The organism is Enterococcus sp. BWB1-3 (genome assembly GCF_016745275.1).
Classification (GTDB): domain Bacteria; phylum Bacillota; class Bacilli; order Lactobacillales; family Enterococcaceae; genus Enterococcus_L.
Genome location: NZ_JADOEP010000002.1, coordinates 1 through 57,671 on the forward strand (window position 1 = coordinate 1; position 57,671 = coordinate 57,671).

Sequence of the window (57,671 nt, forward strand, 5' to 3'; positions counted from 1 at the left end):
AAGTTAAAAAGAACCCTCATTAACAGAATCCATGCATGAAAAACAAGCAGCTAGGTAGGGCCCCTTAACTGCTTGGCTTTATTCTCTTGTATTTCTTTCACCAACACTAGTTGACAATGAGCCTTATTTACTAAAGGAAGTTAATTGTAATACCGAAGACGTTTCTTATACAGGGACGTCTTTTTATTTTACAATGAATACTAATCAAAAAGGAGTTAAACCAAAACCATTGTTCCCACCAATCAGAAGTCCCTCTCTTAACTAAAAAAAAAAAACAAAAATAACTCAAGGAGGAAAAGAAACAATGACAACTAAATATAAAAAGCACAAACTAGCCAGCTATCTTGCATTGATAGTAATTATGGCTAGTTTTTTTGCAACTCCAATTACTGCCCTTGCTGCTACCGTCAACTACACAAGAATTGCTGATTACGTTTCTACTTGGTATTTAGCGAATCCTGCTGGTCTTCACTGGACAGACGATGGTGTTCATATGATTAAAGCGGAGGGGGAACCTGCCTTTTGTATTGAACATGGTACCATTTTGAACGGTGGTTCTGGTTTTGATCCATCAGAACTCACAATCGCTGAAAAAGATCGCTTGTCTCTGATTGCCTATTATGGCTATAAAACGAATCCTACAAGTGAAAACTATGGGATTACTCAGAATATGATTTGGGAATCATTTGGTGATCAGCTACTATCCACTACCCTTCCCAACTATCAAAATCGAAAAAATGAAATCCTAGCAAAAGTGAATGCGCACAATACCAAACCTTCATTCAATAATCAGACGATCACATTAAATGTTGGCGATACAATCACACTTAATGATACAAACGGTGTTTTAAGTAAGTATGGCAATCTAGCAAGCAATTCTGCTAATTTACAACTAAATAAATCTGGAAACCAATTGAAGTTAACCGCAACCAGTTCATCGAAAGAAACAGGAAAATTACAGTACAATATCGCAAATGCTAATGATGTTGGTACAAGTTTTGTTTTCAACAAACCCAATGAACAAAAAGTAGCTACTTTCAAATTATCTAATGCAGGCTCCTTCCAGTTAAATGTCAAAGTCAATTTAAACGGCAATGCCAAATTGAAAAAAGTAGATGAAGATACTGGACAACCTGTTCCCAACACAAAAATGAAATTTGAGTATAACGGTCAGTCCAAAGAGATTGTCACTGATACGAATGGTTTCGCTCAAATCAATGATTTAAAAGCTGGTACAAAAGTGAAAATTACTGAGGTGACAGCCAACAATGGTTTTGTGAATAAAGGAAAATCAAAAGAAATCACAATTGAGCCTAACAAAACCGTTGAAGTTGTTTTCAACAATAAAGCCCAACAAGGCTTGCTACATTTAAAGAAAACAGGACAGAAAGCTGCCAGTGTGACAACTACTGATTCAGACTACGGAAAGCTACATGAAATCTCTTTCGATTATATTCCATTGGCGGATGTAACTTTTACAATTAAAGCTCGTGAAGATATTAAAGTAGGCAATTATGTTCATGCGAAAAAAGGCAGTATAGTTGCTACTATTCAAACAGATAAAAATGGTGAACTAATTGATATGCCAAAACTATATCTAGGAAAATATGAAGCCATTGAAACAGCTGCACCTGCTGGTTACTTGATGAATACAACCCCGCTCCCTTTTGAATTCACCTATGAGGGACAAAATGTTGAACTCGTATCTCAATCTATTGAAGCAAAAAACGACTTCCAACAACTAAAGATCACTTTCCATAAGAACGAAGAGCAGATTCAGGAATGGAAAGAAAATAAACCAGTTATCGAAGAGATCAAAGCCAACGACAAAATATTCGGTCTGTTCACCAATCAAGACTTTACAATGACAGATAAAACAATGCTGCCAGCGGATTCTCTACTAGGATTTGGAACAGTAAAAGATGGTGAGCTTACGTTCTCTACTCAACAATTGATGGAAGGGAACTATTATATCAAAGAATTAGATGCTGGTGAGAATCATGATATTGATACTAGCCATCATGAATTTGAGTTTACAGCAGCAGACCACGAATCAGAAAAAGTAATTGATATTTATGCTCCCAAAGAAAACTCAGAGGATGAATCTACACCACTTTTAAATAAGCTTCACTTCAATCAGTTTTCACTAAAAAAAGTGAATGAAGAAGCCACTTTAAAAGAAAAAAATGGTTATGCTTTTACCTTCACAGGTAATGGAAAAGGCGCTATTTTCACTTTAGAAAATGAGGAAAAAGAAGTGATTCAAACAGTTACTGTAGATGAACAATCTCTTGCTACCTTTACCAATATCCCTGCGGGAACATTCTATTTGAAAGAAAAACAACCAGCTTCTGAACAGTATGTTCTATCTCCTGAGACCTATCAAATTATCTCTACTCTAAAAGGAATTCAAGCTTATGACAGTAAAGGAACTTTACTTAGCGAAATCCTTAATGAAGAGAAGCAAGAAGAAAATCCAAATAAGCAATTAACAAATGAAACTACACCAACTGAGGAACCACAAACCAATCAAGAACCACTTCTACTGCTGGAGATTAAAAATCATTTAGTCAAAGGGATTGCTGAACTAACCAAAACAGATGTATCAAATGGAAAAGAGCTTCCAGATACAGGCGTTCGTATTCTTGATAAGGATAAAAAAATCATTTTTGAAGGAAAAACAGATAGTCAAGGTCATTTTAGTTTTGAAAACTTACCACGAGGAGTCTATTATTTCCAAGAATTTGAAGCCCCAACTGGCTATCAAATAGACGAAACGCCGATTAAGTTTGAAATCCTAGAAGATGGTGAGATTGTCAAATGTACCATGACGAACGAGATGATTCCCAATAAAAAAGAAACATCTATAACAGGAAGCTTGCCACAAACTGGCGAAGTCATTTCTATTGCTGGGGTCATTTTAGGTAGTGCACTATTAGCCAGTGTTGGTGGTTATTACTTCTACAACAAGAAGAAACAGCAACACAAAAATAACTAGAAAACTGGAGGCATTTCTATGTCTCCTTTTTTAATAAAAAAGAAAGAAGGAAAAAAAGATGTCCAATCGTGTCACAAACATTGTCTTAAAGGACAACCAGTTAGGAAGTAAAATCAAAGCAACGGTTAAAGAAGAACGAGAAATTTATGTAGAAGGAAAACGGGTGCCTTGTCGCATTTTTACAGCTTCTTCTGCTCTTCATCCTGACTTTGAAATCATCGTTCCTAATTTACGAAACTCACTACGTTTTGAAGGTCGTAAAGAAATAGAGCTGCGTGAAGTTACACTTGTTCCTAGTGCCAAACGAAATAATATTGGAACAGCAAGCCGCTCACTTGAATTACAAATTTTTGCTAAACAACTGCTGACATTGAACTAGAAAAGGAGAAAAATTATGAGTTTAAAATTTGAAGACAATATTGTTAAAGATTTTGATACACGAAGAACATTTGGAAAATTATTTTATTTGAATAGCCAAAAAATTTATGAAACAGATACAGAAGGCAAAGAAACCATGACTTTTGCTTCCCATTCATAAATTTTCCCCAAATTTGGCATTTAATCATGTAGCTGAAGTCGTACAAAGCCTTCCCTTTCCAGTGGAATTTCGACTCAAAGGGCATTTTGAACCCTTAAAAGGTGGTAGAGGATTAAAAGGAAAGTCTTCTCGTGCAGCGAAAAGGTTAAAAAATAGCGCAAAAGAAACAGTCTCTATGGGGGATGCCGAAATGAAATCCAGCCGTTTTAATCGTTACGCTTTAACCGACCTAAACAATAAAATAGATTTAAGAGTCCCTGTCATTAAATGGCTGGGACTTTTTGGGGTCTTTGGACAAACACCAGAAGAATGTCGTGGTCGGATTCGTACCGTCATTTCTTTATGCCAATCACGAAATGTAGAAATTGTAAAAGGGTTAGCCGATCAAGTTTTTCTCTTCCATCAATTTTTAGCTGGTAACAAACTAGGACAAGAAAAAAATTGGCTTCATTACACCACAGTTGAAGGCATCAGTGAAATGTTATTGAGTGTTGAAAATCGAATTGGTGATAACGTAGGAATTCCGATTGGTATGGTCTCAGAATTGAAAAATACTCGAAACCTAACTCCAAAAGAAGTTGCAAAGACCAGTCGCAAACCTGTTTTCTTCAATCCCTCCATAGGTAACCAAAATGACATTGCAGATAAAAAAGCAAATAGTCCTCATATCGCTATCACAGGACCCACTGGAAATGGAAAATCATATTTAGCAAAATTTATTTTCTTCCTTTCCGTTTTAATGAATGGCAAAGGCTTACTCGCTGAAACCGCATTACCTACAGAAGAGGTTGATGATAATTTGCTTAGCCCAAATGCTTTAACAGAAGAAACAGAAATACCTGTTGATTCAGTCATTGAAACAAGCAATGTAAAGGACGACTCATCAGAAACAGAGCCACACCTCCCTTCTCCAGTTACAGAACAAGAAGCTCAGCAACTAGAAAAAGAAATCAGTCATCTAAGGAAAGAAACCTATACTACGCCAGAATTTAGTGAGGAACAAGCCTATGAAAATGCGTAAGTTGTTTCCCTTGCTTTTTTTGGGCTTCTTTTTCGTTTTTTTTATGCTCATTACTGGCAGTAGTTCTTCTACTACACACACAGCCTCTGAAGAAGGACAAAACCTTCCAGAAGCAGTGCTTCGTTGGAAAGATAAAGTCACAAAGGAAGCAACTAAAAATGAAATTTCCGAAGCTGTTCCTTATTTATTAGGAATTATTATGGCAGAATCAGGTGGAAATTCAGAAAAACATCCCGATATAATGCAATGTTCCGAAAGCCAAGGAAAGCCACCAAATTCAATTCAAGATCCAAACGAATCCATTGAAGTTGGCGTAAAATATTTTGCAGATATGTGGAAAGGGCATCGTGATTACGATGTTTTAAATATTGTACAAGCCTATAATTTTGGCGGTGGCTTTCTAAGTCATTCAGGTAAGAGCTACTCTCTGGATAATGCGATTCAATTCTCAAAAACTCAAGCAGGTGGAAAAACAGTCACTTACACTAATCCTATAGCTGTCAACTTAGGTTATGATTATCGTTATACGTATGGCAATATGTTTTATGCTCAAATTGTTAAACAATATATCACATCTACTTCCAACAACAATAGTCAAGGGAATGCAGCAATTGTAAAGGCAGCACTTAAAGAATTGGATGAAGGAACACATGAAGGTGGAACGAAATATTGGCAATGGTATGGCTTTAATGGACGTGTAGAATGGTGCGCTATTTTTGTTTCTTATAATGCTGAAAAAGCTGGGGTTAAAATGGAACGGTTCGCTTATTGCCCAACAGGTATTGAAAATTTTAAAACTAAAAATCAGTGGTTGGGGAAAGGAAATTTGCCTAAAAGTGGTAATATCATCTTTTTTGACTGGGATGGTGATTCTGTTAGCGACCATGTAGGAATTGTTGAAAAAACAGAAAATAACATTGTTTACACAATTGAAGGTAATTCAGGAGACAAAATTGCCAAACTAAGTTATGAAAAGAATAGCCCTTATATCATGGGTTATGGTATTCCGTAAACAGTATATCTTTCTGAATAAATGTTTGATAATTTTAACATTTTTTAGTATCAATATCCTTTTACTCTAATAATTCCCAATTCAATAGCTTGAATAATTGCAGAAACGGTTGAATTTACCCCTAGTTTATTATTTATGGATACAAGATGATTATTTACAGTTCTTCTACTGATATGAAGTTGTTCCGCTATCTCCTGCTGCTTAAAACCTTCTGCAGCACATTTTAGTATCTCTTTTTCTCGTTTACTAAGAACATCTAATGTACTTTGGCACTTGGGTAGCAGATTAGTTCCACTATGTATTTTTTGTAAATCATCATACAATTCTTCAATTGTTACATTTTTATTTAATAGTCCCCATGCTCCAGATTTTATTGCTTCATTCTTGTATTCAATTAAATCAAAACCTGATAAAAAAACTACTTTTTGATTTGGAAATTTTCCAATAATCTCTTTAGATATTTCAAATCCACTTAACTCTCCAATATGGATATCCAATAATGCTAAATCTGGTTGCTCCTTTTTTAGTTTATTTAAAAAAAATTCTGGATTAGTAAAACTAGTAATTGAGATATCCATTGGTTGAAATGCAATTTCAAGACTTTTAGAGAAAAGTGCATGATCGTCTAGTAAATATACTTTCATGGATCTATATCCTCCTTTGCAATCGGTAAAGTTATTGTAAATTTTGTACCATGTGGATTTACAGACGATACTCTCATTTTTCCATTTAATGAATTAACCTCTTGATTTATTGATAGAATACCAAAATGTTTATTTTCAAATTCTCTAAGTTTTATTTTGCTATAATCAAAGCCTGTGCCATCATCTTGTACAATACATTCTATATAAAAATCCCTTTGAATGAGAGAAACAAAAATTACTGTTGCTCGAGAGTATTTTAGAGCATTAGTTATTAACTCTTGTATAATTCGATAAATATGAAATTTCTCTTTTTTTTTTAGATGCGTTTCTTGTGGACAATAAAAATTAACAAATATAGATTCTTGTCCCTCATTGAATTTATCACAAAGAATTCGAATGCTTTGCGATACAGGCGCTGTTTCAATCGTCGAAGGATATAGTTCAAATATCTTGTCTCTAAAAGTTTTATTTAAAGTGTCAAAAGTTTCTAATACTAATTTCTTTGTTTCTACATTTTCAGTAGACATAGATTCGATTAGTTTTTTTAAAGCCAAAATATTTTGTAAAACATTGTCATGAATAAAAAATGAAAAATCTTTATGAAAATTTTGCACCATGTTTAAATATTCATAGTTCACGTATTCATCATAAGATAAACTTTCTATTTTTAATGCTTCTTGTTTAATATCATATAAGCGTTCATTTTCAATAATTATTTTACCAGCAACACAAACTAAATCATTTATTTCTTCATGTTTCATATTCGCCAAGTCAGAGTCTTCTTCTCTATCTATGAGTAACCAACCTAAAATTTGTTTATTCTCAAAAAAAGTGAATTTTCTATATTTATTGTTGTGATAATGGAATATGTTAGAGTCGCGTTCAAATTCAGCAATAATTTTATTCGTTAAAATCAGTTTAGAAAATTCTCCTGAGCTAGACAAAATATATGGTTGGTATTGATCTTTCCAAACCATTAAATAACTATTTATTTCGTAATGTTGCAAGAAGATTGTACTAATTAAAGTACCTACTGAAGACAAAGTCTTTTCTTTACTGATAGTTTGTACAATATCAATCTTTTCTTTTTGGAAATCTTTCTTTCTTTGTTGAATTCGACTCACCTCAATACTACTCAGATACCAATTCTTCAAATAAAGGATAAACAAAATCAGACAATAAAAAATAGAAATAAAATAGATATCAAGTATAGATAATCGAAGAAAATAAAAATTAATAATGAAGAAGATTCCTATACAAATAAGATGAGTAACTAAATTTATAATAATTGAAACTTTATCTAAGCTAATTTCATTACGTTTTATTAAAATAATTCCGACTGTGATTGGTATAAGAAAAAGAGTCAACCCACTTAAAATTGAAGTAGAAATAATTAACGAAAATAGCGATAAAACTAGTATTCGAATTAGAAAAACTTGTTCTTTTTTTGTTCGAATGGTTAGTCGATCTTTTCCTTTAAAATATAAAAATAAACAACCAAAAATATCCAAAATGATTACTGTACTCACCATCCATGTGAATTTTTCAAAATTAAGAAGCAGTAACATGGATACAATAATAGATTGTATAAATAAAATTTGATCAATTTTTTTAGAAACAGATGAGATCGAAATTAAGTTAAAAGTGATAAAAAATTTATAGACAAAGTAAGGTAAAAATGAAATTAGCAGGGATTTGACAGGATGCACAAAAGAATAAGGAAATAATCCTATTGCTAAGGAAATGGAAGTAAAAAAAGTAAGTACAGCGAAGTATCTAATCTTTTTAATATCTTTAGAGACAAAAATAATAACTGCGCAAAAAAGAATAAGTACAACAATAATCGGTACAACAGTTACTGCTTGTGATCCATACAAATAGTCATTCTGCTTAATAGTAAGTAGAGCTATCACCAAGAATACAAATAAAGATAATAAATAAGCAAATTTTTCTTTCATACACTTTTCTCCAATCTAAGTATTCCTTCACTATTCTATGGGTTTTCGTTTTTTTAAAGATACTAATTTTGAATTCATAGTTTGAATAAAATTCTCTAATATCCCACTAATGTATTAAACAATACAGATTTTATTTATATTCCACTCTGTGTGTATTTTAATGTTAACTTCATCATACTCTTTCTTAAATAATTGCACAATATACTCATTACAAATAACCCTTTTTTTTGTATGATTAATATGTTAGTTGAATAGAAAAAAGCTACTTAACCTTAAAAACAACGAATTAAGAGTATACCGTTTCCTGATTCCGGCTGTTTTGTTTAACTAAAATATAAATGTCAAGAATTTCCTATACTCATTTTTCAGTACTAAGTAATCAAAGTAACTATTTTCTAGTTTACTTGAATTAGAAAATTTAGTATACACCAACTATGAAGGAGGTGAACTCTATGACAAAGCAAAATTACAGTAAACCATCAATTGAAAAAATTGCAGGTTTTAAAGAATCTACTCGTGGTCTTTGGACAGGTAAATTTAGAGATGTATTTGGTGGCCGCGCTCTTTTCCAAGTTGTAATTTATTACTAGGATAGAAAAACGGGGAATAATTATGCTAGTGGTCATCGAATTATGTAATTCGATGACCTTTTTTAATAATCCGCATAGTCTTTATTTAGGGAGGTGTTTCTAATTATTGTAAACAAATCAAATATCTCAATATCCTCAAAAAAATCGATGTTTCAAAAACGTATTACTACAGACTACACTAATATACTGCTGGTATCCAATACCGAGTACTCTCAACATACACGTGATCAATTTGAAATTTACTGTATTTCTTCTGAATATTCAAGAATATTTTGTAATAAAGACCAATTTAACTACACTTCTACAGAAAACATGTTAGATTATCTTCAAGCAAATATTTCTAAAGGCGTATTTGTTTTAATAACTAAAGAAGGACTATTTATGGGAGGATCATTATTTGATGTTTCTCTTTCATGGGCGGACTCAAATGATGGACTAATCATTAGTGATTCATCAGCAAATATCGCATTATTTCTTAATTTACCAATTTCTAAATCGGCTCTTGCATTAAATCTAATTCATAATTTACCATACTACCCATTCCAAAATATTCCATTATGGGAAAATGTAAACACGATCCAACCATTCTATATTTTGAAATGTACAACAAATGGAATCTTAGAAACCATACAAACTTGGACACCTCCAAACTTAGAAAACAAAGTCGAATCTATTTATTCAAAAATACGAGAGCGCCTTCTAGAATTGCTTAGTCAAAATACAGTTAGTTACTCTGAGATATCCGCTGACCTTTCAGGTGGAGTTGATTCAGCAACAATTATTTATATCTTAAAAGCTCTTCAAGCTAATGTTAAACTTTATCACGCAAACGCTGATAGCGAATGGAATAGCGATTCTACATGGGCAAAATTAATCTCAAACGATATTAACGCCATATTTACTTCATTACCTTCTTTAGGTAGCTCGGGGAAAAATTTTGAAATTGATAGGGATTACTCAAACTCAGTGTTGCCAGATTCTCCATTATTTTGGGCAGATACAGAGGGATATGTTGAATCCATAGAAAATTCAGCATTAACTCCCGCCAATGCCACTCATTTTACCGGTCTTGGCGGGGATGAATTATTCACACCTATGCCTGCTAACGCATGGTCTCTTGTACGCCAAAATAAATTACGCAGTATAGACTTAGGCTTACGATATTGTTTACTAAATCGGATTCCTATTTCGGTTGGGACAGTAGATCTAATAAATAATAATTCCTTTAAGGAAGCTGTAAAAAATGAAATAGATAAAGGATTTGGCTATGCTAAACCAACTCGTCAAAACTCAGCACTCAATTGGTGCGGTCCAGTCACGGTACCTAATTGGCTTACGAAGACTTACCGAGAATTAAGTTATAAAGCTCTAATAAATAAATTAGATAACACACCGAATTCTTTAGACTCCGATCGTTCTCGACACCAAATGATCGAATCTCTACTCTTTCAAAGACATTTAGTAACTCAGATTAACAACATATATGGTGTTAACGGTATGACTTGGCAAGCTCCTTTTTTAGATGTCAACATTATTAATTACTCGTTAGCTATACCAGCTCGTTATAGACAAGATCATACTGTAACAAAATCGATTTTATATAATGCCACTAAAGGACTTGTTTCAAAAAATATTTTTACACGTGGATTTAAAGGAGACTATTCCACCAGTTTATATAAAAGTTACAAGGAAGCCGTAAAAAAGTATTCCCAGCAAGTGCACCAATTCAAATTAGTTGAATTGGGAATTATAGATGCAGATATACTAATTTCTGAATTATCAATGCCTTCTGCTCTACATACTAGAGTTGAAGCCTTTGAAAGATTAGCAGCTGTTGAACGCTGGCTTCGTGTAGCTTTAAAAAAGAACTCAAAATAGAAGGAAGTTGCTACTTACTTAGTTATAGTTATTTTCTAAAAAGGAGGAATAATATTAATGAGAAAAGTAAAAAGAGAGTTGAAAATTATTAGCCAAGATGATGGCGCAATCGTTTTGGATAAAAATAGAGGAATTTATTTCCAAGTAAATGCTTCTGGAGTTTCTATGTTGGAAGGTTTGAGTAAAGGATTGACGGTAGATGAGTTAGCACTACAATTGGAAACTTTATTTTCTCTAGATAAAGCTCAAGCGGAAACAGATGTTGCTGAGTTTATGGCTCTTTTGAAGGAGATGAAACTTGCATAATGAATATCCAACTTTTTCCAGAACAAATAGATCCGGTATCTTTTAGTGCGAGATTTCTGGCTCGTTTGAGTTTAATACTGTCTGCACCGCTTAATTGGATGTCCCCTGGGAGAATTGAAAAAATATTGGTGAAGCTAATAAAAAACAATCCCCCCGCATCAGAAAAACAGGTAAAAACTGCGCGAAACGCAGTGTGTATCGTAAGTAGTAGATGTAGAAGTCAAGAAGGATGTCTTAGACGATCACTTGCTGTTGTATTAGTACTGTGGCTACAACGTAAATCAGTAAGTTGGTGTACTGGGTATGCACAAGAGCCATTTAGAGCACATGCATGGATAGAGCTGAATGAATGCCCTATTGGAGAGCCCGCAGAAGTTCAAATATATTCTAAAGCGATATGTGTTCCACACCGTTCAAATAATATCCTCAGAAAGGAATCGTATTTAAAAAAAATAAAACAAGAAAATATAGAACGTAAAAAAAAGGAGTCCGAAATTATTAATCCTGAGAACCATACACCTTCAGTAAATATTAGGTCCCTGTTTGCATTAGCAAAAGGGCATAATTGGGAATTCATTTGCGTTGGAATATTAGGATTAATCAGTGCGGCTTTAACCCTCGCTCAACCTAACCTTGTTGCTAATTTAATTGATCAATCAAATACAGGAATTAAGATTAATTCAAGTTTAGGAATTCTCATTATAGTGTTGATATTATCAACGATTTTAACAGCGGTTCAATATTATTTGCTACAAATAATTGGTGAAGGGGTCGTTTTTAAAGCGCGAAAAAGTTTAATTAGTCATTTATTAAGATTACCAATCCACGAGTACGATACAAGAAGTGTAGGTGATCTACTAAGTAGGGTTAGTGGTGACTCCTCTAAATTGAGAATGGCTTTAATACAAGTAAGTATTGCGTTAAGTAGTGGTTTTTTAGTTGTTGTTGGGGCAGCTATCGGGATGATTTTGAGAGATTCCTTGCTATTTTTTATGGCTCTTTCAACAGTTTGTGTATCTTTTATTGGAACCATCATTATGAGTAAAACTATACAAAAAGCTAGTTTTTCTGCACAAAAAGAGTTAGGGAAATTAAGTGGAGATATCGAGCGTGATTTACATGCTATCAGAACAATTCGTGCAACAAACGCAACAGACATAGAGGAAGAAAAATCTAAACTGCAAGCAGAACGATTGCGTAATATTGGAATAAGACTAGCTAAAATACAAGCATTCATGACTCCTATTTCTAATATGACTCTGCAACTATCTGGTCTAATTGTACTGGGAATAGGTGGATATCGTGTGTCTATTGGTTTAATGTCTGTGGCTGACTTAATTGCATTTGCTTTGCTACTATATACAATGATTGGTCCGATAGGACAAGTTTTCAATGCCTTCGGAGGCGTTGGCGAATCACTCGGTGCTTTTGCTAGAATTCGTGAATTATTAGAACTTGCATTAGAAAGTGACTATGATGTCACTCCCGCTATTCCCCCCAGTTCAAATTTAATAACTGAAGAAACTGCAGTCTATTTTGAAAAAATCAGCTTTGGATATAACAAAATAAAATTTGGTTCTGATCCTAAGGAAAAAGAAGATAGTATGATTCTCAAAGAAGTAACGTTACGTGCAGAAAAGGGAAAAAGAACTGCAATTGTAGGTCCCTCTGGTGCAGGGAAAAGCACAATGCTTCAATTAATTGAAAGATTTTATGATCCTGACAGTGGTCAGATATTCGTTCAAGGAAAGGATTATAGGCATTATAGCAGAGAAGAGCTTCGAAACTACATCACTTATGTTGAGCAAGACGCTCCTGTTATATCTGGGACACTACGCGACAACCTACTTTTAGGAAATTCTGAAATATCTGATTCAAACTGCATCGAAGTATTGGAAGAAGTCAATCTTCATCATTTATTAGATAGAGATTCTAAAGGGCTTGATATGCAGGTTGGAGAGTCTGGAGCAAATCTCTCTGGTGGAGAAAGACAGCGTTTGGCTATGGCACGCTCTCTTTTGTCATCCGCAGAAATTGTATTACTTGATGAATTAACCTCTAATTTGGACAGCTTAAATGAATTAGGAATGAAAAAAGCAGTTGATAAATTGAAAGGTAAAAAAACAGTTATCGTTGTAGCACATCGTCTATCAACAGTAATTGATTCTGATATCATTTATGTCCTTGAACATGGTAGAGTTGTCGGTTCAGGAAATCATAATGAGCTAATTGATACAGTTCCACTTTATCGAGAACTAGCGAAAGAACAATTTGTGGATAGAGAAGTGTAAATTTTTAATTTAAAAACAAATTAAATAAAATAATTTAAAGGAGTCATACTATTGAAAAATATTGTCGTTTCGAATGTATGTAAACAACATAAAAAGAAAAGTATACTAGAAAATATAACTTTTAAGGCTAAAGAAGGACGTATAACAGCTTTTCTTGGACCTAACGGAGCTGGAAAGAGCTCTACGCTTAGAATACTTCTCGGTTTAGACCGACCTTTATCAGGAACAGCAACTTTCGGTAAAAAAAATTATAGTAATTTCACCTTTCCATTGCAAATTGTTGGATCGGCATTTGATGGGATTGGCGGAACTCCATCAAGAAAAGTTAAAACGCATCTGAAAATCATTGCAAAAAGTAACAATATCCCGAATAAACGTATTTTAGAAGTCTTAGATATTGTCGACCTATCAAATAAAAGTCATGCACAACTTGGAACCTTATCTTTAGGTGAAGGGCAAAGGTTAGGGATTGCTATTGCTCTGCTGGGAGATCCCCAATATCTGGTTCTTGACGAACCAACAAATGGTTTAGATCCCATGGGAATAAAATGGTTTAGAAATTTTATTCGCAGACAAGCTGACCAAGGAAAAACAGTATTACTCTCCTCACACTACCTTTCTGAAATCGAAGCTATTGCGGATGATGTTGTTATCATTAACAAAGGTCAGATTGTTGTTACTGGTGAACTTCATGAAGTGATGCAAAGCATTGAAACATTAGAAGATGTATTCTTTCTACTTACTGAGGGAGGAAATTAATCATGAGTTTTGTTAAAGTAACTTATTCCGAATTTTCTAAACTGATAAATAGTCGTGGCTGCTGGATAGTTTTTGGATTAGTGATCGTTCTTCAACCCTTACTTGGATTATTAGAAGCTGATCAGTTACTTTCCATAGGATTAGATGCAACTCCTGCAACACATCCAGATTTATTAGAAGCTATACCTCCACTAGATTATTTTGGCTTTGATGCCGCTCTATTTGGAGTACTTCCAATTGTAATATGGGGCGGAATTAGCGGAGCTAGTGAATATAAAAATCATAATTTACGTACAACCATGTTATATAGTAATAAGCGTAAAGAACTTTTTAATGCCAAACTACTAACTATTTTGATTTCGACTATATTAGTTTCATTTATTTCAATATTTATAACCGTTGCGATTACACATGTTAGATTAGGTAGTTTAGGATTGAACCCATTCATTTTAAGTCTAACAGCTTGGAAGTTTATTGGCTACACTACATTAGATTGGACATTATTAACAGTTTTATCCTTTTTGATTGGCTTAATTTTTAGAAATATGATTGTTCCATTGATATTTCTAGTTCCTCAAATCTACAATCTTGGAAGTTATCTAGCAGAGAAATGGTCCTGGGGGGAATATCTACCCGTAGCAGCAGGAAATCATATTGTTGCTACTCCGGTTAAATCTTATTCTCATGATCCAGTAAAAGGTATATTGATACTTCTTCTATGGATATTTTTTTCTATGTTAATAGCATTCTATTCGTTTACTCGTAGCGACGTGGGAGGAAAATATTGATGATCAAGAATATTCTTCAAAGTGAAATAATCAAATTCTTCTCTTATAATTGGTGCTTATTTGGCGCAATCGGAACCATTTTAGTAGCTCCTGTAATATTATTTTTTTCTGGAGCTGGAAATGATCAACCTTTGGTAACCAATGAGATATTATCCATTAGTTTACGTAATTTATTTTTGAGCCAAGCGGGACTTGTTATAATAGCCGCTAGTTTCTTCGGTCAAGAATATTCAAATTCATATTTACGTACAACTTTACTAACAATACCTGCTCGAATAAAACTCATTACTACTAAAATATTTCTTCTAACAGTTATCGTATGGATTATTGGTTTATTCTCCAGTTTAATTTGCTTAGGAATTGGTATTATCCAATTTAACGGCTCTTTTACTCTCCCCTTAATTCTTGAATTTTTGATTAAAGTGATTATTGCAATGTTAAGTTGGACGCTAATAACTTGGATTACAGTCTTTTTGACCATCATTACCAAATCACACATTTTACCGATTGCAATAATGTTCTCTCTTATTCTTGGATTAAGTCAAATGTTATTCGCAATGACTGCATTTGCAAAATACTTACCCGATTTAGCAACCATGAATCTTTTTTTTACAACCCATACAACTACTTTATTAAATGGTTCTCAGGGTTTATTAGTTCAAGGTATCTGGTCCTTATTTCTTAGTCTAATTTCATTTGGATTGATTCAATATCGTGATGTTCGATGACTACCTCTTCACTTTCCTTAAATACTACTATATAGAAACTATCAAAAATTAATTGATAGTTTTTTTGTTGTTATTGAATGGCTTTAAAACCTCTTATTAATAAAGAGGTGATTATTTTGAATTTATTAGAAGAAAAAAGAACGCTTATGAAACTTATAGTTGAATTAATCCATGAGAGAAAAGCAATTACCAGTCTTTATGAGGCAATCGAAAAACGATTAAAACAAATAGAAGAAATTGAAAATACTATTTCTGAAGAACAACCATACACTAAAACGACTATTATTCCAAAGAAAGAAATTGATTACGCAAAATTTAATGATCAAAAAATAAAACCTTCTTCTATCCCCTATGACATTATTTCTAAAGATATTTGCTATGTCCTGAAAACTTCTGGCATACCAATGAATGTCTCACAAATTTATTCTGTAGTCACTAAAAATCTACATTTTAATCTAGGTTATAAAAATCTAGTAAATAACATTTTACCAAAAATGGTAGACGATATTAGCTTGCCAGTTGAAAAAGTTCATAGAGGTTTTTGGCAGTATAGACATGCGGAAAAGTCACATAGATAAAGGAGGTAGTTCACATGGACAATACTCCAAGTGATAACAAACTAAAAAAATACATCCATATAGGCATACACTATCATACAAACAACTATTATAGAAAAAAGAGAAACTACTCTACTAGACTACTACTCACCGATTTTCAAGATATCACACTTGATTCTTCTTACACAGATAACTATTTTAATATTATCAATATGCCGTTACTTGACTTGAAAAACTTTGAAACATATTTTGAAGATGAAATGCTTATAAAAGCAATCAAACAACTTAATATTAAAGAAAAGAGATTTCTACTAGAAAAATATGTTGTAAAAAAAAGTGATACTCAACTTGCAAAAGAAAAGGAAATATCACAGCAGGCAATTTCTATTTATAAAAAAAGGTTATTAGAAAAGTTAAAGGGGTTAATGAAAAGATAATCTCCAATTCGTTCATATACGAGCTCCCCCTCCTCTCCCATAAAAAATTAATAAATTATCTATGGGAGGAATACAATATGGAAACTCTTACTTCTTTAGCAATTAAAGCTCAAAAAGGTGACCATGAAGCAATGGTACATTTGTACCAGCAGTTTCAACCTTTATTACTAAAAGAATCTACACGAGATGGCAGGATTGATTTAGACTGCTATCAAGAGTTATCAGAGCGCTTTATCAAGCTGATAATGGATTTTAAAGTTCAATAACAAGAATATAAAATATTTACTTACAACCCAAATTTGAATTAAACTAAGTAAAAATGGCTGAGAGTACAACCTCGGTCATTTTTCTATGTTTAACAAATTAAATGTTGTGATTTCTTATCCAATAAACCTCTTATTAGTATATAACTAAAACTTGTCCTTTGAAAATTGAATAACTTGTTCAAATACATTTTGATTACAATGAGCTAAGTAAACAAATCCGCAATGACTTTGAAAAAACGAGCGATTATTATTTGATTTACACTCTTCATTTAGGAACTTGAAGAAGCCATGATTTGTATTCACTATAATGATACTCCTACCTTGAACGCTTCACGGCATTGGGCAGCTTCTCCGAGTTTGAGTTGAGGTGAAATCCCTGTGGACTTTCCTAAGTCGTTTGAATAAGTAATAATGGCTAACAGCCTTTGAAGTAATTCTCCTTTTCCAGTTTGGTATAGGAAAAAAGTGCTGCACGTATTATAATTAAATCATAGTATTTGATTCTAGCTCGCAGCATTTTGAGGCAAATACACTCTTTATAGAAGAAAGGATGACTGCCAATTTTTTTCAATGATAATATGCAAATAAATTTCATAATCCGTCTATTGTGTAAAGAAAGGTAAAATCGTATGAATATGCCTAATAAAACACCGCTAATTCTTGGAAGATATATTAATCAACAAACTTTGATGAGGGAATTGCACATTGGTTATGACACCTTGAAAACACTTCGTCTAAACGGATTAGAAGTAATTATGATTGGTCGGCAACATTTGTATGATCTTGAAGATGTAAAAAATATTTTCAATCAATTAAAAAATGATTCACCTGATTAAAGCCTCAATCATTAAAATCTTACTAAAAAATAAAATATCCTAATCCAAATAATGAATTAGGAAGGAAGATTTTAATGTCTGTTTCTTTTAAGCAATACACAAAATACAATAAAAAGCTCTGGAAATTCCAATGCTATCTTGGAAAGACTGAATTTGGTGAAGAAGTCCGTACCACAAGAAGTGGCTTTCAGACAAAAAAAGAAGCTCAACAAGTTTATCGACAATTGCAGCTTGATTTTGATCGGAATACATTAAAAATGAGTGGTAATATCACCTTTAAGGAACTTTATGAAGAGTTTATTGAACAATACCGATTAAAGGTGAAGCCCTCTACTATCATGATTACGAGAAGAGCGATTGAAGATCATGCACTTGAATATTTTGGTGATAAAATGCTTAAAGATATTTCAGTGCGATTTTGTACTCAAGTCAATCGGCGTTGGATTAGAGATGGATATAAGCAAGCCTATTACTTCCGTAGAGCTGTTGCTCAGATTTTGCAATATGGCGTACAACAGGAACTTATTCATGAAAACCCAATGCGAAAAACTGAACCAATCAAACGTCAAGAAATCGATGAAAATTTAGTGGCTACGGAAACAATGACTGTTTATACACCAAAAGAGTTAGCAATTTTCCTAGACTCTTGTAAAAAACATGGCAACATGAAAATTGAGACTTACTTTCGTGTTCTATCTTATACAGGCGCTAGAAAATCAGAAATACTCGCATTGGAATGGAATGATATTAATTTTGATAGCAACAAATTAACGATTAGTAAAACCTTAGCTGAGGTTGAAAGTAGCCCTGATACTAAAGTGACGAAAGTAGCTAGTCAAAGCGCTAAAACAAATGCAGGTAAAAGAACAATCTCAATTGATAAAGAAGCAATGATATTGTTGCAGGAATGGAAAATCCAACAACAATTTGAGTTCAATGTTTTAGGGTTTAAAACAACTAATAAACATCAGCTTGTCTTCCCCAATAGAGAAAATAAATTTTGCCGTCCAGGCCAAGCTAATGACTGGTATCATGTGATTGTAACTAAGTACAACTTAAAACGAATTACCCTTCATGAATTCAGAAAGACACATGTCTCTCTTTGTGCAATGGCAGATATGAACTTAGAAGATATCATGTATCGAGTCGGTCATAAAGATTCTAAAATGACTCGTCAGGTCTATAACTACTTCTATCCTGAACGTGAGGAACGCAGTGCAGATCAATTCGCACAATTCATTGAAAAAGAGAAATATTTGTTTTAATCGCCGTTGTAGTTAGTTTACTTTTTCAGAAAAAAGAAGCACCAGAAACGTTGATAAATCAACGTTTCTAATGCTCAAATTGGCTTTACCCAACACTGCCTTCCATATAGATTTTAAGATAACACACCGAATCAACCGGAAACAAACAAGGAGAATCCTACCATTACTACAAAATATTAAGTGCATATGACTACAATAGAATACAAAACCGGCTGGTCAAAATCTGGTCAGCATAAAATTATTTTTCATTGTATAATAGATATAAATATTGATTTGAAAGGATAAACAAATTATGTCACATAAACCAAAAGAAAATCCACGCCCATCTAAACCAAATCCTTTAAATGAAGGAAGAGATATAAAGCTTCCAACCCCGAATACCGGAGAACTAAAATCACCTATTAAAAAGAAATAGCCTCACAGCTGTTTCTTTTTTATTCTTTAAAATTACGCCACTCATCTAGCCAATCAACTAGCATTTTTCCAATTCTAAGTTTTTTTGTAATTTCATCAAAGTTTGGGTTAGTAGGGTTAGCAAAATTGATAACTAGGTCTGAATTGCCTCGGAGTTTTGAAGAAATATATTCCGTTCCAGATGGCTCTCCATACAATTCATATTTTTCAACGCTTGTGTTATTAAATCGATTCAGCGCTTCACCATGCATTGATTGCCTCAATAATCTATTTTCTGTGAATCCTCTCTCTTCAACAAACTGCATAAACTCCGCACATTCAATGTCATCTTTAAATAATGGTATTACACGTAAAAACATTTGTTTCGCTTCACTTGCGTAATTACCACTCCAATAAGCAATTACAAATTCAAATACAAGATACCGGAAACTACCTTGTATAAAGTTAGGTCGTGTCCATAATTCTGGAGGAACTACCTTTGTCCTTCCATCATCAATGATTTCAAGCATACTAGAAAATAATGGAATATCTCTATAATAGAGAGTTACTTTTTCATCAGAAGAAAAGCTTTCATGATAACTAACATTACAAAAAGAGTATAAATAATAGATTGGAGCACCCAGAGCTTCATCGTTAATGTCATTAGGAATAGGATGGAATTCATCCTCTGCTCTTTCAACATCAGTAAAATGTATCGAGTAATCAGGGTTTTGTCTATAATAAAGAAAAAATCTATTTATCCCAAATTTATCTGACTCACCGTCCACCCTCTCCCAATTCTGTAGATCCATCAAATAGTTTTTAGCCCGTTGTGATGGATTATATAACAATCCGAGCCGACGTTTCCATAATATTTCAGTATCATATAAATTAGCTGTATCGGTCTTAGGTGTATTTGTATCACCTTTACGAGTATAAATGTTTCCTTTATACAATATGCCTTGTTCCTTATAGTCCTCTAATAAGTAGAACGGCGTATTGTCACTTTGTTTAATAATTATAATATCGTTCTCTTTATCTTGAATAGAAATAGTCTTAACATATATTTCCGGAATATTCCCCCCAGCCCATTTTGGTTTTTTACGAATTAAATCAATAACTTGTTGTTGATTCTTTCGTTTCTCGTCATTACAAACTCCGACAATTTCATTCGCTTCATCTTTGACTCCAATTATAATATATGCATCTCTATTAGCCGGGCTGTTAGCCATACATATAATGTCATGTAACAAATCAACATTTTTTGAATGCCATTGTTGTTTAAAATCCCAATAGTCACCTTCCGTACCAAGCTCAATTAATTCTAAAATTTCAATACTTAAATCTTCTGTATTCATTGAAATCCCACCTCTAATTCTATTTTTAATAAATGCACCTTCATTCTAGCCACTCATATCTTCATTAAATATGAATATTATTAAATTTCTATCAAAGTCAAAATAAATATGTTTTCTGTCTTTAGTATAGTGCTCACCATTGAATAGAGCTCTAACCTCTTTGTATTTGAAATCTTCCTCAGTACTAAAAGTATTAGGAGAAATAGACATTTTAAATGAACCCTCAGTTACAGATAATCGTTCTAAAACACCGCTCTCTACAAAAGTTTTCTTATCATCATTTTTAAATATGTACACTGAGTTATAAGGAAAAGTCGGATTCTGTAAAAGATGTTCAATAGTAGGCTTGTTTGTAGTATACGGTACCAAATCTTTATCTAATTTTTTTTCAACAGAAGTGTTTACTTTTTCTAAAACCTTCGGGTAAACAAAGTAGGTTAATAAAAAGCTGACAATACATGCTATTAAAAATAGGATTACCGAACTATATATATCCAGTTTAAAGAAATCAATTTTTTTATTAAAAAATTGATCAGCTACTAAATACATCAGAAAAATTGAAAGACCCATATTAAGTAAAGATAATGCACCTAAAGCAACAACTTTTTCATCTTTTTTATCTTTATCAAAATACACTAGTCCTATTTTACTCAGATACCAATATGAGATGAAGCCGGGTATTCCTGTAGCAATTATGGTTAAGAATAAATTCAAACAATAACCTCCTTTTTCTCAAATCGCCAGCATTGAATGACTACTCTAATTATAGCAAAAAATAATTGAAAGCTCTTCCTTCAATTGATTTAATATCATTGTTAGCTGTCATCACACTTCCATATACTTTGTTATAGTAAATTACCTGCCCATCTATCTTGGTTTAAAGATAGATCACCTCTGACTTTTTCATAAAAGTATTGCTAAATTTGAAAGGTTACTAGAGTCTCCTTGTTCATCTGCAAACATACAAGAAGTAGAACGAATTATAATCTCTTCATCTTTTTTTCAGAACATCAATCTAGAGTTATAGCTGTACAAGCGGTAATAAACAAATCAGCTATTTGTCCGGGTATAGTTTCATTGTCTTCTCTAGACACTCTCCTAACGTCGGAACTTTCTATTTGACTGTCTGTAGCAAACAATACCATATCCTTCTACACTTTTACTGAAACATTCACTTTAACCCGTTTTAGCATTATGAAAGTTCCATTCTGCTATAATCAATCTAATAGCAATAACATACCTATTCTAAACTATCTCAAACGTGATATACTTAACTAAATGATTTCAATATTATTAAGGTTGGTGACTGATTCTTGTTTTTCTTCGATTTCGATTTTAAAAATAATAATGTTCCTAGTTTTGATAAAATGATGATACCAACTCTACTAGCTCTAAAAGAACTCGGTGGGACAGCAAAACTAAAAGCTTTAGATACAAAAGCAATTGAAATTATGAATCTTCCTAGAGAGATAGCAGAAGTTCCACACAATAATGATTCAAACAGGTCTGAAGTTTCCTATAGACTTGCATGGGCAAGAACATATCTAAAAAAATATGGTCTCATTGAAAATACCACTCGAGGTACATGGTCGTTCACAGACTCCTTTAACGGGAATATAGAAAGTATTAACCCTGATTCCATAATTAAAGCCGTCCGAGAAAAGGCAACTGATCGTTACCTCTTATCTAATATAGAGTCAGCCCGAGCGTTTGAAAACCTTGTTTATGGAGTAATTGAAGAGCGTGCAAAATCGCAAAAAAAGAGATACAGTTTCTCTGATTCTGATAATTTAGATTCTGGATTTGACATAAATTTACCCGATGGAATAGATGACATTGAAGGACTTACATATGGAGTCATAAAATATGCAAATCCTAAAAATCAAGATATTCAACAGCTTATCGTGAAGAATGTAAAAAAAGCTGATGAACTAGGCACCGACTATACAATACTCCTTATTATCAATTTCCAATTATCAGATAAACAGAAAAAAATTGTTTTTGAAAATGTAAACTTCTCTCTAAGAAATAATTTAGTCATATGGGACAATGTTGATTTACTTGAAAAAACAAACCCTGAGTCTAACTATACAAAATATATACTCTCACCAAAACGAGCCCTGATAGAAGATACATTAACAACAACCCAGTCACAAAAAGAAAAAGACAAAAATAAGTCCAATCATATTGAACGCGTCCGACAAGCATATAAAAATAATGATCTAGTTCTTTTTCTAGGTGCCGGAGTTTCCATTGATTCTGGAGTTCCGCTTTGGTCTGATTTGATTAAGAAATTACTTATCCAAATGATAATTAAACGTTCTGATAATAAAGAACTGACTTCAGAAGAAATTGATATGCTAAGTGATCTTGCCTATGACAATAAAGAGGATTCTCCACTTACTCAAATGAGATATATTCGTTCTGCATTTGAAGATGATGAATACTATGGATTAGTTCACGATGTCTTATATTCAAAACCACTTTCAAAAAATAATAAAATTTTAGATGCAATAATTAAAATAGCCGCACCACAGTACTCAAATGCGGGTTTAAAAAGTATAATAACATATAATTTTGATGATTTAATTGAGCAAAAGTTCAAAGAAAAAGAGTTTGAATACAATTCTATTTATCAAGAAGAAAACATGGTTGCTATAGATAAATTGAATATTTACCATGTTCACGGCTATTTGCCTTCTAATTGGTCGAAAGAGGAAAGTGATATCAATCTAATATTTTCTGAAGAAGATTATCATCGTGTTTATAGAGATTCTTTTTCATGGTCTAACTTAACACAAATAAATGCCTTCAGAGATAACACCTGCCTTTTTATCGGGTGTTCGCTAACCGACCCTAACTTAAGAAGATTGCTTGATGTCTCTACAAGAAATAAAGAAAGTGCCCGACACTATGCAATATTGCGAAAAAATATAGTAGAAACCACTGATGCTAAACATAAAAGCTTGTTAAAAATCTACCAAAATATTGATGATAATATCAGAGAAGCCTATTTTCACGAACTAGGTATAAATATTATTTGGGTAAACTCATTTGAAGAAATACCCGATGTAATTTTAAAGCTAAAAAAGTAGACTACTATAAAAATGAACCTTTGCTATCTCACTAAGGTTCATTTTTATATATTGCTATTTTTTACTTGCTTTATATAGTATAGTCTCTATATTCAATATCAATACGGAATCGAAAAAACTCTGAGAAAATGAAAAACACTGAAAGATTAATACCTTGCAATGTTCTTAGCTGTCCTCTGTACTATTCATCTTTTATTATTTCGTTGTTGTCTCTAATAGTAATCTCGTAATGATGTAAATACCATGATCTACCTAAAAGCATAAACACGATAAATGGTAACGTAGTCGAAATACCTATAAAGAATATGAGCATAACTGAGAAAACTATAACGAGCTGTATACTAATTTTCTTATAACGGTACATATGATAAGCTAGTTGGCTTTCTGTAACTCTAGTCTCTTCACCCATGTGTCCTATCCTTGCCTTTCTTCTGTTGTATGTAAGCTATAACACTAATACCAATTAAAGCTAGTACAAATATCTGTATGAAGCTTATACCGCCCTCTTGCTTAGCTATAGGACTTTCTTTCTTGTCTACTTTTTGCATATCAACACTTGTTAATGTGTTAGCCCCATCTCGTGATACCACCATAGCATAAACGCCTTTTTCTTCTTTAGCTTCTCCAAAACTTATAAAGGTGCCTGTAGTGTTTTTCTCGGTAACAAACAAAATAGTATTAATATACTTCCCTTCATCTGTTTTCACGTCTTCTACTTTGTAATCATGTTCGGTTAACTGATTCCCTTGTAATAGTTTTAGTTTGTCTTTGGTAACTTCAATAGAATAATTGTTTCCTTTTTCGTCTACCCCATTGTAGTAACCTTGAAAATCCTTTTTATTACAACTGCCAAAGATAGCAAGAACCGCAATAATGATTATGGTAATTACTGCTATTTTCTTTTTATTCTTCAAAACAAATTGCATTCTCCTTTTCCTCCCTGATTTCAGATATAAATAAAACATTGCATACGATTTTTCTTATAAAAAACAACACTATTTTGTGTTATAAAGCGGTTAAAAGTGCCAGAAAACTCCTTTATTAAAAGTTACTATCTGAAACGAGTAAAACATTGTTATATCAGCACTTATAGAGGATAATTCTGTTTCATTTCAGATACAAATAAATATAGTCGGATTCCAAAACCCCTAAAAAAACACACCCCAAGTAGTTTGTCCCCAGTTACTAGAGATATGTAAGTACGGTCAAAATACCACGGGGTGGGGTTCTCTTTCACCTCTAATCTTTATACTTGATTAAATTCCTCATAAAAAAGCTCATCTATCGGTACCTCTAAAATTTCAGAAAGCTGTTTCATTTGATAAGGTTTTGGAATAGTCCTCCCGGTTTGCCACGAGCTGATACACTGTTGTGTTACTCCCATCTTTTCAGCCATCCCAATTTGAGAAATCCCTTTCGCTTCTCTATACTGACTAAGCCTACTAGTCTTTTTCATCTGCTCACTCCTCAGCACCATTATAAACAACAACTTGATGTATTTCAACTCATTTTATAGTTTTCTATTGTTTATTGTCAATACAAATACAACAAGTTGTTGTATCATAACAAAAGAGAGGTGTATCGAATGAAACAAAAGCAGTATGCTAAAACAATTAAAGAGAGACGGCGAGCTTTAGGCTGGACACAGAAACAACTAGCTAAGAAAATCCACTCAACACAGCAAGCAATAACTAGGTGGGAAACTTCGGTAACTGAACCTAGTTTGGAAAGTCTCACAGCTCTCTCAAAAGCTCTAGGAACCCCTGTAAGCCATTTTCTAGACGTGGATATAGTTGAATCAGAAGAAGAATTTCTTACTCTATATCGTTCCCTTAACACCAGAGATACAAAGCGAACGATTGAATATATGAAATTACTCAAAAAACAAGAAGTTGAAAGAACAACTTTTAAACCATAGCAAAAAGCCGGTGTATCCTTATTTGATTGGATGCCCGGCTTTACTTTGTTAAAAATAATAGATAATTTTATCTTTTTTATTCTCCATCACTGCTAATTCCTCTTCATCATAAAGATTTGCCATCACTGTCTCCAAAGAAAGTTCTCCCTCACTCTTTATTGTGTAGGATACTCCTGCACCCCCTTCTGCCTGAATTAACATTCTATACTTGTTGGGCTTCTTACACATGTTTCCACCAGAATTATCCCGACTAACGATCTCTAAAATACCAAGTTCTTCAAGATATTGAATATATGTTAGAACTCGTGTACGATTTTTACCGATAGCATGGTTTTCCATCAAGCTATACGGAAAATAAAATACTCCATCCTCATCGGCATACAATTTAGAATGTACTAACATGCTGAAAGCAAGTCGGACATGATGCTTACGCTTCACTTTTTCTAAAAGTAAGTCAATCTCACTTTTGTATAATGAAATTTCTTTTTTTCTACCAATAATTTTATAATCACGGGCATATACAAGATGAACAACCCGACTCGTTTCTTTTTTCAGCCTAGTTAAAGACTTTGAAGAAATGTAGTGACTTGTCTCATTATTCAGAAAAGTATTTTCAATTATTTTGAAAATGGCTGACTGAGATTCCATTTCTGGATACCCTTGTTCTTTTAGCCATATAGCTCCTCTGAAAGTAAAAGCATCTCTCGAATTAGGTCGTATCAAGTGACCAGCATTAAAAACTTCTGCTACTTCTTTTTGAGAAAAGTTTACCCCATTGAAAAAACCAGTATTCTTATTGCTAATGTTCTTCTTAATATCTACTGATTTATTACAATCATTAAGAACTGATTCTTTAAACTCATCCAGACTCATTTGTCCGATAGACAAAATATGATTGTAAGGAAGTGGCTCTAATGTCTGATTATTTACATAACAACACAACACCCTGCTTTTTCTATGAAATCCCATAGGAAGCTTAACCCCGTAACTTGTTGTCGGACGTCGTTCAATTCTCTTAGTTGTTTCTCCGAGATATTCTAATACTTCAAAGTAGAAAGCTTCGAGTTCTTTCTCTCTGATAACATCATCAAAGTATAAATCAACATGATAGCCTTTTAGTCCACTTTTTGAAACATGGATATCTTCTAAAGAAATACCATATATATCAACTAAACATCCGACTAAATTTAATGTAGTCTGCCGGCAATCATTGACATTCAAAATATCCACATCAAAAGTTAAAAATTTAGTTAGCCCTCCATCTCCCAGCCGAACACCTACAGTCTTTTTATGTTTTAAATGCTCTGCAACCACTCCATCAGATAAGGTGTACCACACCGTCCTATAAGTGACTGATTCTCCTTTACCATATTGCTCTAAGTAGCTTTTTCTATTAGTAATAAATAGAGTATTTATCTTCTCTATTATAGGTTTTTCAATATATGTTTCCATTGTGTATTCTCCTTCGTATTTTATGGTGGAGTGCATTAGAGATATTATGTTACTCTTTAATATCTCTACACCCGATTCATTTCCATGAACTCATCAATATCAGACTTTTTCAGTCTAGTGACACTCTCAATTTTTATGACTGGTAGTCCATACTGAGAAACATACTTTCTAAGTGTTCCTATTGAGATGCCAAGATATTCACTGGCTTGCTTATATGCCATATACTCCGGATAAACACAAAAAACGAACCCTTCAATAGCAGATTTTAACTCAGTACCAATTATTTCTTTCACTTGTCCTTCGACTTGATCAGAAATAAACTTATCAATACTTTGTACAGTCATAGTCCCTCCTCCTTTCGTGATAACTTAAATATTTCTACATCAGAAATAAGAGGTGAGAAAAGAACCTCTCCTTCCGCTTTGAAAAAATATCTGGTTACCACGAACCGAGTAGTCAAACTACTAAAATTATGCTGTCAGGTTCGTTATTAATGTTACACGTTTATAATACCACCCAAAAAGAGGTGTGTCAATCAGAAAAATCATCGATAAAAACGATTTACAACACCCCTTTTTAGGGTGTATAATATTCTTAGGAGGTGCATACACATGAAACAACGTCCACCAATAAATAGTTTAGAACATAAAAAAAGGGTCGGAACAAGAATAAAATCAATAAGAAAACAGTTAAAACTAACACAGCCTGAATTTGGTCGACTGGTTAATAACAATAAACCAATAGATAAAAAGACGATCTATGAATGGGAAAAAGGGGTACATCTTCCTAAATCAGAGCGTCTATCCAAGATTGCCAATTTAGGTAATGTAACTGTTCAGGATTTAATTTATGGAAATATAGAAGAGTATATTTTCGGAATCATTCTTTACCGTGATGAAGTCATTCTAAAAGATTTAACTTTTTCCGATATGAACTTATTTCAACATCTCTATTCACAGTATCCGCCCATAAGACCTGATTTGATTAGTTGGATAGATAGCTACTTCAAATTAGATTCAACGGCACAGGAATCAATCACAATCAATACTTTAAAAAGTATTGAAAATGAGAAAACAACTTTTCCCGACATATTTGAAATAGAAAACTTTTTTATTCAAGCAATTATACAAGAATGTGAAGATAATATTCTATTTCTTACCGCTAATATAGATGAGCAAATAGAATTGATGAGAAATGAATGGTTACCGAGTCAACTGGAAAATACGAGTTATCCTCAAGAAGCTATAACAGAAATATTTGATAATATCAGTAATTTTAAGCAAGCTATATCAGCAATTGGTCAAAAATACAAAGAAAGAAAATGAAGGAGGTGATGCTAAAAATGGTAGGTTCTCCTTTATAAACTAAAAAAACAAGGAGACGATGGTAATGGCAAAAATATCAAAATACAAGAAGAAAAATGGTCAAATAGCATGGATGTATAAAGGTCATGTTGCAACTGACCCAAGAACCGGTGAAAAAATCAATACAACTAAACGTGGCTTTAACACCAAACCAGAAGCTCAAAGAGCACTAGACGAGCATATCTATACCATTAAATATGGTCGAAAAAAGAAAGAAGCAGACATGACTTTTAGTGATCTGTACGAGGAATGGATTGAACACCAGCGTGGAAGTGTAAAGCCTTCTACAGTTGCTATATCTGTCCGCTACGCAAAGAATCAAATATTACCTGAATTCGGTAAACTCAAATTAGCTGATATTTCTGTTTCTTACTGCCAAAAAGTTGTTAATCAATGGCACAATGAATATGAAAGCTACGACTATATGAGAAAACAGACGGCACAAATTTTGGGCTACGGTGTTTCGATGGAGTATATTGAAAATAATCCTATGAGAAAAACCCTCCTCCCACGTAAAAAAGAACAGGAGGAAAAGCGTAAATATTATTCTAAGGAAGAATTAAAGGCTTTACTAGATGCCTTTAAAGATTTTGGAAATATGAAACAATATACTTTCTTTAGACTCTTAGCTTACACCGGTATGCGGAAAAGTGAAGTTCTTGCTCTACAGTGGAAAGACATAGACATGTTTAATAAAGAATTACATGTTAATAAAACACTTGCTGTAGACGAACATAATAAAGTCATAATCCAAACACCAAAAACAAAAGCTTCTAAACGTACCATCTCTCTAGATGATCGGACTATTGCTATACTCAATAACTGGCGGGTACACCAAAAGGAAGATTATTTCAAATTGGGATACAATACTAGTTCCGAAGAACAGCATGTATTTACCAGCAAAAAGAATACACTTTATATGCCGAACACAGTGAATGATTGGCTAAGATATATCTTAAAAAAATATGATTTACCTGTTATCACACCGCATGGATTCAGACATACTCACATTAGCTTGCTATTGGAAGATGGTAGACCTATCAAAGTAGTTCAGCAAAGAGCCGGACATGAAAACAGTAAAGTCACAATGGACATCTATGCTCATATTACAAATAATGCACCAAAAGATGTTGGACAGTCTTTTGCAAACCTGATGGAGTAATTTAGAAAAAGCTGGTCAAAAGCTGGTCAATTTTCAAAATAGGGTAAAATAAAAAACTCGAAACGCTATTATATCAACGTTTCGAGCATATATTCAAGTATTACCCAACACTGCCTTCCATCTCATACGAGATCAGTCTGTTCAATTCCACCGCATATTCCATCGGCAGTTCTTTTGTAAATGGTTCGACGAAGCCCATGACGATCATTTCCGTGGCTTCGACTTCGGTTAAGCCGCGGCTCATCAGGTAATACAGCTGTTCTTCTGAGATTTTTGAAACCTTGGCTTCGTGTTCCAAAGCAACCTGGCTGTTATGGATCTCGTTGAACGGAATTGTATCGGATTTTGATTGATCATCCATGATAATCGTATCACATTCGATGTGAGAGATAGAGCCGGCACTTTCTTTGCCGAAAGTTACCTGTCCGCGATAGTTCACTTCACCGCCATCTTTGGCAATTGATTTTGATACAATCGAGCTAGATGTATTTGGTGCATTGTGAATCATTTTCGCTCCTGTGTCCTGAATTTGGTTGGCTCCGGCGAAGGCAATTGAAAGCATCGTCCCACGCGCACCTTTTCCATCCAGATACACACTTGGATATTTCATCGTTGCTTTGGCTCCGAGGTTGCCGTCAATCCATTCAACAGTTGCTCCTTCGTAAGCTTTGGCACGTTTTGTTACCAGATTGTACACGTTATCTGACCAGTTTTGGATCGTTGTGTAACGCGTATATGCATCTTTTCTGGTAAAAATTTCAACAATCGCCGCATGCAGACTGTTGCTTGAATAGGTTGGTGCGGTACAGCCTTCCACGTAGTGAACACTGGCACCTTCATCAACAATAATCAGTGTCCGTTCAAACTGACCAGTATTTTCTGCGTTAATACGGAAATAGGTTTGCAGCGGCACATCTACACGTACCCCTTTTGGTACATAGATAAATGTTCCGCCAGACCAAACTGCTGAATTCAATGCCGCCAGCTTGTTGTCTGTCGGCGGTACAAGTTTGCCAAAGTATTCTTTGAATAGCTCTGGATACTCTTTCAATGCAGAATCTGTATCTGTAAAGATGATTCCCAGCTTTTGGAATTCTTCTTTCATGTTGTGGTAAACCACTTCTGATTCATACTGCGCGGAAGCGCCGGCTAAATACGCACGCTCTGCTTCCGGAATCCCGATTCGCTCAAAGGTTTCTTTAATTTTTTCAGGTACATCGTCCCAGTCTCTTGCCGGACGATCACTTGGTTTCTGGTAATATTTTATTTTGCTGAAATCGATATCGGACAAATCCGGTCCCCACGTCTGCATTGGCATTTTATTAAACTGTTCCAATGATTTCAGACGGAATTCCAGCATCCAGTCCGGTTCGCCTTTAACACGTGAAATTTCTCTGACTACATCTTCTGTCAGTCCGTTTCCTGTACTAAAGACCGGTTCCACATCATCGTGAAACCCAAATTTATATTCTTCTAACTCTGGTACACCGCTCATTGTTTCACGCTCCCTTTATTCTAATGTTGGAAAATTGAATAATACCAGTGCTTTCAAAATTAAAAGTGCTCTTTTATCACTAGAAAGACTCTCTTCATTTTCCATCTCTGACTATTTCTTTATTTGAACTTATTCTACTTCGGTCTGCTTCATTACCAATAAAAGCGAATTAGCAGTGCAACTGTCCAGCAGTTCCTTCGCCATCATTTTCAATGGCCTGTTCCAATGCTTTCCATGCTAATGTGGCACATTTGATTCGTGCCGGGAATTTACTGACATTTTTTAAAATCAGTGCATCGCCTAGCTTATCTGCTTCAGGAAGTTCATTCCCCTGAACCAGCTGTGAAAAGTATTCTGCCATTTCTTCTGCCTCTGCCACAGTTTTTCCAATCACTGCATCAGTCATCATACTGGCACTGGCTGTGCTGATTGAACAGCCGCTGCCGGTAAATGCGATATCTTTGATCACATTATCCTGAATGTCTACTTGAAGCTCAATGACATCTCCGCAGGTGGGATTGTTCATTTCAATTTTTTTGTTTGAATCTGCCAGCGTGCCGTGATGATGAGGATGACTGGAATGATCCAGAATTACCTGGCGATATAAATTTTCTAATTTAGATAGAGCCATATTGGAAAAACTCCTTCGTTGCAAGAATTGCTTCAACTAAACGATCGGCATCTGCTTTCGTATTGTATAGATAGAAGCTTGCACGTACTGTTGCTGGAACATCCAAATATTTCAACAGCGGCTGTGCACAATGATGCCCTGCACGTACAGCCACTCCTTCCATATCCAGCGCAGTCGCCGCATCATGGGGATGCAGACCGTCCAGATTAAAAGCAATCACACCTGTATGCTCTTCTGGGCTTTGCGGTCCGTAAACCGTCAACCCTTCAATTGCTTGCAGCTTCGGCAGTACATAAGCGACTATTTCCGCTTCATGCTGATGAATGTTTTCCAGACCAATTTCTGTCAGGTAATCCACCGCTGTACCTAAAGCAATCGCCCCGCCAATATTTGGTGTTCCTGCTTCAAACTTCCAAGGAAGCTCTTTCCAGGTGCTGTCGTAGAGATTAACGAAATCGATCATTTCGCCGCCAAACTCAACAGGCTCCATTTGCTCCAGCAAAGCTCGTTTTCCATATAATACACCTATTCCAGTTGGTCCGCACATTTTATGTCCGCTGAATGCATAAAAATCTGCATCCAGTTCCTGCACATCAACCGGCATATGAGGAACAGCCTGTGCACCATCGACGACCATAACAGCCCCGTTCTTATGGGCAAGCTCTGCCAATTCTTTTACCGGATTGATCACGCCCAAAACATTGGATACATGTGCAACAGAAACAACTTTTGTCTTCTCTGTAATTTGTCGTTCAGCACTTTCCATGTCTAGAAAACCATCCGGCGTAATATCAATATATTTAAGTGTTGCGCCTTTTCGTTCGGCCAGCTGCTGCCAGGGAATAATATTGGAATGGTGCTCCATGTAGGAAATAACAATTTCATCTCCAGCATTGACAGCCAGATCTCCATAGCTTTTTGCAATCCAGTTCAGAGCGGTTGTTGTTCCACGAGTGAACAAAATTTCAGCTGTTTCCTTTGCATGAATCAGCCCTCTGACTTTTTCTCTTGAGGCTTCATATTCTTTAGTTGCCCGTTCTGCCAGTGTATGAACCCCCCGGTGAACGTTGGCATTATCATGTTCATAATAGTACGTCAGCTGCTCTAAAACAGCTTTTGGTTTTTGTGTTGTTGCTGCATTATCCAGATAAACAAGGGGCTCGTCATTGACTTCTTGAAACAATATGGGAAACTGCTGACGAATCTTCTCCACGTTTATCATGCGTTCAACTTCCTTTCAATCACTTCGATAAATTCTTTTTGGACTTCCTTCACAGGAATAGCTGTAATCACTGAGCCAAGGAATCCGCGGATAACCAGACGTTCTGCTTCTGCTTTAGGCAGCCCGCGACTCATCAGATAATACATTTCTTCTGGATCGACACGTCCCACACTTGCTGCGTGACCAGCCGTTACTTCATTTTCATCAATCAGTAAAATCGGATTAGCATCGCCCCGTGCTTTATCAGACAGCATAAGCACACGACTTTCCTGCTGTGCATCGGCACCCTTCGCTCCTTTAAGGATATGACCGATCCCGTTAAAGGTCAGAATGCCTCGTTCACGGATAACCCCATGCTGTAAAATGTGTCCTACAGAGTGAGAGGCTTTATTGGTTACACGAGTGTCAATTCCCTGCGTTTGTCTGCCGGCACTGATTGCCACCACTTTTACTTCTGAATAAGAGGCTTCACCCACCAGATCAGAATCAAAGTCTGCCACCACATCGCCATCATTCAGCACACCCAACGCCCAGTCAACAGACGCATCACGCATGATGTGTCCACGGCGGTTCATGTAGGTCGTCAGATTTTCACCCAGCTGATCCATTGCTGAATATTTTACTTTTGCCCCTGCTTTGGCAATTACTTCAACCACAATATTGGCTGATACTTTTTCTTTGCCTTCGCCTGTCGTCATGAAGCGTTCCAGATAGTTAATTTCACTGTGTTCATCTGCCACAATCAGTACATGCTTAAAGAATGACTGCTTGCTTGTAGAATCCTGAATGAAAATTGATTCGATCGGTTCTTTAATAACAACATTTTTTGGTACATATAAAAAGACACCGCTGTTCATAAAGGCTGCGTGGAATGCAGTGAGCTTATCTTCATCCACTAAAACAGCTTTCGTCATATAGTATTCTTTCACCAATTCCGGATAGTCCTTCATAGCTGTAAACAGGTCTGTAAAAATAACGCCTTTTTCTGCCAGCTCTGTTGAAAGCTGTTCAAAAATTGTCACAGTATTTTGTTGAACCAGTACAGGATTGTCTTTCATTTCTGTAAATTGAACGGCAAAGCCTGCATCAGGCATGTAGTCTTCCAGCTGAACATCAAGTAATGGCCAGCGATGAAACTTCACCCGCTCAATCTTTGGCAGTTCAAGTACATCTGTTTGCTCTAAAGCAGACTGACGGATTTCATTCATCCATGATGGTTCTTCCATTTGAGCTGAAAAAGCATTGATGTCGTCAAGATAAGTTTTTACATTTGTGTCTTTCATTTATCTTGTCCTCCTCCCTAAGCTTCCTCTTCTTTGTATTCAATACCTAATTCTTTACTGATTCCAGCATAGCCTTCTGCTTCGAGACGTTTTGCCAGTTCTGCATCGCCGGTTTTAACCACTTTCCCATCCATCATAATATGAACTACATCCGGAGTGATATAGTTCAACAGACGCTGATAGTGCGTAATAATCAATGAGCCGAAATTTTCTCCGCGCATTTCATTTATACCTTTGGCAACGACCTTCAATGCATCAATATCCAGACCAGAATCAATTTCATCTAAAATGGCAAATATTGGCTCAAGCATCAAAAGCTGCAGAATTTCATTCCGTTTCTTTTCGCCACCTGAGAATCCTTCATTTAGATATCTCTCAGCCATTTCTTCCGGCATATTTAACAAGTCCATTTTCTGATCCAATTTTTTCAGAAAATCCATCACAGAAATTTTATCGTCTTCATCGCGCTTGGCATTAATCGCTGCACGCATAAATTCAGCATTTGTAATTCCAGGAATTTCACTTGGATACTGCATTGCTAAAAACAGACCCAGACGCGCACGCTCATCTACTTCCAGCTCAAGAATATTTTCTCCATCTAAAAGAACTTCACCCTCAGTAACTTCATAGTTTGGATTTCCCATAATCGCAGCTGATAAGGTTGATTTACCCGTTCCATTCGGTCCCATGATTGCGTGAATCTCACCTGTTTTCATCGTTAAGTCTACGCCTTTTAAAATCTCTTTATCTTCAATAGATACGTGTAAATTTTTAATTTCCAAAATTGACATGCATTGTTCCCTCCGCTTTCAAAATAAATATTTAATCGTTCTCAGTCATTTTATCCTAATTGATAATGAATCGCAATGTCTTTGCAACTAAGATTCCTGATTTTTCCATACTTTCTTAATATAAGGAAGCACTTAATTATACTATTTATAACTTAATAAGAACTTCGGATAACAAACAATAACTTAACAGAAAATGATAATTATTTGATTGCCATAGGTTACAGCACTTTTTTGAAAAAAATCATAAAATTTTCGCTAAAAAGCTCTCTTCAAAAAATTACCACAAAAAAATACGATCAACCATAGCAAAAATACTTCCATGATTGATCGTGTACAACTCAACTATTATCCAAACTCTTTTGGATAATATTCCCTACAGTCAGAAAAGTAACGAGTGTAAGGATTTTTCACCTGTGACCATTCCTCAGAAAATTGCAGCATTTTGCTGATTTTCTTTGGTGTTGACTCACAAATCAACAGATATCCTACAGCAAATTCTTCTGCCGGCAAAGTGATCGCTGTCGCACCAAGCATATTGACGACACGTAAATTGCCTTTTTTTCCTTGACGCTGCTGTTCTTGCGTCCGCTGATCAAAATGTCCCAGTACCGTATCTCCTAGCCCATCTGTATCTATCGGTCCCTCTTTACTAATCAGTACATCGCAATTGGCCAGTAATTCTTTTAGCTTTGGCATCACACGTTCTCGTGCATCAAATTTGAAAGATAGATCCTTGACGGAGGTCTGCCCTTCCCAAGCGTCTATTTCCTTCTTTGAAAAGTCTACAGGATCATAAATAATTTCAATATTCATTTCACTTACCTCCTCAACAGGCAGCATGACGTTCACTACCTTCTTCAGCAAATCAAACTCTTCTGTGATAAACCCTAAAGAAGGCTGGAAGGCGATCCCATCGGTCGACATTCCACTTGTAAGCCTTTTCCTATTTTCCTGATCCAACAGCGGACTGATAAAACCAATCAGGTTAACTGCCATTGCCGGAGCAAGGACTGAGCCGCCCCCATCTGTACCAATGCCAATATCATTGATTCCCAAAAGAACATTGATTGCCGTCCCGCTAGACGATCCTGTCATCGGTCGTCCAGTGTAAGGATTTTTTAAGTGAATGTCTATTGCTCGCCCTGCTGTTGCTGCACGATCCAATGTATGCAAATAGATACCAATTTCTTCTAAGGATTGAACAAAAGCTGATGATATTTGACTACGGTTTTTGACACCTGCATAATAGATTGACCCATTCTCTTTAAATTGGTCAATGATCATTGGATATACTTTTTCTACAGAATCATATGGATTTTTTAGAGCAATAAAGCTTTTTTTTGCGCCTTCTATTGCATTTAATGTTTTCATCTATAAATTCTCCATTCTTTTGTTGTCAAAACTGCACGTCAACAATAAAAAAAGACCGAAAGATAGATACTCCTCCGGTCTCCTTCATAGTATTCCAGAAGAGGCAGCTTCTGTGTCTACGGCTCTCACTACACTACACTTCGTTTCGATCTCATCAATTTCTAAACGGCAAAGCCATTAAGAATTGAAGGACTTCGTTTCGAGCTCATCACTTTCTAAATGGCAGAGCCATTAAGAATTGAAGGACTTCGTTTTGATCCTCGAAGAATGGAGGGGCTTTGCTCCTACGCTTCTTCGAATGCTCGTCGCATATCTGAGGGGCATGTAAGAACGTGCTCCTACGCTTCTTCGAATGCTCGTCCCATATCTGAGGGGCATGTAGGAACTTGCTCCTACGCTTCTTCGAATGCTCGTCCCATATCTGAGGGGCATGTAAGAACTTGCTCCTACGCTTCTTCGAATGCTCGTCCCATATCTGAGGGGCATGTAAGAACTTGCTCCTACGCTTCTTCGAATGCTCGTCCCATATCTGAGGGGCATGTAGGAACTTGCTCCTACTGTTTCTTCGAATGCTCGTCCCATGTCTGGGGGGCATGTAGGAACTTGCTCCTACGCTTCTTCGAATGCTCGTCCCATATCTGAGGGTCATGTAAGAACTTGCTCCTACGCTTCTTCGAATGCTCGTCCCATATCTGAGGGTCATGTAAGAACTTGCTCCTACGCTTCTTCGAATGCTCGAATCATACAAAGACTGGAACACCATTTATTCGGTTTTAGGGGGGGCTCAGACATACTTATATCACAGCTCTTTTCTGAGTCTAAATCAAATAAATGCTGTTCCGAAAGCAGCTCTCTATCCACACTATTTTTGTACTTTCTATTTGAGCATGTCTGAAAACTTCAGATTCTGCTGTGATTTTCAGACACAATCTAGTTTCAACTAAAAAATCTTATTTAAAAACGATACACCATGTTGTGGTGCAGCAACATCAAAATAGTCTGCGACAGTTGCACCAACATCTGCAAGTGTTGTTCTTTCTCCAATCTGTTTTTTCTTAACGCCTTTACTGTAAACCAATAGCGGTACTCGTTCTCTCGTATGGTTGCTGTGACCAATAGTAGGATCATTCCCATGATCAGCCATAACAACTAATACATCCCCTTCCTCTAACTGAGAAAGCAGTTCCTTGATTCGACAATCACTGAGCTCTAATCGGTCTGAGTAACGCATCACATCTTCCGCGTGCCCTGCCAGATCGGTTTCCTGAATATTCAAACAGATGAAGCCCTGCTGTATTTTCTGCACTTCCCCAAGCAACAAATCAAACAGCGTATCACTGTCCACACCTGGAAATAGATGAGCACTCTCTGTTTGAACAATATCGGCTACTTTACCAAGTAAGGAAACCGTCACACCAGCTTTATCTAAAATTGTCGGCACCTGTACATTAGGATCGATGCCATACCCTAGGTGTACCACTTGATAACCATGATTATACACACCAGATTCAGGAGCATCCACTCCTGCAATCTCATTGTTTTTCACTTTTCTGGCTGCCAACAGGGCATTTAGGTCTACCTGTTCTCCGCCAAACGTAATCACTCGAGATACTTGAACGACTCCGCGAACGCATCGACCGATTTCTTTCAATGCATCATACGAGATCAGATCAAGACATCCAGTCACATTGTACACCTGACCGTAATCTGTTTCCAAGTTATCTCCTACAGTGACACAGTCATTGACAACAAGTATTTTGGGGTCAGCTTCTGCTCCAACACGCCGAACAGAATAGCCTTGAGCCGCCAGCGCTTCCTCCACTACATCAATTTTCGCATTAAATGGCTGGATCAAAGGGATTTTAGGTGTTGTTCCCATAATTTCCTGATGCCCAAGAAATGAGTCGGCACCATGATGCGCTAAGTTCGCGGTTCCCCAATTTGCTGTCTCAGAAAATTGATGCTGTTTATATTCTTCACCGATAGCATTCATCAAGCCCAATGCTTCTAACGTTGGGAGGTGAATGTCCGGATTTTTCTCAATAATATGCAGTGCTGTGTTACTGCCTAGATCCCTTGGGCGAACTTCCTTTACGTCAGCCATAGCGCCTACACCATAGCTGTCCAATACGATCACTATAAAACGTCCCATGGTCTCACCTTCTTATTCTATTTCCTTGACTGTCAAAGATTCCTTCAAGTTTGGGACTGCCGCTTTGAATACCTGAAACAACTGCTACATCACTTCGAGTAACAAATATCTGTGTTCGAAACGCAGCAATAACTGTCGCACCGACTTCATGTTCTTGCTCCGCTTGTAAATAGTAGTCAATATTTTCTGCTGAGAATGGGAGCATCCGATCCAATCGTTCCTCTTTTCCGCTAACTAAAATATTTTCTAAGTGTCCTCGGCGATAATAGCCGCCGCCATAAAAATAACTGTGCTGATCTAAGGTATGAGAAATCTCACTGACATAGACCATTGCCGGCACCTCCGGTAAATCCAGTTTGGCATGTAACGGTGTTGTACCTGTCAATGCGTGACCAGGTTCTCCTTGTGTACCGCCTAGCGCCTTGATAAACGGAATCGTTTGAACACATGTCGCTGAAGGAATATTCAGCTCCAGTTCTTCAATGCCATGCTCTGCAAATATCTCTCTGGCTTTTCTGATACTTTCAACATTATGAGTAGGTGTTAGCTCCTCGACTCCATCAAATAAGAAACAAGGAAACGAAGTCAGACCGGCAAGCTCGATATGCTTCATCTTGCAACTTGCTTTGATCAGCTCTGGTAGATCAGCCAGATGAAAGCCTCCATACTGCCCTTCATAGATTTGATCGTCAGCCTCAGATATCTTCACTAAAATACGCTGTTTGATGTCTAACTCCTGACAAATAGGATCAATTTTTTTTAGCATTTCTAAGGAGTGTATGGTCATATAATCCGGTTGATGAGCAAGGATTCTTTTTAAGAAATAAACTGGTACCTGTACCAGATGCCCGATATTTCCAATAGGTATATCATTATCTATCATCACCAGTGCTTCTTTAAAATCAACGACTACTGCTCGATCAATTCCAGCTTTTCTGATTGCCTTTGCAACTAACGGATTACGTCCCAGCTGTTTTGTCATATAAAATAAATTGATGCCAGATGCCTCAGCCTGTTTCTTCATGACAGAAGCATTCGCTATGATACTGTCTAAATCCAGAATATAGGTATCCGGTAAAATTTGTCCTGTTTGATGAAGCTGTTTTGCTGTATTGATCAGCTTTGGATTTCTTCTGCGTACTACTTCTAAAAACATCCAACCCCCTACCCTTCATTCAACATATTGCAAATATGCAGGTAGAAGTAGTCAAGCTCTGGTTCATCAAAGTCAATAGCTGCCAGCTCTGAAAGCTCCTGCCATAATGACTGCGAATCCAGATATTGGGGATCACTAATGATTTGATCTTTGATAAATGGATCAAGAGCATTGACCTTTTCTTCGTTCTTCTGACGGGCTGCTGCCATCGCTAAATGAGTCAGGAACACATCTGCTTCCAGCTCTTCTTTGATCACCTGTTTTTCTTTTAGATAATCACATACTGCTAATACATAGTTATGGATCTCCGTGTCAATGATGCCGGATTCCTCTAATACGATCAATTTTTGCCTAATCATAATACCTCCTGCTAGTAGCGGGGAACCATTTCTCCTGCAGTCACCTGTTTTTGAATCAACACGATTTCTTCCTTTAGTAAATTGTTCTTCAAAATGGCCTGCATTGCCTGATCATCCTTATGACATATGATCACAGCTGCACTCATATCCGATTGGGTTTGGGATGTCTCTAAAAATTTATAATTCATATTCTGATAATTTTTATCAACGATTTCATCATAGTTCCAGACTCCGGCATCAATTTTTTTCTGGTTCAATCCATGAATCAGCTGATGTCCCGGCATCTCTATAAGCTCAATCTCAAATCCCTCTGTCAGCGTCTGTGTCAGAAGCTGTTGGTCATATGAACTGTAATCAATCCCGACTTTCATCCCATTCTCTATCTGATTTTTCGAAACATCGGCAAATAAAAGGATATGCTGTGAGAGATAGGTATGTTCCCCGAAATCACTTACGATTTGAATTGGTTCTTTCTGGACAATTGCTTCCTTTGCTGCAAAGCGTGAAACAACTGCAAAACGATACATTTCTGTACAGATCGAACGAATTCTTTCCTTTGACCCTCGAATATAGGCCATATTTAGTTTGATATTTTGCTGTTCAAAGGAAGAGTATAATCCTGTCGCGAAACCTTCATAAAGCCTTGAATATGGTAGAGGCATCGTTCCCAGAACAGACTCGGAAACAGCGTATTCTTGTAGAATGGAGTAGTTGATATCAACTAGAAATGTTCCTAAATGTCCTCGGCTCTCACAAATAATGGCCTGCTTTTCCTTTAAGAAATTCAGGGCATTCTGAATCGTTCCTCTCGAAACATCGAATTTCTTTTGATATTCACTGACGATAGGCAATTTATCTCCTTTTTTCAGCTGAATCAAATCAGAAGCCAAATAATTGGTTACAATCCCCTTTTTCTTTAGAAACATCTCATTCATTTTTCCATTCACCCTTTTCTTTTATTTCTCTGCCATCGCCTGCTGTAAAATACGGAGGATCGTATCTGCTCCCGCACGCATCGGATTGATTCGCATCATCTGCTCCTCCGCCTGCGGATCGGCTGCTCGAAACGTACCGGAAATACGGTAGAACATCGGGACAAATTCATACTTCGATTCTGCCCCAACCGGATTTGGCGCTGCCCCCAGCTTCTCAGCGGCTGCAAGAACAGCCTTTGCTATCGGCTGCTTCAGCTTGACGATAACAACCTTTGATTGTGCGTTGACAATAAAAGCTTTATCTACTCCGGATATTTCCCCATTATTTAACCGTTGACAGACTTCTTCACTGACTTTTGCTGATAGAGCCAGAGCGACAGGTGCGTAAATCATCCCTTGCAGAACAGCAATACTTTCATGTCCTTGAACCTGACTGCCACCGGAATAGTTTTCTTTACGCAATCCATCAATATACTGCTTTTCACCAACAATACAGCCAATACCTTCTGGTCCCAACAGCTTGAAAGTTGAAAAACAAGCCAGTGTCCCACCAATTTGTGCACCGATTGCTGATGTTTTCAATGTTGAATAATTATCATCTGTTATGATCGGAATTTCCTTGTCAACTGCGCGTATCACAGTGATCAGCTCCTTCAAATCATAAGAATCATCTGGTTTTTGCCTTGTTACCTGTATTAGGATACCATCCAGACCACCAGCAGAAACAGCACTCTTAACTGTATCAGAATCATTGAAATCAACTGCTTTTGTCTGTATCCCCATCATCTCGATCGATGTTTTTGTCGTTGGATAAATTGGTGCTTTGTGCACCAGCATAGTTCCGCCAGTTCCTATTGTAGCATGTAATGCCTGTCGAATGGCACTTGTTCCGGCACCTCTGACCAGCATAGCTGCTTCACAATTAAAAAAGTTCGCTAGAACCTGCTCGACTTTTTTTGTCGTAATCGGTTGGTTCAATCCTTGTATAACACCCAGATCTCCACGGGTCAAAATCTCAGTTCCAGTAAAAACCTTCGTCACTTCATCTACTAAACGAAACTGCAGCTGTGCCGCTTCTTCAACAGTCAAACTGGTTAATGGATACACATTCATCACTCTCTTCTCTCCTTCATTCGATACTTTTTCACTGAAATTATATCCGCTTCAAGAAAAGAATCGTTGCGGATTTGCTACCAGCATGTTTTGAATGAACGCTTCGGATATGCCATTTTCCTTCATCAATGGAACAAATACATCCAGCAAATAAGAATAGCCGATACCATTTTTATATTCCAAATTCGATTTTCTGGTAATATCCATCGAAAGAAAAACTTTATCCGTAAAACCTGCCGCTTCAATCTGTTGGAGCATCTTCACTCGCTCAATATCCGGCAAATAGTTTTCTTTACCAACTGTATCAAATTCGACATATACACCCTGCTCCAGCATATGGAGGACATAGTCGCCGCTGCCGCTCAAATCAACATGTCCGATCACAACTTTCGACAGCTCCACTTCGTTTTCTTTAAAAAATGCTGTCTGCTCATGACCAAAGGTTCCCAGTGTTGTATGTGTAGTGATCGGCACACCCGTTTTCTTGTGTGCAATGACTGCTGCGTGAAACACCTTTTTTTCCCGTTCTGTCCAGCCATCCTTACTTGAACCGATTTCACCGATTATCTGCGCTTTGATCGTCGTATCTGCAATTCCTTCTTTGATTTCTTTGACCATCAGCTCTGCCAATTGCTGCGTCGAATAGTTATCAACAATTTTAGGTAAAAAACGCTCTGTGTAAAAGCCGGTTGCCTGAACAATATTGATTCCTGATGCCTCTGCTGCTTTTTGCACATACAATGGATTTCTCTTCATATCCATAACTGTGACATCTACAATATTTCTTACACCCTTAGTATACAATTTTTTGTATTCTTTGACAGTCTCTTCAAAACAATTTAAATTTGTATCATCAATATTTTTGATCCGAGACAGATCAATCGTCGTATGCTCGTGCATATACGTGAGCCCTTCTACTAATACCATCTGCTTCATCCCTTTCGCTACTTAACCTGCCGGTGTGAACAGCCCCAATAAATAAAGAATATTTACTATAATACCAAGGCTGATTGCTGCTACAGGTCCTACTGCTAAATCAACGACTGGTTTTTTCGCAGTTTTATTCAATAAAGAAAGACCGATCACCCAGAAATAACCGATACCAGGTGCAATTGATTCCGATGCCATTGCTCCGCCAATCAACAAAGCAACTTCTAATACCTTGTTCATAGATGTTCGAATATATTCTCCCATTTCACGTACTCCCGGGAAACGATCCAACCCTTTCGCCATTCCATTAAGGAGCATAATTTCTACAAACATTACTGCAGCCCCTGCTGCAAAGGCAACAATTGGATTACCTCTTAATAAAATACCGACAACAAATACAAAAGTTGTTCCAGCAGGACTATAGACACCAGTAACGATTGCTGTAGAAAAAACCAATGGAATAAATCCAATTCCTCGCGCAAATGCTGCTAGTGCTGCTTCACTAAATTTGCCTTCACTTAAAAGATTCAAAGAGATAGGATCTCCGGCAATCATCAACAAGCTTGTTGCCGCACTGACCAAACCACCAGTCAAAGACAGCAATATCCAATTTTTCTTGATGCGTTCAACACGTTCAAGGAAGATACTCATCAGGCTCTGATTTGAAGAATTCCCATCCCCTTTTACTTGAATTGCAAATACAATCATGAAAATCATACCGACCAGCAGAGACATCCCTTCAGCACTCAACGTAAAGCTAGTGCCATTACCGATATTAAATGTACCAAACTTCTTCACTGTGAATAATGTCAGCATTGTTGCCAGTAAAGCGATTGCTCCTTTTTTGAAATTATGCTGATGTGCGATCGCAACTGCGGGAAAAATAGAAAAAGCAATAACGACTGGTGAGCCTACCATTGATAAGGAATCAAGAAAATTAATCGGCAGTTTTGCGAACAAATCAACTACTGCCTGTAAGCCCAAGACAATCCCCACGCCATAAGCTGCACCTACAGTCCCCGAAATAATCATTCCTTTTACTCCCTCAGGTGACCACGAACCGATAATATCTGTTGCGAGTAAAATACTATGCACCAAAATGATTGATGCTCCGATCGAAACTGGAATACCAAAACCGATAACCAATCCGAAGCTTAATGCAAAGCTTGTTGCTGCAATTTCTTTTTTCCCGATTTTTCCTTCAAGAAATTCAGGAACGATCGGCCGCAGCCCATCATTGAATACTGCGATTCCACGATTTGTCAGAATCGAACACATGCCTCCCAGTAAAGCAATAACAATCAATTCCATTACCTTAGATCCATCCATTTCATTTCCTCCCTTTTATTCTCCTAATTTTATCAGCTCATCCATCAGGATCGGTACAACGATCTCTTTGTGCTGAGCAGTAAAACCAAAAGCTTTTTTGCCATTACGAATACTTTGACGAATATCTTCTTCATCCATGATTTTTCCTGGCATAGAGACAGTTTCACAATTTTCTCTTCCCAATAAAGCTAATGCCATAGCCAAAGCCCCGCCTCCGCCTGTATTACATGCTCCAAGATAAAAATCTGCCTGACCTGATTTGATTGCCATTGCAGCATCCAGATCACTTTTCACTTCAGAAGTGAATTTTCCAGCTGCATATTTCTCGACCAGTGTCTGTACTTCAGCTTTGTCGATCTGTCCGCCAACTACAATTTTCTTCATAAACCATTCCTCCTATTTGACTATTCTTAAAATACATTTTTTTGTATATTGATCAATAAAACCACCACCCATTTATTGCATCCTACGAACGGTTCAAAATACATTTTTTTGTATATTGAGATATAAAAATAAAGCATTTATATAATACAACCGAAGTATAAAACATCTGCATTTGAAATGCAACCCTTTTCATGAAAATAATTATCTTTATCTTAATATCATAAGAATGACATTTTTTGCTATCTAAAAAAAGTAAACAAAACTTTTAATAAAAATAAACTTGCAATGTAGATTTCTATTTGATAATATTATATTCGTAAAAAAACACTTTTTCAAACAAAAAGAAAACTAAGGAGCGAATCAACATGAATAACAGCTTAACGAAATTTCTTGATTACGATGAAAGTGAAATCATTACAGATAATCTAGTCATCAAGAATAACTTACTAAAATTCGACAATATCACTTTACAGCTAAGTAATATTTCCCGTCTATATGCTGGAGAAAGAACACTAAAAATTCCTAATGCGTTATCCATTATATTTGTTATTTCACTTCTTATTCTTTTTTTTCAACCTATTATCGGATTGTTAGGAATGGCATTTTCGGGTTTTTTTATCTTTAGAATTTATCAAAATCATCTCGAAAGTAAGTTATATCTACAATTTACTCTCAATTCTGGAACAACATATTTCATCAATTTTAAAGATCAAGACTTTTTAGACGAAATACGTGCAATGATTGAATCTGCATTCAACCATAACCCTATCAGTTCTACGATAAATATAGCTGAACAAAAAATCGTTCACGGAGATCATCATATCGTACATGGAAATAATGCAAATATCAATTCAGGGATTCAAAAAGATACTATCATTAATTCACACAACTCTGATAGCTATAATTCAGCAGATGACCACTCATCTGTTACCGTAGGTGATATTCAAAACAGCACTATTCATTCTTCTTCATTTGGAAATAAAAATACGATTAAAACAGAAATTGAAGGATCTTATGACTGGACAGCCATTGAAACGGCACTAAAATCAGTAGTTTCATCTATAAAAATTGATTCCTCAGTAAAAGATGTGAGCCTTGAAGCTTTGGCAGCTGCACAACAAAGAAATGAAAATCAATTTGAGGCGACTGTCAGAAAAAATAAAACTGAATTTCTTTCCGATTTATTCCAAAATACAGCGAGTGGCATTTTAAGTCAGATTGTTTGTACAATTTTAGGTGTTTAAACATAAAAGAATCGAGTAGGAGGCTAATCATTAATTGATTAGCCAACCTCTCACACCACCGTACGTACGGGTCTCGTATACGGCGGTTCAACTTTACATCACATGTACTTTTTGATAATGTGTTACTAATGACAATAAACCAAAACGTTCCAATCGGTGGTTGGTGATTGTTGTACATAACACCCATGAACTGGCTATTCTCGCAATCGCTTTGCTTGAATAGCTGTTTTTATAGGCATCGTTTTTCTTCATCCCTAATTTCATTAAGTTCATTCATCTATTCTTTGGCGTTTTCCACTGCTTCCAGATACACATTCGTAATCGGTATCTTACGTTCCTATCGATTTGGCTCAGTTTTATTTTCATTTTTGCCACACGAAAATAATTTATCCAACCTCTCACTAACTGATTGATTTTCTCGATTCGAACCTTTGTACTTATTCCCCAGCTTCTCTTTGTCAGTCGTTTCAGTTTATACTTCAACTGTCCTACTGACACTGGGTGCGGTCTTGCCTGATAACTCCTGCTTTGCGGGTCATAAAAGACGCCAAACCCTAAGTACTTAAACGTCGGATCTGTTGGCCTTGTAATTTTTGATTTCTCGCTATTTACAATCAATCCCAACTTCTCCTCTATGAACTTCGTTAGACTTCGCATAACCCTTCTGGCAGCCATCTCACTTTTTACGAAGAGGATACAGTCATCTGCATAACGTACAAATTTTACTTGTCTTCTTTCCAACTCATCGTCCAGTTCATTAAGCATAATATTGCTTAATAATGGGGACAGGTTGCCACCTTGCGGTGTACCGATGACTGATTCCTTATACCCATCATCGGTTTGAATACCACTAACCAAGTATTTACGAATCAGTGAGATAACTTCTCCATCCCTGACTTTTCTTGAGATCAGATTCATCAGTCGATCGTGGTTTACTGTGTCGAAGAGCCGCTCCAAGTCAATGTCTATCATCCAGCGATACCCTTCATTTACATGAGTATGGCCATTTCCCCATATCTATGCGGACGAAATCCATAGCTGTTTGGATGGAATGTTTCTTCAAATATTGGGGTTAGCACTTGTGCAATCGCCTGTTGAAGCACTCAGTCTGTTACTGTTGGGATTCCCAGTAATCTTTCCCCGCCATTCGGCTTGGGAATGACTACCTGTAGAACGGGTTGTGGTTGATACTTTCTTGCTAGTATCTGGCGACGAATTTCTTCCAAGTTACCAGCCAAATAGCTGTCTAATTCGTCTGTTTCCATTCCGCCCACACCAGCAGCTCCTTTATTTCGCTTCACTTGTTTTATTGCTTGCTTCAGATTTCCCTGATCTAGAATCTGAGTCATTAGTTTTTCTGTATACATGTGTGTTATTCCTTTCTTTCTCGTAGAGTCGGTATCCACTTTCTCGCTCTTTGCCAGTGGTCTCTTTCCTCTCCCAATCGAGATTTCCTAACAGTAAAATTGTTCAGCCCTTCGCTCTTTCCAACTTTCGCTGGTTGTCTTCACTACTATGGCTTTGGCTGATTTCTCACGACCCAGGTTTCTATCACTAGAAACGTTTGGTGCAGGTGCGTGAGACCTCCCCGGTTAAGGTTCAAACTCTTCCGCCACATTTACATGAGTTGATTAATTCAGTAACTATTGGACTTTGACTTCTTTTGCAGTCTTATCCCCAACTCCTGCCTTCTATGTGATTTCTGTTCGTCGGACCAGAGATTTGCCTATGGCTTCCTTCAGATTCCACGTCGCCATGGACACCCTTGCCTTTAGCTAGACGCTTTCCGTTACTTGGACACGTTCGGGACTTCAACCCGTTAGAGTTTGACCATGCCGGGCAAACAAAAGAAACACATCACCTTAATAGAAATGATGTGCTTTTTTTAGGCTCTATAATGCGGCTGCACGTTTCTTGGATTAGAAGCATAACTTAGTTTTTAATTTGGTCAACACATCAGTACTTTTTATAGTTGAAAAACCAAGAAATACTCATGCGCATAAAACGATATTACTCAATATCAAAATATTCGAAAAATTTTTTTACAAAAAATAATATTAAAAAGCTTTTTACATGAATAACACAGTCACAAAATCTTTAGAATCAAATGAAAATGAGATTGTCACTGAGAGTCTGGTATGCTCCCTCTATACAGGACATTGAAATATAAAAATGTCTTGTATAGGGGGAGCGCACCAGTCTTGCAATAAAGAAATTCTCTACCTGAATATAAAACACTTCAGAGAATACCTGTTGTTTCGTAGTATATAACTAAAATTTGCAGCCGCCAGCTTAAATTTTTCATTTCCTGATTATTTCAGTACAAAATACTCATACTGATTGATCAGCTTTCTTTCTCTTATTTGTACCTTTATGCAGTAGAAACAGATGTTTTTTTATAAATTAAAAATGGTATAATTAACCAGTATGGTGCTGGTTATTGTTTAAGTAATGTGCACTATACAAAAATTATTTAATAAAAAGGGGTATTTTATGAAAAAGAAAATTATTGGGGTTTTATTTGGTGCGTTAGTTCTCACAGGTCTATCTGCCTGTTCAGGGAATCCGTCCACGCAAGCATCCAGCAACAATGAATCAAGTGCGTCTTCTGAGTCTACCGAACAGCTGGCAGAAAGCTCATCATCGTCCAGCTCTTCAAGTGAAAGTAAAACAAGCGATTATGATCTCTTTTCACTCATGATTGAAAGTGCACAATCACAAATTCCTTCATTAAAAGAGCAATTGGGCGAGCAGTTTGGGGAGATCACTATTGAAGAAGGAGCAGATCATACAGTTGTTTATAACTATACCTTTGCTCAAGAGCAGCCCTTTGAGATCGATGCTGAAGCAATGAAACCAACATTGGTTAAAGCATTGAAACCTGTATTTGATGGTATTGTAGCTGTAATCCCAGATGTGCAGATTGAAATTAACTATATGAATCCGGACGATTCTGTTTTAGCTACTTTTAATATCACACAGGAAGACATCGATCAGCTTGAAGATTCCAGTCAAGAGTAGCATTTTATTTAATAGAAATATGAGTAATGAACATTTTCAAAGGTACACAGGACTTGCTGAAAAAGATAGTTTAAGATGTTAAATAAAAGAAGGGATTCCTCGCCTGAAAGTACAGCTTTCAGAAAGAAGAATTCCTTTTTTTTATGCGTTTATTTCCCACAATTTTATTCTTATACCAGCAAACGACAGTCAGAACCTCAAAGCTGTCTTCCAGGCTCTGACCGCCATTTGAGTATCGATTTTCTTTCATATTTATTTACACTACGCAGAAAAAAGGCAACAAATCGCTGTTCAACGCGGATTTGCTGCCTTTTTATATTAATATATTAACTTTATATTATTCATTTACCGGTTTCACTGAGCCGTCCCATTTCTCAAGAATCCAGTCTTGGATTTCTTTACTGTGCAATGCATCAACCAGTTTTTGGATGGCTTCATTGTCTTTGTCTTCAGAACGGACTGCGATAATGTTCACATATGGTGAGTTGTCTGATTCAAGCAAGACAGAATCATTCACTGGATTCAGTCCGGCATTGTAAGCAAAGTTTGCATTGATTGCCACTAAATCCGCTTCATCATTTTGGTAAGTGGTTGCCAATAATTCAGGATTGACATCATAAACAAATTTCAGATTTTTAGGATTTTTGTCAATATCATCAAATGTCGCTGTTTCCAAGTCCACACCATCTTTAACTGTTACTAAATCAGCATCCTGTAAAATAGTGATCACACGACCCCAGTCAGATTCAGAATTTGAAGCAATTACAGTTGCACCCTCTTCTAAATCTTTGATATCATTGATTCGTTGAGAGTATAAGCCCATTGGCTCAAGATGAATACCGCCTGCATTCGCAAAATCATAACCGTTTTCTTCTACAGAAAGATTGAAGTAAGGAATATGCTGGAAGTAGTTCGCATCAATTTCCCCATCAGCCAATGCTTTGTTCGGTAAAATATAGTCATCAAATTGTTTGATCTGCAGATCAATGCCTTCTTTTTCCAAAAGCGGCTTCACCTGTTCCAAAATTTCAGCGTGCGGTGTTGGTGATGCCCCTACCGTTAAAACTGTTTTTTCTGCTTCACTATTGGCTGTGTTTGAGCCGTCTGTACTACCGCTGCCATTGCTGCCGCATGCAGCCAAGCCAAAACTTAAGGTGATAATTGCCGCTAATCCTGCTAATTTTTTCTTCATAATTAATTCCCCCATTTTTATCGTTTGTCTGTTCGTTTTGCCAGAAAATCTCCGACACCCTGAACAATAAATACTATCAATAAGATAATAACTGTCGCCACAAAAGTAACGGTCAGATTATTTCGTTGATATCCTTCCTGCCATGCCAAACCACCAAGACCTCCGGCACCAATCGCTCCGGCCATTGCCGTAAACCCAATCATTGAAACAGTTGTTACTGTTAAACCTGAAATCAGAGCCGGAATACTTTCCGGAATAATCACTTTTCTGACAATCTGCCAGTAGCTGGCACCCATTGCTTCCGCTGCCTCAACGACACCGGAATCCACTTCACGAAAAGCAATTTCAACAAGTCGAGCGTAAAATGGTGCGGCTGATAATACCAGCGCCGGAATCGCTGCTTTTGCACCAAGCATTGAGCCTACCAGTATTTTTGTAAATGGTATCAGCAAAACCATCAAAATCATAAATGGTGTTGAACGGAAAATATTGCTGATAATAGAAACTGCGGTATATAAGAACTTGGCATAGGACTTTTCATTTTTCCCTGCCGTATAAAGCAGCAACCCCAAAACCAAACCAATCACCAGTACACAAATCATAGAAAGGACTGTCATATAGATGGTATCAACAAATGCCTGCTGCAGCGTTTCTGTATTCACCCTGCTGAAATCAAAATACGTTTCCACGAATCCCTTATCCATGATGAATCACCTCCACGCCAACTTCTTTCTCCTTGAAAAAGTCCAGAGCATTTTCAACTTCTTTATCCACTCCGGTAATCATCACCGTCAACGAACCAAAAGCACCTTCTTTGGTCTGCTGAACCTTTCCATGAACCACATTGATATCAATATCAAACAGGCGAATGGCCTGAGAAATTATCGGCTCATTGGCATTTTCTCCTTTAAAGTGGAGGGTCGTTACAAAGCCTTCCGGATTTTCACTAATCAGTTCAGAAAGCAATTCCTCCAAATTATCTTCCGGGTCCAGTTCTCTCTGAACAAAACGTTTCGTCACTTCCTGCTTAGGATTCCGGAAAACATTTAATACTTCGCCTTCTTCAACAATTTTCCCAAGCTCCATCACAGCAACCCTGTTACAGATTTTTCTGATAACATGCATTTCATGAGTAATCAGCACTATGGTTAAGTTCAGTTCTCTGTTAATCTCCAGCAGCAAATCCAGCACTTCATCCGTGGTCTGAGGATCTAACGCACTCGTTGCTTCATCACAAAGAAGAATTTCCGGATTGTTTGCCAACGCTCTGGCAATCCCGACTCTCTGCTTCTGTCCGCCTGACAGCTGACTTGGATAAGCATTTCCCCGTCCTTCAAGTCCGACTAATGTCAACAGCTCCTCTGCTCTTTTCAGCCGCTGTGCTTTAGGAATTCCTGTCAGCTCTAAAGGCAGCATGATATTTTCAACAATCGTTCGTGACCACAGCAAGTTAAAATGCTGGAAGATCATCCCGATTTTCTTTCTGAAACGTCTTAAATCTGCCGAACTCAATGAAGTGATTTCCATATCCTGAACCACAACTTCTCCTTGGGACGGAAGCTCCAGCCCATTCAGCAAACGAACCAGCGTACTTTTCCCTGCTCCGGAGTAACCGACAATTCCGTAGATATCCCCTTTGTCAATGGACAACGAAACATCATCTACTGCTGTTACTTTCCCTGCTTTCCCGGAAAATTCCTTTTTTACATGACGCAGCTCAATCAAAGCCATGCTTTTCACTCAACTTTCTCTCTTTGTAATCAATCTTTCCTGCTTAATCAGAAGCACTAAAAAAGCTCTCATCCTTCTACTGATATTTATTTATCAATACAAGGACGAAAGCTGATTCTTTCGTGTTACCACCTTTATTCGCAGTTACCTCACAGTAACCGCCTTATACAGTACTTGCCGAAACCTATCGTTTCTCATCGCATACTGCGGTGCTGTAACGGGCACTCCCGTAATAAGTTCACATCTGCTCACTCATTCTGCTCTAAGACCATCTTCCATTCCAAATCTGTTACCTCTTTCCAGCAAATCAAGGCTCTCTATAAACATTTTTGACATGTACTCTTCTTTTCAGTGCTTTCTTTTTATTAAACAACGATTGATGAAATTATAGCAACATCACTCTCACGTGTCAACGATTTTTACCGGAAATCTTCATTCACATCAGAAAATATAGCCAACCAGGCATTACTTTCTTCCACGTCATCCAGTACCGCAGGATCCTTGTCAGCCCCTTCATTAATATGAACTATAGTTCCAGTGAGCGGACTTGAAAATTCACTGACAGATTTCTCCGCTTCCAGTTCGACAAATGCATCGCCCTTGGTCAACCGCTGTCCTACTTTTGGCAGTGTAACAAAACTGATACTGCCCAAGTCATCCTGTGCCTGATTTGTCAGACCCACTTTATATCCCTCGGGTGTTTTTTCAATCCAGAGATTGTCAATGACTGTTCTTTCCATACTCATGCCTTGAAAGCTCCTTCGTAATCGGATTCCTTAAACCCGTTCGTTATAAATTCACCATCTTTAACTAAAATAGGTCTCTTATTTAACATCCCGTCTTTTGACAGGCGTTTGCTTGCTTCTTCCACAGAGAAATCGTTGACGATATCCTTCAAGCCCTGCTCTCTATAGCGACCGCCGCTAGTGTTGAAAAATCGTCTCACAGGCAACGGACTTTTATTCATCCACTCTGTCAGTTGTTTTTCTGTTGGCGGTGTTTCAATCATATTAACCGTTTTATACTCTACTCCTGAGGCATCCAGCCAAGCCTTGGCTTTTTTACATGTTGAGCATTTTGGGTACCAGTAAAAAGTATACATTTTATTCCCTACTTTCAGATTTAATATTCTAGACCTGTTGACGCTTCCTTTTGGTATTTCATCGAAAGTATTAGTCCCACACCAATCATATTTCCCAGTATTGAGGAACCGCCCTGACTGATAAAAGGCAGAGGAATCCCTGTTAAAGGAAGCAGACCAATGTTGGCGCCAACATTCTCAAATACGTGGAAAAGAAGCATCATAATAATTCCTGTTGCCACATACGCATAAAATTCATTATTTGTTTCGAAGCAGACACGAATCATTCGATAAATCAATATAAAGTATAACAAAATGATGAAACAACTTCCAATAAAACCGAAATTCTCACCAATTACTGTAAAAATCATATCTGATTCCCGTACAGGAACATAAACGTTGCTGACGTTGAAGCCTTTACCAAACAATCCGCCTGACCCAATCGCAATAATGGCACTGGCCGGCTGGTAGGAGCGGGTAGGATCACTGTGGAAAGGATTCAGCCACAAGTCAATTCGCTCAAACTGATACGACTTAACCCCTACCTTATACAATAAATCTCTTCCCATTTCTGTAGTTACGAGATAAATGACACCTCCGCCAACTATAATTCCGACCAAAAAGAACGGTAAAATAATCTTCCATGATATACCGGACATTAAGAAAACACCGGCAAAAATTGCAACGAAAACCAGCATTGTCCCAAAGTCTTTTTGCAAAAGGATCAAGACAATCACAGGGAGTGTCACCATCATCAGTTTGGCAATCAGCCAGCCGTCCGTTTGCAGCGTGCGGTCTTTATAACGCACATTGTGCATAGTCACCACATAGGCAAGCATCAGCGCAAAAGCGATTTTCATCAGCTCCGAAGGCTGAAAAGTCATCCCGCCGATACTGATCCAGTTTTTTGATCCGGTCAGTTCATCCAGATTTTTGTCATAAAACTTCAGCAGCAGAAGCATCATCAAAAGTCCAATCCCATAAGCAAATGGTGTCATTCGCCACAGAAGTTTAGAATTGAAATGCATGATAACAACTATTGAAACGGCTCCGATTAGATACCAGATTCCCTGCCGCATCAGCATCGGAAAAATTTCCGGTCGATTTGGGTCATGTGTCAGCGCTACATATAAAGATAAAATTCCGATCAATGATAGTAAAAAGACCGGTAGTATAAGTCCATAATCAATGCGATTATCCAGATTTAATTTTCTTGTTTTGTCCATTTGTCATCTCTTTTCTTTAAATCATACGCTCTTTATTATATCGCCCTTACCCCTGAAAAGAAAGTACAGACTTGGAGATTTGAAAAAAACTTTAATTCCTTATTTTAGGATTTTCGAAAAGTCTACTACTTTTTTTACCCAGCACTTTCTCGGCAAATTTTACAGGTTCGCCTATTTTAATCCTCATCACATCGGTGTAAACAAAAAGCGGAAAATAGTGCACCTCAGAAGCAAGAAGCTGAATTGAAAAAATGCTCGATCCCTGAATTATTTGAAATGGATCTATCATTTTGAAGAGGGGAATCCTGCATTGGTACTGGCAATTCTGGGAAGTTGCCAAAAAGAAGATGGCGGCTTTTGTCATGCACTGAAAGTAGATCTTTAGAATCCATATTCCTCACAGATGTAAACGTGGAAAGCTGTAGAAATAATCTATGCGTTGGATATTGAAGACTGAAATTATCCTACGATTCAGGGAATTTTATACTCTTTGGAAAGTGAAAAAAATTTTCCCACAACAAATAAGTTTACATTATCCCACCCAAACAAGAATTATCACCCGGTTCCTTGAAGGCATGACTCTGTTTATCCGCCTGAGAATAGCCAAATACTATATGTTCTGCCGGGGGTATGGATTATGCTGAAAAAAGGTCAGACCTTTACAGCGAATGTGAGCTGATTATTCAGGAAGATGTTGTTTATTATCTGGAGCACCGCTGCTTTTAGACATTTATGTCATAACGAGTTATATCCGCATGACAGATTATTTGTGAAAGAATAAGCGAACTGATTTTAATCACGATGATGACATTGAAAAGAAGCTGGAGCTGGACATCCAGACAATGCTTAAGAATAAAGCAGAGAACTAGGCAGATGAATGACTAATTGAATGTACTCTTTCTGCCTAACTTTTCATAATTATCCAAACAAGGATTATTTCAATTAATAACCTGCTTAGCCTTTTTCAGTTCTTTTTGCTGAATGATTTTTTCTATATCCTTTGTTATTACCGGGGTTGTTTGACCCCAAATTTTATAGTCCCGTTAACATTAAAAAAAGACCTCGAAATGAGGTCTTGGTTTTCTATTCTATTCATCAAGTTCTGCGGCTCTTGTTTGTCTACCGCTGTGGATTTTTACCGCCAGCGTTTCAAATGAGATAATAACTGGATACTTATGGTTCAGTTCCTTTTGATATTCGGCCAGCTTATCTTCAATTACTTTATAATCCTCAATTTCATGAATCGTAAAGCATCCTTTCAGCAGCAGACTTTCTTTCGCTTCTTCTTTAAAACAGCAGACACTCCCCATTGAGTTATTCTCCACATTTTGGGCTGTTTCACCCTCACCGTCAATATAAAATTTCAGACTGTACATCCCATGTCGAATAATCGGTGCCGAAACGACAATCATACCCGGAAATCCGTTTCTGTCAATAGTACTTAAAAGAAATGAACTGCCTTCAGATAACATGCATTGCGCTTTTTCACTTAATTCCTGAATATCCATATACTATCTCCCTTTTATAAAAATCCAGTTTATAATTCTTATTATATATTTTTTTTTACCAATAAAAAACACTTTTCTTAAAATTCAAAATAAAACAAGTATCTTTTATCACAATCATACCAAAAATAATGGTTTTAGAAAAAATAAAACACATCATTTGTTTAAGAATATTTCATTTGAAAGAGATATCCTATCATCTGATAAGAAGAAACCTGCTTGTCAAAGTAATTTTGGTGAGCTACCCGTCAATAGGACAGTGAAATAATTAAATATTTTGAAAGCTACTCTTTAATTTGTGAAGGGTAGTTTTTTGCTTTATTTGAAGAAATAACTGTCGCACTATCGTTTGGCTGTCGTATAAGTTTTATCTGATAAATTGAACTTATTTATCAGATAAAACTTATACAAGAATTTAAGCTGCTTTGTAGTACTGGTTGTGGTATTCCATTGGTGTCAACACTTGTAATTTTCGTTGGTAACGACCCTTGTTGTAGTAATCAATATAGGAGTTGATCATTGTTACTAACTCGTTACGATTCGTAAATTTCTTACCGTAATATTTTTCTCATTTAAGTATCCCCCAAAAACCTTCTATCGGACCATTATCAATACATTCTTTTTTTAGAAAATCTATTTGATTTTAGTCGTTCAAATGTCCAAATTGGTTATTTTCAATTGGTTCTTGAATTGAAAAAATTTGAGCCTTTTTAGAATTTTTCTTTTTAATATACTTTTCTTTCATTCTATGATACTGGCCAAAAAATTTCTATGTATCTGTTTGGTGAGACAAACTCCTATTACCAGTATAAAATACTCCAACAGAAAAACGAGGTTGTGACAGAAGTGTTCTGTCTCAAGAAATAAGTCGGACTATACGAAAATAGCTACTCATATTTTCAGTATAGTTCGACTTATTTCCGAAGAGACAGCTTCTGCGTCTACGGTTCTCACTTCGTTCCGATCCTCGAAGCATGGAGGGGCTTTGGAACACCGTTTATTCGGCTTTAGGGATCTCAGACATACTTATGTCACAGTTCCGTTCATTCATTATCTGTATACCAAATGCTTTTTATCCCAGGTACTTAACCAAACCTGACCACCGTTTTTGAATTGAATAGAGCTCCAGTAATAGTTGCCGCTGCCTTTTTGCGCCTGACTCACACTGCTCACATTACTTTTAGGGATAATAAAATAACTTCCCTTTTTTGTAACCTGATCAGCAAGTATTTTCCCATTTTCATCAGTTAATATAATATCTGCACAGGCTATGCCGTTCTGGGTCCAGTTAAATTCAACTGGACATAAATAATCACAACGAATCTGCCAAATGCCGTTGACGTGTGCCAATTCATTCACCTGATACACTTTATTCTCGTTTTTTTGCACAATTTTTGACGTAGTTGTATTTTTTGAGTCAGAAGTATTCGTACTTTCAACACTTCTTGGGTATCCGTAGATCGTAACAGCCGGTTTGCCATTATAGCTCCAGATTGTATCGTGATCATTGACTGTGATGCCGTTATAACCAAAATTGCAGTGGATCATCTGATCATTTGAATCAACAAAAATCCCTGTGTGACCATTTGCTCCGCCGCTGGCTCCACGACTTCCCCAGATAAAAATATCTCCGCGTTTTACATCGTAGCTTCCTTTTGAATTCAGTCCAAGCTGTTTCCAGCCGTTTGATTCCAAATGTCCAAATAATGAATCTGTATTTCCCATTGTGCCGGATGGTAAAAAACTGCCCGCTGCTAAAGCGAAGTAAACCGCCGAACTACAGTCATAACTATCCGGACCTAAACGTCTGTTCATGGAATACGTTGCTTTCCCTTTCCGATCATCCATCCATTTAATCATTGTCTCAAGATTCGCCATCTTTTTTCAGCTCCTTAAGCAGTCCATC

At 36.5% G+C, this 57,671-nt stretch carries 54 protein-coding genes, 3 pseudogenes and 1 other annotated feature (1 of these 58 running past the window's edge); of the genes and pseudogenes, 24 read left to right on the forward strand and 33 right to left on the reverse strand.

Annotated features, from left to right (window positions below):
* Window positions 1–304 precede the first annotated feature (304 nt).
* From IW492_RS01475 to IW492_RS01500, 5 genes and pseudogenes are all read left to right on the forward strand, one after another.
* Window positions 305–2,998, forward strand: a complete 2,694-nt coding sequence (locus tag IW492_RS01475) for a SpaA isopeptide-forming pilin-related protein (protein ID WP_202064448.1) — start codon at window positions 305–307, stop codon at window positions 2,996–2,998.
* Window positions 2,999–3,056: 58 nt separating this feature from the next.
* The gene (locus tag IW492_RS01480) at window positions 3,057–3,377 is read left to right on the forward strand and encodes a hypothetical protein (RefSeq protein ID WP_010051066.1); all 321 of its coding nucleotides are present in this window, start codon (window positions 3,057–3,059) and stop codon (window positions 3,375–3,377) included.
* 15 nt (window positions 3,378–3,392) lie between these two features.
* Window positions 3,393–3,536 (forward strand): hypothetical protein, encoded by a 144-nt coding sequence (locus tag IW492_RS01485; protein ID WP_202065057.1) that lies wholly within the window; start codon window positions 3,393–3,395, stop codon window positions 3,534–3,536.
* Window positions 3,520–4,557, forward strand: a pseudogene (locus tag IW492_RS01490) (ATP-binding protein); the annotation flags it as partial. The gene IW492_RS01485 and the pseudogene IW492_RS01490, both read left to right, overlap by 17 nt.
* Window positions 4,544–5,569, forward strand: a complete 1,026-nt coding sequence (locus IW492_RS01500) for a lysozyme family protein (RefSeq protein WP_202064449.1) — start codon at window positions 4,544–4,546, stop codon at window positions 5,567–5,569. The pseudogene IW492_RS01490 and the gene IW492_RS01500, both read left to right, overlap by 14 nt.
* A gap of 50 nt (window positions 5,570–5,619) precedes the next feature.
* Here the strand turns inward: IW492_RS01500 and IW492_RS01505 are convergent, their stop codons facing one another.
* Both IW492_RS01505 and IW492_RS01510 read right to left on the reverse strand, forming a co-directional pair.
* Window positions 5,620–6,213, reverse strand: a complete 594-nt coding sequence (locus IW492_RS01505) for a response regulator transcription factor (protein ID WP_202064450.1) — start codon at window positions 6,211–6,213, stop codon at window positions 5,620–5,622.
* Window positions 6,210–8,171, reverse strand: a complete 1,962-nt coding sequence (locus tag IW492_RS01510; RefSeq protein ID WP_202064452.1) for a sensor histidine kinase — start codon at window positions 8,169–8,171, stop codon at window positions 6,210–6,212. Before IW492_RS01510 ends, IW492_RS01505 begins: the two co-directional genes overlap by 4 nt.
* Before the next feature lie 452 nt (window positions 8,172–8,623).
* On the opposite strand from IW492_RS01510, the gene IW492_RS01515 reads away from it, so the two are divergent.
* The 13 genes from IW492_RS01515 to IW492_RS18255 all read left to right on the forward strand — a co-directional run bounded on the left by IW492_RS01515 (window position 8,624) and on the right by IW492_RS18255 (window position 19,287).
* Window positions 8,624–8,761 (forward strand): hypothetical protein, encoded by a 138-nt coding sequence (locus IW492_RS01515; RefSeq protein WP_002414657.1) that lies wholly within the window; start codon window positions 8,624–8,626, stop codon window positions 8,759–8,761.
* Between the two features lie 147 nt (window positions 8,762–8,908).
* On the forward strand, window positions 8,909–10,639 hold the full coding sequence (locus IW492_RS01520) for an asparagine synthase-related protein (RefSeq protein WP_236671740.1): 1,731 nt from the start codon (window positions 8,909–8,911) through the stop codon (window positions 10,637–10,639).
* 57 nt (window positions 10,640–10,696) lie between these two features.
* Window positions 10,697–10,945 (forward strand): PqqD family protein, encoded by a 249-nt coding sequence (locus tag IW492_RS01525; protein ID WP_202064453.1) that lies wholly within the window; start codon window positions 10,697–10,699, stop codon window positions 10,943–10,945.
* A complete protein-coding gene (locus IW492_RS01530; protein ID WP_202064458.1) occupies window positions 10,945–13,236 on the forward strand; it encodes a lasso peptide biosynthesis B2 protein in 2,292 nt (763 codons plus the stop codon). The genes IW492_RS01525 and IW492_RS01530 overlap by 1 nt, the downstream gene beginning before the upstream one ends.
* A gap of 51 nt (window positions 13,237–13,287) precedes the next feature.
* Complete coding sequence (locus tag IW492_RS01535; protein ID WP_202064459.1) at window positions 13,288–13,995, forward strand: ABC transporter ATP-binding protein; 708 nt, start codon at window positions 13,288–13,290, stop codon at window positions 13,993–13,995.
* Window positions 13,996–13,997: 2 nt separating this feature from the next.
* Entirely contained in the window at window positions 13,998–14,783 is a 786-nt protein-coding gene (locus IW492_RS01540) for an ABC transporter permease (RefSeq protein ID WP_202064460.1), read from the forward strand.
* Window positions 14,783–15,511, forward strand: coding sequence for an ABC transporter permease (locus IW492_RS01545; protein ID WP_202064461.1), 729 nt, complete (start codon window positions 14,783–14,785; stop codon window positions 15,509–15,511). Before IW492_RS01540 ends, IW492_RS01545 begins: the two co-directional genes overlap by 1 nt.
* A gap of 116 nt (window positions 15,512–15,627) precedes the next feature.
* Window positions 15,628–16,089, forward strand: a complete 462-nt coding sequence (locus IW492_RS17910) for a hypothetical protein (protein WP_236671741.1) — start codon at window positions 15,628–15,630, stop codon at window positions 16,087–16,089.
* Window positions 16,090–16,103: 14 nt separating this feature from the next.
* The gene (locus IW492_RS01555) at window positions 16,104–16,505 is read left to right on the forward strand and encodes a sigma-70 family RNA polymerase sigma factor (RefSeq protein ID WP_202064463.1); all 402 of its coding nucleotides are present in this window, start codon (window positions 16,104–16,106) and stop codon (window positions 16,503–16,505) included.
* A gap of 77 nt (window positions 16,506–16,582) precedes the next feature.
* Window positions 16,583–16,771 (forward strand): helix-turn-helix domain-containing protein, encoded by a 189-nt coding sequence (locus IW492_RS01560; RefSeq protein WP_202064466.1) that lies wholly within the window; start codon window positions 16,583–16,585, stop codon window positions 16,769–16,771.
* Window positions 16,772–17,400: 629 nt separating this feature from the next.
* Window positions 17,401–17,607: a hypothetical protein gene (locus IW492_RS01565; RefSeq protein WP_202064468.1), complete on the forward strand. Its 207-nt coding sequence runs from the start codon at window positions 17,401–17,403 to the stop codon at window positions 17,605–17,607.
* 74 nt (window positions 17,608–17,681) lie between these two features.
* Window positions 17,682–18,872: a site-specific integrase gene (locus tag IW492_RS01570; RefSeq protein ID WP_202064471.1), complete on the forward strand. Its 1,191-nt coding sequence runs from the start codon at window positions 17,682–17,684 to the stop codon at window positions 18,870–18,872.
* Window positions 18,873–19,164: 292 nt separating this feature from the next.
* Window positions 19,165–19,287: a hypothetical protein gene (locus tag IW492_RS18255; protein WP_269160903.1), complete on the forward strand. Its 123-nt coding sequence runs from the start codon at window positions 19,165–19,167 to the stop codon at window positions 19,285–19,287.
* 19 nt (window positions 19,288–19,306) lie between these two features.
* On the opposite strand, the gene IW492_RS01575 is transcribed toward IW492_RS18255, so the two are convergent.
* Window positions 19,307–20,623: an AlbA family DNA-binding domain-containing protein gene (locus IW492_RS01575; RefSeq protein WP_202064472.1), complete on the reverse strand. Its 1,317-nt coding sequence runs from the start codon at window positions 20,621–20,623 to the stop codon at window positions 19,307–19,309.
* Window positions 20,624–20,668: 45 nt separating this feature from the next.
* Window positions 20,669–21,337: a hypothetical protein gene (locus IW492_RS01580; RefSeq protein WP_202064473.1), complete on the reverse strand. Its 669-nt coding sequence runs from the start codon at window positions 21,335–21,337 to the stop codon at window positions 20,669–20,671.
* A 599-nt stretch (window positions 21,338–21,936) separates the two neighbouring features.
* On the opposite strand from IW492_RS01580, the gene IW492_RS01585 reads away from it, so the two are divergent.
* Window positions 21,937–23,718 (forward strand): SIR2 family protein, encoded by a 1,782-nt coding sequence (locus tag IW492_RS01585; RefSeq protein WP_202064474.1) that lies wholly within the window; start codon window positions 21,937–21,939, stop codon window positions 23,716–23,718.
* 401 nt (window positions 23,719–24,119) lie between these two features.
* Here the strand turns inward: IW492_RS01585 and IW492_RS01590 are convergent, their stop codons facing one another.
* Window positions 24,120–24,644 (reverse strand): hypothetical protein, encoded by a 525-nt coding sequence (locus IW492_RS01590; RefSeq protein WP_202064475.1) that lies wholly within the window; start codon window positions 24,642–24,644, stop codon window positions 24,120–24,122.
* A 320-nt stretch (window positions 24,645–24,964) separates the two neighbouring features.
* The gene (locus tag IW492_RS01595) at window positions 24,965–25,174 is read right to left on the reverse strand and encodes a helix-turn-helix transcriptional regulator (RefSeq protein WP_202064476.1); all 210 of its coding nucleotides are present in this window, start codon (window positions 25,172–25,174) and stop codon (window positions 24,965–24,967) included.
* A gap of 129 nt (window positions 25,175–25,303) precedes the next feature.
* Between IW492_RS01595 and IW492_RS01600 the strand changes: the two genes are divergently transcribed.
* A complete protein-coding gene (locus IW492_RS01600) occupies window positions 25,304–25,636 on the forward strand; it encodes a helix-turn-helix domain-containing protein (protein ID WP_202064478.1) in 333 nt (110 codons plus the stop codon).
* Window positions 25,637–25,684: 48 nt separating this feature from the next.
* Here IW492_RS01600 and IW492_RS01605 read toward each other — a convergent pair whose 3' ends face one another.
* Both IW492_RS01605 and IW492_RS01610 read right to left on the reverse strand, forming a co-directional pair.
* Window positions 25,685–27,088, reverse strand: a complete 1,404-nt coding sequence (locus IW492_RS01605) for a DNA primase (protein WP_202064479.1) — start codon at window positions 27,086–27,088, stop codon at window positions 25,685–25,687.
* Window positions 27,089–27,153: 65 nt separating this feature from the next.
* The gene (locus IW492_RS01610; RefSeq protein ID WP_202064480.1) at window positions 27,154–27,432 is read right to left on the reverse strand and encodes a helix-turn-helix domain-containing protein; all 279 of its coding nucleotides are present in this window, start codon (window positions 27,430–27,432) and stop codon (window positions 27,154–27,156) included.
* 267 nt (window positions 27,433–27,699) lie between these two features.
* On the opposite strand from IW492_RS01610, the gene IW492_RS01615 reads away from it, so the two are divergent.
* Together IW492_RS01615 and IW492_RS01620 are read left to right on the forward strand one after the other, a co-directional pair.
* Window positions 27,700–28,413: a helix-turn-helix domain-containing protein gene (locus IW492_RS01615; protein ID WP_202064481.1), complete on the forward strand. Its 714-nt coding sequence runs from the start codon at window positions 27,700–27,702 to the stop codon at window positions 28,411–28,413.
* Window positions 28,414–28,477: 64 nt separating this feature from the next.
* The gene (locus IW492_RS01620; protein ID WP_202064482.1) at window positions 28,478–29,614 is read left to right on the forward strand and encodes a tyrosine-type recombinase/integrase; all 1,137 of its coding nucleotides are present in this window, start codon (window positions 28,478–28,480) and stop codon (window positions 29,612–29,614) included.
* A 100-nt stretch (window positions 29,615–29,714) separates the two neighbouring features.
* Here IW492_RS01620 and sufB read toward each other — a convergent pair whose 3' ends face one another.
* The 14 genes from sufB to IW492_RS01690 all read right to left on the reverse strand — a co-directional run bounded on the left by sufB (window position 29,715) and on the right by IW492_RS01690 (window position 44,765).
* Complete coding sequence (gene sufB, locus IW492_RS01625; protein ID WP_202064483.1) at window positions 29,715–31,109, reverse strand: Fe-S cluster assembly protein SufB; 1,395 nt, start codon at window positions 31,107–31,109, stop codon at window positions 29,715–29,717.
* Window positions 31,110–31,278: 169 nt separating this feature from the next.
* Entirely contained in the window at window positions 31,279–31,740 is a 462-nt protein-coding gene (gene sufU / locus IW492_RS01630) for a Fe-S cluster assembly sulfur transfer protein SufU (RefSeq protein ID WP_202064484.1), read from the reverse strand.
* Entirely contained in the window at window positions 31,727–32,962 is a 1,236-nt protein-coding gene (locus IW492_RS01635; RefSeq protein WP_202064485.1) for a cysteine desulfurase, read from the reverse strand. Before IW492_RS01635 ends, sufU begins: the two co-directional genes overlap by 14 nt.
* Window positions 32,959–34,245 carry a Fe-S cluster assembly protein SufD gene (gene sufD / locus IW492_RS01640; protein ID WP_202064486.1) on the reverse strand — a complete coding sequence of 429 codons (1,287 nt, stop codon included), beginning with the start codon at window positions 34,243–34,245 and terminating at the stop codon, window positions 32,959–32,961. The genes IW492_RS01635 and sufD overlap by 4 nt, the downstream gene beginning before the upstream one ends.
* Before the next feature lie 17 nt (window positions 34,246–34,262).
* Window positions 34,263–35,036 (reverse strand): Fe-S cluster assembly ATPase SufC, encoded by a 774-nt coding sequence (gene sufC, locus IW492_RS01645; RefSeq protein ID WP_202064488.1) that lies wholly within the window; start codon window positions 35,034–35,036, stop codon window positions 34,263–34,265.
* A gap of 345 nt (window positions 35,037–35,381) precedes the next feature.
* On the reverse strand, window positions 35,382–36,407 hold the full coding sequence (locus tag IW492_RS01650) for an amidase family protein (protein WP_202064490.1): 1,026 nt from the start codon (window positions 36,405–36,407) through the stop codon (window positions 35,382–35,384).
* 940 nt (window positions 36,408–37,347) lie between these two features.
* A complete protein-coding gene (locus IW492_RS01655; RefSeq protein ID WP_202064492.1) occupies window positions 37,348–38,559 on the reverse strand; it encodes a phosphopentomutase in 1,212 nt (403 codons plus the stop codon).
* Between the two features lie 4 nt (window positions 38,560–38,563).
* Complete coding sequence (locus IW492_RS01660) at window positions 38,564–39,715, reverse strand: YhfX family PLP-dependent enzyme (RefSeq protein ID WP_202064494.1); 1,152 nt, start codon at window positions 39,713–39,715, stop codon at window positions 38,564–38,566.
* A gap of 8 nt (window positions 39,716–39,723) precedes the next feature.
* Window positions 39,724–40,074: a hypothetical protein gene (locus IW492_RS01665; protein WP_202064496.1), complete on the reverse strand. Its 351-nt coding sequence runs from the start codon at window positions 40,072–40,074 to the stop codon at window positions 39,724–39,726.
* 11 nt (window positions 40,075–40,085) lie between these two features.
* Complete coding sequence (yhfZ, locus tag IW492_RS01670) at window positions 40,086–41,009, reverse strand: GntR family transcriptional regulator YhfZ (RefSeq protein WP_202064497.1); 924 nt, start codon at window positions 41,007–41,009, stop codon at window positions 40,086–40,088.
* A 21-nt stretch (window positions 41,010–41,030) separates the two neighbouring features.
* Entirely contained in the window at window positions 41,031–42,122 is a 1,092-nt protein-coding gene (locus IW492_RS01675; protein ID WP_202065011.1) for an aminotransferase class I/II-fold pyridoxal phosphate-dependent enzyme, read from the reverse strand.
* 51 nt (window positions 42,123–42,173) lie between these two features.
* The gene (locus tag IW492_RS01680; protein ID WP_202064500.1) at window positions 42,174–43,049 is read right to left on the reverse strand and encodes a phosphotriesterase family protein; all 876 of its coding nucleotides are present in this window, start codon (window positions 43,047–43,049) and stop codon (window positions 42,174–42,176) included.
* 21 nt (window positions 43,050–43,070) lie between these two features.
* A complete protein-coding gene (locus IW492_RS01685; protein ID WP_202064501.1) occupies window positions 43,071–44,381 on the reverse strand; it encodes a YhfT family protein in 1,311 nt (436 codons plus the stop codon).
* A gap of 15 nt (window positions 44,382–44,396) precedes the next feature.
* Window positions 44,397–44,765 (reverse strand): DUF2620 domain-containing protein, encoded by a 369-nt coding sequence (locus IW492_RS01690; RefSeq protein WP_202064502.1) that lies wholly within the window; start codon window positions 44,763–44,765, stop codon window positions 44,397–44,399.
* Window positions 44,766–45,130: 365 nt separating this feature from the next.
* Here IW492_RS01690 and IW492_RS01695 point away from each other — a divergent pair, with 365 nt between their 5' ends.
* Window positions 45,131–46,009 carry a hypothetical protein gene (locus IW492_RS01695; RefSeq protein WP_202064503.1) on the forward strand — a complete coding sequence of 293 codons (879 nt, stop codon included), beginning with the start codon at window positions 45,131–45,133 and terminating at the stop codon, window positions 46,007–46,009.
* Window positions 46,010–46,102: 93 nt separating this feature from the next.
* Here the strand turns inward: IW492_RS01695 and ltrA are convergent.
* A pseudogene (gene ltrA, locus IW492_RS18485) lies at window positions 46,103–47,376 on the reverse strand (group II intron reverse transcriptase/maturase).
* A gap of 1,126 nt (window positions 47,377–48,502) precedes the next feature.
* On the opposite strand from ltrA, the gene IW492_RS01705 reads away from it, so the two are divergent.
* Window positions 48,503–49,030, forward strand: a complete 528-nt coding sequence (locus tag IW492_RS01705; RefSeq protein ID WP_202064504.1) for a hypothetical protein — start codon at window positions 48,503–48,505, stop codon at window positions 49,028–49,030.
* A gap of 337 nt (window positions 49,031–49,367) precedes the next feature.
* Here the strand turns inward: IW492_RS01705 and IW492_RS01710 are convergent, their stop codons facing one another.
* The 10 genes and pseudogenes from IW492_RS01710 to IW492_RS01755 all read right to left on the reverse strand — a co-directional run.
* The gene (locus IW492_RS01710; RefSeq protein WP_202064505.1) at window positions 49,368–50,222 is read right to left on the reverse strand and encodes a MetQ/NlpA family ABC transporter substrate-binding protein; all 855 of its coding nucleotides are present in this window, start codon (window positions 50,220–50,222) and stop codon (window positions 49,368–49,370) included.
* 17 nt (window positions 50,223–50,239) lie between these two features.
* A complete protein-coding gene (locus IW492_RS01715; protein ID WP_202064506.1) occupies window positions 50,240–50,926 on the reverse strand; it encodes a methionine ABC transporter permease in 687 nt (228 codons plus the stop codon).
* Window positions 50,919–51,953, reverse strand: coding sequence for a methionine ABC transporter ATP-binding protein (locus IW492_RS01720; RefSeq protein WP_202065018.1), 1,035 nt, complete (start codon window positions 51,951–51,953; stop codon window positions 50,919–50,921). The genes IW492_RS01715 and IW492_RS01720 overlap by 8 nt, the downstream gene beginning before the upstream one ends.
* Window positions 51,954–52,050: 97 nt before the next feature.
* Window positions 52,051–52,314: a binding site (T-box leader), on the reverse strand.
* A gap of 58 nt (window positions 52,315–52,372) precedes the next feature.
* The gene (locus tag IW492_RS01725; RefSeq protein ID WP_202064507.1) at window positions 52,373–52,699 is read right to left on the reverse strand and encodes a glycine cleavage system protein H; all 327 of its coding nucleotides are present in this window, start codon (window positions 52,697–52,699) and stop codon (window positions 52,373–52,375) included.
* Window positions 52,696–53,055 carry an arsenate reductase family protein gene (locus IW492_RS01730; protein ID WP_202064509.1) on the reverse strand — a complete coding sequence of 120 codons (360 nt, stop codon included), beginning with the start codon at window positions 53,053–53,055 and terminating at the stop codon, window positions 52,696–52,698. Before IW492_RS01730 ends, IW492_RS01725 begins: the two co-directional genes overlap by 4 nt.
* Before the next feature lie 20 nt (window positions 53,056–53,075).
* Window positions 53,076–54,260, reverse strand: a complete 1,185-nt coding sequence (locus IW492_RS01735) for an FtsW/RodA/SpoVE family cell cycle protein (protein ID WP_202064511.1) — start codon at window positions 54,258–54,260, stop codon at window positions 53,076–53,078.
* A gap of 1,088 nt (window positions 54,261–55,348) precedes the next feature.
* Window positions 55,349–55,768: a hypothetical protein gene (locus tag IW492_RS01740; RefSeq protein WP_202064513.1), complete on the reverse strand. Its 420-nt coding sequence runs from the start codon at window positions 55,766–55,768 to the stop codon at window positions 55,349–55,351.
* 412 nt (window positions 55,769–56,180) lie between these two features.
* Window positions 56,181–56,321 (reverse strand): annotated as a pseudogene (locus tag IW492_RS18580) (IS3 family transposase); the annotation flags it as partial.
* Window positions 56,322–56,815: 494 nt separating this feature from the next.
* A complete protein-coding gene (locus IW492_RS01750) occupies window positions 56,816–57,643 on the reverse strand; it encodes a peptidoglycan amidohydrolase family protein (RefSeq protein ID WP_202064514.1) in 828 nt (275 codons plus the stop codon).
* Window positions 57,630–57,671, reverse strand: partial view of a phage holin gene (locus IW492_RS01755; protein ID WP_202064515.1) — the 3' end only. The gene runs 207 nt beyond the window's last position; 42 of the gene's 249 nt are visible here — the last part of the coding sequence; the start codon falls outside the window, past its right edge — the gene reads right to left on this strand; the stop codon is at window positions 57,630–57,632. Before IW492_RS01755 ends, IW492_RS01750 begins: the two co-directional genes overlap by 14 nt.

Bases quoted from the DNA above. Each gene is read 5' to 3' on its own strand.
- IW492_RS01475 (WP_202064448.1), top strand. From the start codon at position 305: ATGACAACTAAATATAAAAAGCACAAACTAGCCAGCTATCTTGCATTG.
- IW492_RS01480 (WP_010051066.1), top strand. From the start codon at position 3,057: ATGTCCAATCGTGTCACAAACATTGTCTTAAAGGACAACCAGTTAGGA.
- IW492_RS01485 (WP_202065057.1), top strand. From the start codon at position 3,393: ATGAGTTTAAAATTTGAAGACAATATTGTTAAAGATTTTGATACACGA.
- IW492_RS01500 (WP_202064449.1), top strand. From the start codon at position 4,544: ATGAAAATGCGTAAGTTGTTTCCCTTGCTTTTTTTGGGCTTCTTTTTC.
- IW492_RS01505 (WP_202064450.1), bottom strand. From the start codon at position 6,213: ATGAAAGTATATTTACTAGACGATCATGCACTTTTCTCTAAAAGTCTT.
- IW492_RS01510 (WP_202064452.1), bottom strand. From the start codon at position 8,171: ATGAAAGAAAAATTTGCTTATTTATTATCTTTATTTGTATTCTTGGTG.
- IW492_RS01515 (WP_002414657.1), top strand. From the start codon at position 8,624: ATGACAAAGCAAAATTACAGTAAACCATCAATTGAAAAAATTGCAGGT.
- IW492_RS01520 (WP_236671740.1), top strand. From the start codon at position 8,909: ATGTTTCAAAAACGTATTACTACAGACTACACTAATATACTGCTGGTA.
- IW492_RS01525 (WP_202064453.1), top strand. From the start codon at position 10,697: ATGAGAAAAGTAAAAAGAGAGTTGAAAATTATTAGCCAAGATGATGGC.
- IW492_RS01530 (WP_202064458.1), top strand. From the start codon at position 10,945: ATGAATATCCAACTTTTTCCAGAACAAATAGATCCGGTATCTTTTAGT.
- IW492_RS01540 (WP_202064460.1), top strand. From the start codon at position 13,998: ATGAGTTTTGTTAAAGTAACTTATTCCGAATTTTCTAAACTGATAAAT.
- IW492_RS01545 (WP_202064461.1), top strand. From the start codon at position 14,783: ATGATCAAGAATATTCTTCAAAGTGAAATAATCAAATTCTTCTCTTAT.
- IW492_RS01555 (WP_202064463.1), top strand. From the start codon at position 16,104: ATGGACAATACTCCAAGTGATAACAAACTAAAAAAATACATCCATATA.
- IW492_RS01560 (WP_202064466.1), top strand. From the start codon at position 16,583: ATGGAAACTCTTACTTCTTTAGCAATTAAAGCTCAAAAAGGTGACCAT.
- IW492_RS01565 (WP_202064468.1), top strand. From the start codon at position 17,401: ATGAATATGCCTAATAAAACACCGCTAATTCTTGGAAGATATATTAAT.
- IW492_RS01570 (WP_202064471.1), top strand. From the start codon at position 17,682: ATGTCTGTTTCTTTTAAGCAATACACAAAATACAATAAAAAGCTCTGG.
- IW492_RS18255 (WP_269160903.1), top strand. From the start codon at position 19,165: ATGTCACATAAACCAAAAGAAAATCCACGCCCATCTAAACCAAATCCT.
- IW492_RS01575 (WP_202064472.1), bottom strand. From the start codon at position 20,623: ATGAATACAGAAGATTTAAGTATTGAAATTTTAGAATTAATTGAGCTT.
- IW492_RS01590 (WP_202064475.1), bottom strand. From the start codon at position 24,644: ATGCAATTTGTTTTGAAGAATAAAAAGAAAATAGCAGTAATTACCATA.
- IW492_RS01595 (WP_202064476.1), bottom strand. From the start codon at position 25,174: ATGAAAAAGACTAGTAGGCTTAGTCAGTATAGAGAAGCGAAAGGGATT.
- IW492_RS01600 (WP_202064478.1), top strand. From the start codon at position 25,304: ATGAAACAAAAGCAGTATGCTAAAACAATTAAAGAGAGACGGCGAGCT.
- IW492_RS01605 (WP_202064479.1), bottom strand. From the start codon at position 27,088: ATGGAAACATATATTGAAAAACCTATAATAGAGAAGATAAATACTCTA.
- IW492_RS01610 (WP_202064480.1), bottom strand. From the start codon at position 27,432: ATGACTGTACAAAGTATTGATAAGTTTATTTCTGATCAAGTCGAAGGA.
- IW492_RS01615 (WP_202064481.1), top strand. From the start codon at position 27,700: ATGAAACAACGTCCACCAATAAATAGTTTAGAACATAAAAAAAGGGTC.
- IW492_RS01620 (WP_202064482.1), top strand. From the start codon at position 28,478: ATGGCAAAAATATCAAAATACAAGAAGAAAAATGGTCAAATAGCATGG.
- sufB (WP_202064483.1), bottom strand. From the start codon at position 31,109: ATGAGCGGTGTACCAGAGTTAGAAGAATATAAATTTGGGTTTCACGAT.
- sufU (WP_202064484.1), bottom strand. From the start codon at position 31,740: ATGGCTCTATCTAAATTAGAAAATTTATATCGCCAGGTAATTCTGGAT.
- IW492_RS01635 (WP_202064485.1), bottom strand. From the start codon at position 32,962: ATGATAAACGTGGAGAAGATTCGTCAGCAGTTTCCCATATTGTTTCAA.
- sufD (WP_202064486.1), bottom strand. From the start codon at position 34,245: ATGAAAGACACAAATGTAAAAACTTATCTTGACGACATCAATGCTTTT.
- sufC (WP_202064488.1), bottom strand. From the start codon at position 35,036: ATGTCAATTTTGGAAATTAAAAATTTACACGTATCTATTGAAGATAAA.
- IW492_RS01650 (WP_202064490.1), bottom strand. From the start codon at position 36,407: ATGAAAACATTAAATGCAATAGAAGGCGCAAAAAAAAGCTTTATTGCT.
- IW492_RS01655 (WP_202064492.1), bottom strand. From the start codon at position 38,559: ATGGGACGTTTTATAGTGATCGTATTGGACAGCTATGGTGTAGGCGCT.
- IW492_RS01660 (WP_202064494.1), bottom strand. From the start codon at position 39,715: ATGTTTTTAGAAGTAGTACGCAGAAGAAATCCAAAGCTGATCAATACA.
- IW492_RS01665 (WP_202064496.1), bottom strand. From the start codon at position 40,074: ATGATTAGGCAAAAATTGATCGTATTAGAGGAATCCGGCATCATTGAC.
- yhfZ (WP_202064497.1), bottom strand. From the start codon at position 41,009: ATGAATGAGATGTTTCTAAAGAAAAAGGGGATTGTAACCAATTATTTG.
- IW492_RS01675 (WP_202065011.1), bottom strand. From the start codon at position 42,122: ATGAATGTGTATCCATTAACCAGTTTGACTGTTGAAGAAGCGGCACAG.
- IW492_RS01680 (WP_202064500.1), bottom strand. From the start codon at position 43,049: ATGGTATTAGTAGAAGGGCTCACGTATATGCACGAGCATACGACGATT.
- IW492_RS01685 (WP_202064501.1), bottom strand. From the start codon at position 44,381: ATGGATGGATCTAAGGTAATGGAATTGATTGTTATTGCTTTACTGGGA.
- IW492_RS01690 (WP_202064502.1), bottom strand. From the start codon at position 44,765: ATGAAGAAAATTGTAGTTGGCGGACAGATCGACAAAGCTGAAGTACAG.
- IW492_RS01695 (WP_202064503.1), top strand. From the start codon at position 45,131: ATGAATAACAGCTTAACGAAATTTCTTGATTACGATGAAAGTGAAATC.
- IW492_RS01705 (WP_202064504.1), top strand. From the start codon at position 48,503: ATGAAAAAGAAAATTATTGGGGTTTTATTTGGTGCGTTAGTTCTCACA.
- IW492_RS01710 (WP_202064505.1), bottom strand. From the start codon at position 50,222: ATGAAGAAAAAATTAGCAGGATTAGCGGCAATTATCACCTTAAGTTTT.
- IW492_RS01715 (WP_202064506.1), bottom strand. From the start codon at position 50,926: ATGGATAAGGGATTCGTGGAAACGTATTTTGATTTCAGCAGGGTGAAT.
- IW492_RS01720 (WP_202065018.1), bottom strand. From the start codon at position 51,953: ATGGCTTTGATTGAGCTGCGTCATGTAAAAAAGGAATTTTCCGGGAAA.
- IW492_RS01725 (WP_202064507.1), bottom strand. From the start codon at position 52,699: ATGAGTATGGAAAGAACAGTCATTGACAATCTCTGGATTGAAAAAACA.
- IW492_RS01730 (WP_202064509.1), bottom strand. From the start codon at position 53,055: ATGTATACTTTTTACTGGTACCCAAAATGCTCAACATGTAAAAAAGCC.
- IW492_RS01735 (WP_202064511.1), bottom strand. From the start codon at position 54,260: ATGGACAAAACAAGAAAATTAAATCTGGATAATCGCATTGATTATGGA.
- IW492_RS01740 (WP_202064513.1), bottom strand. From the start codon at position 55,768: ATGGATATTCAGGAATTAAGTGAAAAAGCGCAATGCATGTTATCTGAA.
- IW492_RS01750 (WP_202064514.1), bottom strand. From the start codon at position 57,643: ATGGCGAATCTTGAGACAATGATTAAATGGATGGATGATCGGAAAGGG.